This is a genomic window from Paenibacillus solisilvae (assembly GCF_042656405.1).
Taxonomy (GTDB): Bacteria; Bacillota; Bacilli; order Paenibacillales; family Paenibacillaceae; genus Paenibacillus_Z; species Paenibacillus_Z solisilvae.
In genome coordinates, this window is the sequence record NZ_JBHSOW010000068.1 from 57,672 (window position 1) to 115,342 (window position 57,671).

At 47.1% G+C, this 57,671-nt stretch carries 51 protein-coding genes and 1 pseudogene (2 of these 52 cut by a window edge); 38 read left to right on the top strand and 14 right to left on the bottom strand.

Annotation, left to right across the window (positions count from 1 at the left end):
- The 7 genes from ehuD to ACFPYJ_RS18615 form a co-directional block, all read left to right on the top strand.
- Positions 1-598, top strand: partial view of an ectoine/hydroxyectoine ABC transporter permease subunit EhuD gene (gene ehuD, locus ACFPYJ_RS18585; protein WP_379189673.1) — the 3' portion only. It extends 68 nt beyond the left edge of the window; only the last 598 of its 666 coding nucleotides appear in the window; its start codon lies beyond the left edge, outside the window; its stop codon occupies positions 596-598.
- Positions 599-696: 98 nt separating this feature from the next.
- Positions 697-1,461: an ectoine/hydroxyectoine ABC transporter ATP-binding protein EhuA gene (gene ehuA / locus ACFPYJ_RS18590; RefSeq protein ID WP_379189790.1), complete on the top strand. Its 765-nt coding sequence runs from the start codon at positions 697-699 to the stop codon at positions 1,459-1,461.
- A gap of 20 nt (positions 1,462-1,481) precedes the next feature.
- Positions 1,482-2,018: a diaminobutyrate acetyltransferase gene (gene ectA, locus ACFPYJ_RS18595; RefSeq protein WP_379189674.1), complete on the top strand. Its 537-nt coding sequence runs from the start codon at positions 1,482-1,484 to the stop codon at positions 2,016-2,018.
- Positions 2,015-3,316: a diaminobutyrate--2-oxoglutarate transaminase gene (gene ectB / locus ACFPYJ_RS18600; protein ID WP_379189676.1), complete on the top strand. Its 1,302-nt coding sequence runs from the start codon at positions 2,015-2,017 to the stop codon at positions 3,314-3,316. The genes ectA and ectB overlap by 4 nt, the downstream gene beginning before the upstream one ends.
- A 99-nt stretch (positions 3,317-3,415) precedes the next feature.
- A complete protein-coding gene (locus ACFPYJ_RS18605; protein ID WP_379189677.1) occupies positions 3,416-3,820 on the top strand; it encodes an ectoine synthase in 405 nt (134 codons plus the stop codon).
- Between the two features lie 5 nt (positions 3,821-3,825).
- Positions 3,826-4,740 (top strand): ectoine hydroxylase, encoded by a 915-nt coding sequence (gene thpD / locus ACFPYJ_RS18610; protein WP_379189678.1) that lies wholly within the window; start codon positions 3,826-3,828, stop codon positions 4,738-4,740.
- Positions 4,741-5,262, top strand: coding sequence for a DUF2179 domain-containing protein (locus ACFPYJ_RS18615; RefSeq protein WP_379189679.1), 522 nt, complete (start codon positions 4,741-4,743; stop codon positions 5,260-5,262).
- Between the two features lie 137 nt (positions 5,263-5,399).
- On the opposite strand, the gene ACFPYJ_RS18620 is transcribed toward ACFPYJ_RS18615, so the two are convergent.
- The 3 genes and pseudogenes from ACFPYJ_RS18620 to ACFPYJ_RS18630 form a co-directional block, all read right to left on the bottom strand.
- Positions 5,400-6,290, bottom strand: coding sequence for a stalk domain-containing protein (locus tag ACFPYJ_RS18620; RefSeq protein WP_379189680.1), 891 nt, complete (start codon positions 6,288-6,290; stop codon positions 5,400-5,402).
- Positions 6,291-6,917: 627 nt separating this feature from the next.
- Positions 6,918-8,171 carry an esterase-like activity of phytase family protein gene (locus ACFPYJ_RS18625; RefSeq protein ID WP_379189681.1) on the bottom strand — a complete coding sequence of 418 codons (1,254 nt, stop codon included), beginning with the start codon at positions 8,169-8,171 and terminating at the stop codon, positions 6,918-6,920.
- A 196-nt stretch (positions 8,172-8,367) separates the two neighbouring features.
- Positions 8,368-8,473 (bottom strand): annotated as a pseudogene (locus ACFPYJ_RS18630) (maltose acetyltransferase domain-containing protein); the annotation flags it as partial.
- Between the two features lie 783 nt (positions 8,474-9,256).
- Here ACFPYJ_RS18630 and ACFPYJ_RS18635 point away from each other — a divergent pair.
- From ACFPYJ_RS18635 to ACFPYJ_RS18650, 4 genes are all read left to right on the top strand, one after another.
- Positions 9,257-11,872 carry an outer membrane protein assembly factor BamB family protein gene (locus tag ACFPYJ_RS18635; RefSeq protein WP_379189682.1) on the top strand — a complete coding sequence of 872 codons (2,616 nt, stop codon included), beginning with the start codon at positions 9,257-9,259 and terminating at the stop codon, positions 11,870-11,872.
- 123 nt (positions 11,873-11,995) lie between these two features.
- Complete coding sequence (locus ACFPYJ_RS18640) at positions 11,996-12,415, top strand: MerR family transcriptional regulator (RefSeq protein ID WP_379189683.1); 420 nt, start codon at positions 11,996-11,998, stop codon at positions 12,413-12,415.
- A 78-nt stretch (positions 12,416-12,493) separates the two neighbouring features.
- Positions 12,494-12,679: a twin-arginine translocase TatA/TatE family subunit gene (tatA, locus tag ACFPYJ_RS18645; RefSeq protein ID WP_379189684.1), complete on the top strand. Its 186-nt coding sequence runs from the start codon at positions 12,494-12,496 to the stop codon at positions 12,677-12,679.
- Between the two features lie 145 nt (positions 12,680-12,824).
- Entirely contained in the window at positions 12,825-13,883 is a 1,059-nt protein-coding gene (locus tag ACFPYJ_RS18650) for a metallophosphoesterase (protein WP_379189685.1), read from the top strand.
- A 200-nt stretch (positions 13,884-14,083) separates the two neighbouring features.
- Here the strand turns inward: ACFPYJ_RS18650 and ACFPYJ_RS18655 are convergent, their stop codons facing one another.
- Positions 14,084-14,860 carry an IclR family transcriptional regulator gene (locus ACFPYJ_RS18655; protein ID WP_379189686.1) on the bottom strand — a complete coding sequence of 259 codons (777 nt, stop codon included), beginning with the start codon at positions 14,858-14,860 and terminating at the stop codon, positions 14,084-14,086.
- Positions 14,861-15,600: 740 nt separating this feature from the next.
- Between ACFPYJ_RS18655 and ACFPYJ_RS18660 the strand changes: the two genes are divergently transcribed.
- From ACFPYJ_RS18660 to ACFPYJ_RS18725, 14 genes are all read left to right on the top strand, one after another.
- Positions 15,601-17,175 carry an ABC transporter substrate-binding protein gene (locus ACFPYJ_RS18660; protein WP_379189687.1) on the top strand — a complete coding sequence of 525 codons (1,575 nt, stop codon included), beginning with the start codon at positions 15,601-15,603 and terminating at the stop codon, positions 17,173-17,175.
- 193 nt (positions 17,176-17,368) lie between these two features.
- The gene (locus ACFPYJ_RS18665; protein ID WP_379189688.1) at positions 17,369-18,316 is read left to right on the top strand and encodes an ABC transporter permease; all 948 of its coding nucleotides are present in this window, start codon (positions 17,369-17,371) and stop codon (positions 18,314-18,316) included.
- 13 nt (positions 18,317-18,329) lie between these two features.
- Positions 18,330-19,154: an ABC transporter permease gene (locus ACFPYJ_RS18670; RefSeq protein ID WP_379189689.1), complete on the top strand. Its 825-nt coding sequence runs from the start codon at positions 18,330-18,332 to the stop codon at positions 19,152-19,154.
- A 13-nt stretch (positions 19,155-19,167) separates the two neighbouring features.
- Positions 19,168-20,136 carry an ABC transporter ATP-binding protein gene (locus tag ACFPYJ_RS18675; protein WP_379189690.1) on the top strand — a complete coding sequence of 323 codons (969 nt, stop codon included), beginning with the start codon at positions 19,168-19,170 and terminating at the stop codon, positions 20,134-20,136.
- A 14-nt stretch (positions 20,137-20,150) separates the two neighbouring features.
- Positions 20,151-21,116 (top strand): ABC transporter ATP-binding protein, encoded by a 966-nt coding sequence (locus ACFPYJ_RS18680; protein ID WP_379189691.1) that lies wholly within the window; start codon positions 20,151-20,153, stop codon positions 21,114-21,116.
- Between the two features lie 21 nt (positions 21,117-21,137).
- The gene (locus ACFPYJ_RS18685; RefSeq protein ID WP_379189692.1) at positions 21,138-22,676 is read left to right on the top strand and encodes an N-acyl-D-amino-acid deacylase family protein; all 1,539 of its coding nucleotides are present in this window, start codon (positions 21,138-21,140) and stop codon (positions 22,674-22,676) included.
- 211 nt (positions 22,677-22,887) lie between these two features.
- Positions 22,888-23,985: an alanine racemase gene (locus ACFPYJ_RS18690; RefSeq protein WP_379189693.1), complete on the top strand. Its 1,098-nt coding sequence runs from the start codon at positions 22,888-22,890 to the stop codon at positions 23,983-23,985.
- Between the two features lie 110 nt (positions 23,986-24,095).
- On the top strand, positions 24,096-24,602 hold the full coding sequence (locus ACFPYJ_RS18695) for a RidA family protein (RefSeq protein ID WP_379189694.1): 507 nt from the start codon (positions 24,096-24,098) through the stop codon (positions 24,600-24,602).
- Positions 24,603-24,770: 168 nt separating this feature from the next.
- On the top strand, positions 24,771-25,154 hold the full coding sequence (locus ACFPYJ_RS18700; RefSeq protein ID WP_379189695.1) for a RidA family protein: 384 nt from the start codon (positions 24,771-24,773) through the stop codon (positions 25,152-25,154).
- Between the two features lie 97 nt (positions 25,155-25,251).
- The gene (locus ACFPYJ_RS18705) at positions 25,252-26,355 is read left to right on the top strand and encodes an alanine racemase (protein WP_379189696.1); all 1,104 of its coding nucleotides are present in this window, start codon (positions 25,252-25,254) and stop codon (positions 26,353-26,355) included.
- Between the two features lie 40 nt (positions 26,356-26,395).
- Positions 26,396-27,286 carry a dihydrodipicolinate synthase family protein gene (locus tag ACFPYJ_RS18710; RefSeq protein WP_379189697.1) on the top strand — a complete coding sequence of 297 codons (891 nt, stop codon included), beginning with the start codon at positions 26,396-26,398 and terminating at the stop codon, positions 27,284-27,286.
- 174 nt (positions 27,287-27,460) lie between these two features.
- The gene (locus ACFPYJ_RS18715) at positions 27,461-28,474 is read left to right on the top strand and encodes a zinc-dependent alcohol dehydrogenase (protein ID WP_379189698.1); all 1,014 of its coding nucleotides are present in this window, start codon (positions 27,461-27,463) and stop codon (positions 28,472-28,474) included.
- Positions 28,475-28,594: 120 nt separating this feature from the next.
- Positions 28,595-29,359: a fumarylacetoacetate hydrolase family protein gene (locus ACFPYJ_RS18720; RefSeq protein ID WP_379189699.1), complete on the top strand. Its 765-nt coding sequence runs from the start codon at positions 28,595-28,597 to the stop codon at positions 29,357-29,359.
- Between the two features lie 351 nt (positions 29,360-29,710).
- The gene (locus ACFPYJ_RS18725; protein ID WP_379189700.1) at positions 29,711-30,550 is read left to right on the top strand and encodes an amidohydrolase family protein; all 840 of its coding nucleotides are present in this window, start codon (positions 29,711-29,713) and stop codon (positions 30,548-30,550) included.
- 21 nt (positions 30,551-30,571) lie between these two features.
- Here the strand turns inward: ACFPYJ_RS18725 and ACFPYJ_RS18730 are convergent, their stop codons facing one another.
- From ACFPYJ_RS18730 to ACFPYJ_RS18740, 3 genes are all read right to left on the bottom strand, one after another.
- Positions 30,572-31,444 carry a class II fructose-bisphosphate aldolase gene (locus ACFPYJ_RS18730; protein WP_379189701.1) on the bottom strand — a complete coding sequence of 291 codons (873 nt, stop codon included), beginning with the start codon at positions 31,442-31,444 and terminating at the stop codon, positions 30,572-30,574.
- A 30-nt stretch (positions 31,445-31,474) separates the two neighbouring features.
- Positions 31,475-32,542 carry an SIS domain-containing protein gene (locus ACFPYJ_RS18735; RefSeq protein ID WP_379189702.1) on the bottom strand — a complete coding sequence of 356 codons (1,068 nt, stop codon included), beginning with the start codon at positions 32,540-32,542 and terminating at the stop codon, positions 31,475-31,477.
- A gap of 213 nt (positions 32,543-32,755) precedes the next feature.
- Entirely contained in the window at positions 32,756-32,977 is a 222-nt protein-coding gene (locus tag ACFPYJ_RS18740) for a carbohydrate kinase family protein (RefSeq protein WP_379189703.1), read from the bottom strand.
- A 148-nt stretch (positions 32,978-33,125) separates the two neighbouring features.
- On the opposite strand from ACFPYJ_RS18740, the gene ACFPYJ_RS18745 reads away from it, so the two are divergent.
- Both ACFPYJ_RS18745 and ACFPYJ_RS18750 read left to right on the top strand, forming a co-directional pair.
- Positions 33,126-33,887, top strand: coding sequence for a DeoR/GlpR family DNA-binding transcription regulator (locus tag ACFPYJ_RS18745; protein WP_379189704.1), 762 nt, complete (start codon positions 33,126-33,128; stop codon positions 33,885-33,887).
- Positions 33,880-34,011, top strand: coding sequence for a hypothetical protein (locus ACFPYJ_RS18750; protein ID WP_379189705.1), 132 nt, complete (start codon positions 33,880-33,882; stop codon positions 34,009-34,011). Before ACFPYJ_RS18745 ends, ACFPYJ_RS18750 begins: the two co-directional genes overlap by 8 nt.
- A gap of 574 nt (positions 34,012-34,585) precedes the next feature.
- On the opposite strand, the gene ACFPYJ_RS18755 is transcribed toward ACFPYJ_RS18750, so the two are convergent.
- Together ACFPYJ_RS18755 and rpoN are read right to left on the bottom strand one after the other, a co-directional pair.
- A complete protein-coding gene (locus tag ACFPYJ_RS18755; protein ID WP_379189706.1) occupies positions 34,586-35,509 on the bottom strand; it encodes a Gfo/Idh/MocA family protein in 924 nt (307 codons plus the stop codon).
- A 164-nt stretch (positions 35,510-35,673) separates the two neighbouring features.
- Entirely contained in the window at positions 35,674-36,990 is a 1,317-nt protein-coding gene (gene rpoN, locus ACFPYJ_RS18760) for an RNA polymerase factor sigma-54 (RefSeq protein WP_379189707.1), read from the bottom strand.
- 183 nt (positions 36,991-37,173) lie between these two features.
- Here rpoN and ACFPYJ_RS18765 point away from each other — a divergent pair, with 183 nt between their 5' ends.
- The 4 genes from ACFPYJ_RS18765 to ACFPYJ_RS18780 all read left to right on the top strand — a co-directional run bounded on the left by ACFPYJ_RS18765 (position 37,174) and on the right by ACFPYJ_RS18780 (position 42,667).
- Entirely contained in the window at positions 37,174-39,888 is a 2,715-nt protein-coding gene (locus tag ACFPYJ_RS18765; protein ID WP_379189709.1) for a sigma 54-interacting transcriptional regulator, read from the top strand.
- Positions 39,889-40,048: 160 nt separating this feature from the next.
- Entirely contained in the window at positions 40,049-40,540 is a 492-nt protein-coding gene (locus tag ACFPYJ_RS18770) for a PTS sugar transporter subunit IIB (protein WP_379189710.1), read from the top strand.
- A gap of 30 nt (positions 40,541-40,570) precedes the next feature.
- A complete protein-coding gene (locus ACFPYJ_RS18775; RefSeq protein WP_379189711.1) occupies positions 40,571-40,984 on the top strand; it encodes a PTS sugar transporter subunit IIA in 414 nt (137 codons plus the stop codon).
- Positions 40,985-41,086: 102 nt separating this feature from the next.
- On the top strand, positions 41,087-42,667 hold the full coding sequence (locus tag ACFPYJ_RS18780; RefSeq protein WP_379189712.1) for a PTS system mannose/fructose/sorbose family transporter subunit IID: 1,581 nt from the start codon (positions 41,087-41,089) through the stop codon (positions 42,665-42,667).
- A gap of 266 nt (positions 42,668-42,933) precedes the next feature.
- Here ACFPYJ_RS18780 and ACFPYJ_RS18785 read toward each other — a convergent pair whose 3' ends face one another.
- Positions 42,934-43,104, bottom strand: a complete 171-nt coding sequence (locus ACFPYJ_RS18785; RefSeq protein WP_379189713.1) for a hypothetical protein — start codon at positions 43,102-43,104, stop codon at positions 42,934-42,936.
- A gap of 319 nt (positions 43,105-43,423) precedes the next feature.
- On the opposite strand from ACFPYJ_RS18785, the gene nagA reads away from it, so the two are divergent.
- The 4 genes from nagA (at position 43,424) to ACFPYJ_RS18805 (ending at position 49,198) form a co-directional block, all read left to right on the top strand.
- Positions 43,424-44,590 carry an N-acetylglucosamine-6-phosphate deacetylase gene (gene nagA, locus ACFPYJ_RS18790; RefSeq protein WP_379189714.1) on the top strand — a complete coding sequence of 389 codons (1,167 nt, stop codon included), beginning with the start codon at positions 43,424-43,426 and terminating at the stop codon, positions 44,588-44,590.
- Positions 44,591-44,607: 17 nt separating this feature from the next.
- Positions 44,608-44,862 carry an HPr family phosphocarrier protein gene (locus ACFPYJ_RS18795; RefSeq protein ID WP_379189715.1) on the top strand — a complete coding sequence of 85 codons (255 nt, stop codon included), beginning with the start codon at positions 44,608-44,610 and terminating at the stop codon, positions 44,860-44,862.
- A 36-nt stretch (positions 44,863-44,898) separates the two neighbouring features.
- Positions 44,899-46,569: a phosphoenolpyruvate--protein phosphotransferase gene (gene ptsP / locus ACFPYJ_RS18800; protein WP_379189716.1), complete on the top strand. Its 1,671-nt coding sequence runs from the start codon at positions 44,899-44,901 to the stop codon at positions 46,567-46,569.
- A gap of 673 nt (positions 46,570-47,242) precedes the next feature.
- Positions 47,243-49,198, top strand: coding sequence for a GTP-binding protein (locus tag ACFPYJ_RS18805; protein WP_379189717.1), 1,956 nt, complete (start codon positions 47,243-47,245; stop codon positions 49,196-49,198).
- Positions 49,199-49,572: 374 nt separating this feature from the next.
- Here ACFPYJ_RS18805 and ACFPYJ_RS18810 read toward each other — a convergent pair whose 3' ends face one another.
- A complete protein-coding gene (locus ACFPYJ_RS18810; protein ID WP_379189718.1) occupies positions 49,573-50,772 on the bottom strand; it encodes a YibE/F family protein in 1,200 nt (399 codons plus the stop codon).
- A gap of 175 nt (positions 50,773-50,947) precedes the next feature.
- Here ACFPYJ_RS18810 and ACFPYJ_RS18815 point away from each other — a divergent pair, with 175 nt between their 5' ends.
- From ACFPYJ_RS18815 to ACFPYJ_RS18825, 3 genes are all read left to right on the top strand, one after another.
- On the top strand, positions 50,948-52,027 hold the full coding sequence (locus tag ACFPYJ_RS18815) for a HupE/UreJ family protein (RefSeq protein ID WP_379189719.1): 1,080 nt from the start codon (positions 50,948-50,950) through the stop codon (positions 52,025-52,027).
- Between the two features lie 152 nt (positions 52,028-52,179).
- Complete coding sequence (locus ACFPYJ_RS18820) at positions 52,180-54,645, top strand: S-layer homology domain-containing protein (RefSeq protein WP_379189720.1); 2,466 nt, start codon at positions 52,180-52,182, stop codon at positions 54,643-54,645.
- A gap of 90 nt (positions 54,646-54,735) precedes the next feature.
- Positions 54,736-55,923 (top strand): HupE/UreJ family protein, encoded by a 1,188-nt coding sequence (locus ACFPYJ_RS18825; protein ID WP_379189721.1) that lies wholly within the window; start codon positions 54,736-54,738, stop codon positions 55,921-55,923.
- Between the two features lie 305 nt (positions 55,924-56,228).
- Here ACFPYJ_RS18825 and tatC read toward each other — a convergent pair whose 3' ends face one another.
- The 3 genes from tatC to ACFPYJ_RS18840 all read right to left on the bottom strand — a co-directional run.
- Positions 56,229-56,933, bottom strand: a complete 705-nt coding sequence (gene tatC / locus ACFPYJ_RS18830; RefSeq protein ID WP_379189722.1) for a twin-arginine translocase subunit TatC — start codon at positions 56,931-56,933, stop codon at positions 56,229-56,231.
- Positions 56,934-56,958: 25 nt separating this feature from the next.
- Positions 56,959-57,171 carry a twin-arginine translocase TatA/TatE family subunit gene (tatA, locus tag ACFPYJ_RS18835; RefSeq protein ID WP_379189723.1) on the bottom strand — a complete coding sequence of 71 codons (213 nt, stop codon included), beginning with the start codon at positions 57,169-57,171 and terminating at the stop codon, positions 56,959-56,961.
- 97 nt (positions 57,172-57,268) lie between these two features.
- Positions 57,269-57,671 carry the final stretch of an alkaline phosphatase D family protein gene (locus ACFPYJ_RS18840; RefSeq protein WP_379189724.1) on the bottom strand. 1,220 nt of this gene lie beyond the right edge of the window, so the window shows 403 of its 1,623 coding nt (coding positions 1,221-1,623); the start codon falls outside the window, past its right edge; its stop codon occupies positions 57,269-57,271.

Here is a 57,671-nt window from a genome sequence, read left to right on the forward strand (position 1 = left end):
CGCGACTTTATGCGGGTTTGTTGTTGCGGCGCTGTTTGGACTGCTGCTTGCGATCGTGTACCGTTCCAGATTTGCCGCAGTTAGAATGACGGTTCGGGGCTTTATTGAATTCGTACGAAGCACACCGCTGCTCGTGCAGGTGTTTTTTCTCTATTACAGCCTTCCGATGCTGACGCCGTTCTCGTTATCGGCGTTTACGACAGGCGTGATCGCTCTCGGTCTGCATTACAGCACCTATATGTCCGAGGTGTACCGGTCCGGGATCGAAGCGGTGCCCCGCGGACAATGGGAAGCGGCCTCAGCTCTCAATTTATCAAAGACGAAAACGTGGTCGACGGTTATATTGCCGCAGGCCATTCCACCGGTAATCCCGGTTATGGGCAATTATTTGATCGTTATTTTTAAAGAAACACCGATATTATCCGCTATTACACTCGTGGAACTGCTGCTCACTGCGAAGAATGAGGCTTCCACTTCGTACCGCGTTTTTGAGCCCTATACCATTGTCGGCGTGCTGTTCCTGGTCATTAGCCTAGTTGTATCGGCGCTGGTGAGGGTCTTGGAAAAAAGGATGAACGGCAGATTTGTCCAAAGATAAGGGCAAATAGGAGGAGGGAAATGAAAGTGAATGCTCAATTGAATCAAGCTCCTTTGGCTGCTTTGCGGGTTGTGCCAAAAGCCGATGCAGATGCGGGAATGCAGCCGATTGTAAAATATGAACAGATTACGAAATCCTTCGGTGAGCTGGAGGTGATCAAAGGCATTGATCTTGACATATACCCGGGGGAGAAAATCGCCCTCATCGGTCCGAGCGGCTCCGGCAAAACAACACTCGGCCGATTATTGATGACGCTTGAGGAGCCGACGGGCGGTACGATTGAGCTGGACGGTGAGCTGCTGTGGCATATGGAAGTCAAGGGGAAGCGGGTCCGGGCAAGTGAAAAGCATTTGCACCGGATGCGGGGTAAGGTCGGTATGATTTTTCAGCATTTCAACTTGTTCCCTCACTTGAATGTTCTTCGCAATGTGACGATGGCGCCTCACTGCGTTCTCGGTTTATCGAAGGAAGAGGCGCGCGAGCGTGCCGTTACGATGCTGCGCAAGGTGGGCCTTGAGGAAAAGTTGGAAGTGTATCCTTCCCAGCTATCAGGCGGACAGAAGCAGCGCGTTGCGATTGCCAGAGCCCTTGTCATGCAGCCTAAGGTGATGGTATTCGACGAAGTGACCTCTGCGCTCGATCCCGAGCTTGTCGGCGAGGTGCTGGAGGTTATTAAAGAGATTGCCGCAGAAGACGATATGGCCATGCTGCTCATTACGCATGAGATGGAATTTGCCAGGGAAGTTTCGGATCGCGTCATCTTCGGCGCGGAAGGCCGGATTGTCGAGCAGGGAACACCTGAAGAAATATTCGAAAATCCGCAAAGCGAGCGTCTTCAGTCTTTTCTGGGACGATTTCGTTAGAGCGGATGACAGGTAAGGGGGTGAGGACAATAGGAGCGAATGATGAGCTGCTGCTGGGCAAACCGTCCGCGTCCGATGGAGTGAGAGTTTGGCGTCTGGTAAAAGAAGTCGGTTCTCTCGATTTAAACTCTGTCTACAGCTATATCATGCTGTGCGATATTTTTCGTGACACCTGCATCCTTGCAGTGAAGGATGATGCAGTCATTGGTTTTGTTTCCGCCTACCGCAGACCGGATCGGCCGCAAACGCTGTTTGTTTGGCAGATCGCGGTTGCAAGCTCTTTGCGGGGGCGCGGTCTAGGGAAAAGAATGCTGAGAGAGCTGCTTGGGCGTAAGGAAAATGCGGATATCCGCTATGTCGAATCGACGATTGGTCCGGACAATACGGCTTCCTGGCGCCTGTTTCTAAGGCTTGCCGATGAGAAGGGCGGTCAATCCGATGTTTCTGAATGTTACCCGGCGAAGTTTTTTCCGGAAGTCTCCGCTCATGAGCCGGAGCTGTTGTTACGAATCGGACCGTTTATAAAGAAGAAAGAATTCGAAGGAGTGATTCGGTGAATCTTCCACAGAAGGAAGCAGCGTCGCTGCATGTTTTTGATAAGTTGGAATCAGAGGTGCGGAGCTACTGCCGCAATTTTCAAACGGTTTTCGATAAAGCAAGAAATGCCAAAGTTTGGGATGTAAAGGGCAATGAATATATCGACTTCTTTGCAGGCGCAGGGGCGCTGAATTATGGACATAACAATCCGGCTATCCGCCATAAGCTGATCGACTATATGCTTGAAGATGGTGTGACACACAGCCTCGATATGGCGACAAGAGCGAAGGAAACGTTTCTTATGCGGTTTGACAGATCCATTCTGAAACCGCGCGGGCTTAATTATAAAGTCATGTTTCCCGGTCCTACGGGAACTAACTCTGTGGAAAGCGCCTTGAAAATCTCCCGCAAAGTGACAGGCCGCAAAAATATTATTTGCTTCACGAATGCGTTTCACGGCATGTCCCTCGGCTCGCTCGCGGCAACAGGCAATGCCTTTAAACGAAAAGGAGCAGGTGTCGATCTTCCGAATACGACCTTTATGCCCTATGACGGCTATTTGGGCGAACGGATCGATACGGCGGATATTCTGGCGAAGATGCTAAGCGATCCGGGCAGCGGAGTTGACCTGCCGGCTGCAGTAATTTTGGAGACGGTACAGGGGGAAGGCGGACTGAATGTCGCCAGCTTCGCTTGGCTGCGGCGGGTTCAAGCGCTCTGCCGGAAGCATGATATCCTGCTTATCGTGGATGATGTACAGATGGGATGCGGTCGGACCGGCACGTTCTTCAGCTTTGAAGGCACGGGCATCCAGCCTGATATCGTCTGTCTGTCAAAGTCAATAGGCGGTTACGGCTTGCCGCTGGCGCTAACTTTAATCAAACCGGAATATGATCAGTGGCTGCCAGGCGAACACAACGGTACTTTTCGCGGCAATAATCTCGGTTTTGTGGCAGCGGCGGAAGCGCTCTCGTACTGGGAGAAGGATACGTTCCAGAGCGAGCTTGCAGGGAAAATACGCAGCATTCGGGCCGCATTGAAGGAGATGCTGAGGGCTCATCCAGAAGTCGATGCGCACATCAAAGGCAGAGGCATGATCCAGGGTATATCGTTCGGACAGCCAGAGCTTGCCGCACGATTAAGCGCCGCGGCCTTCAAAAACGGCGTCATAATGGAAACTTCGGGACCGAATGATGAAGTGGCGAAGCTGATGCCGCCGCTCACCATTGAAGCATCTGTTCTTGAGCAAGGACTTGCAATCATCAAGAAGAGCTTCGAAGAGATCGTTCAAGCCGAACCCGTCAAGGCAATGGTGTAACCTGCACCTGCAGGTGTATGCTTCCGAAAGGAGTGGTCAGCTCGCACAGTTTGACTAGTCACGGAAGTATCGCAAATAACTCTTAAGGAGCGTAAACATATGATTGTAAAGCATCTGGAAGCTGTTATTGACACGAAGGACGATATCGACACAGAGACTTGGAATGCGCGGCGGCTGCTGCTCCGCAAGGATGGTATGGGTTTCTCCATGCATGATACGATTATTAAGGAAGGTACCGAGACCCTGATATGGTATCGGAATCATGTGGAAGCTGTCTACTGCATCGAAGGGGAAGGCGAGATTGAATTGGCCAGCGGCAAGGTTTATCCCATTCGACCGGGAATGCTGTACGCGCTGGATGGGCATGAGAAGCATTATCTTCGGGCGAGAACCCAGCTCAGAATGGTATGCGTGTTCAACCCTCCTCTGACAGGCAGTGAAGTTCACGATGAAGATGGCGTCTATCCGTTGGTGGAAGAAAATGAACTGGAAAAGAGGTGCTGATGAGCATGTATCCGTTTTTGAGACCCGAGCAGTACAAGGTAAAGCAGCCGACTGACAAATATCCTTCCCGAATTTCCGACAAACCGGTGATGATCGATCGGGATGATCCGGTTGTATACGGAAAATGGCATAAAGAAAGTTCGCTTTCGGAGGAACAGTCCGCATTTTATGAAAAGAACGGCTATCTGTTTCTGGACCAATTCTTCTCGCCGGATGAAATCATCGAGTGGCGTCAGGAGCTTAGGAGGCTGCAAAAGCTTTATGAACAGCGCGAGGCTGAGTATGTCATTCGAGAGCCGGGAGGCAGTGATGTGCGTTCAATCTTCGCCGTACATGAGAATAATGAGCTGTTCAAGCAGCTTTCGGCAAACCCGCGGCTGACAGCAATCGTGAATCACCTGCTGGGATCGGACACCTATATTCACCAGTCCCGCATCAACTTCAAACCGGGCTTTACCGGTAAAGAGTTTTATTGGCATTCGGATTTTGAGACGTGGCACGTGGAGGACGGCATGCCGTCAATGCGGGCGCTTAGCTGCTCGATAGCGCTTGAAGACAATTTTCACTTTAATGGTCCGCTTATGGTTGTCCCCGGCTCTCATAAGAAATTCGTCTCCTGCGTCGGCAAGACGCCGGATAATCATTTCAAGCAATCGCTTCGCCGCCAGGAATATGGGGTTCCCGATCCGGACAGCTTGACCAAGCTGGTGAAGCACGGCGGAATCGATACGATCGTCGGAAGTGCAGGATCTATTGTGCTGTTTGATTGCAATATCATTCACGGCTCGAACAGTAATATTACGCCGCTTCCGCGCAGCAACGTGTTTCTGGTCTACAACAGTGTGGAGAACACATTAACAGAGCCCTATTCCGGGCAAAAGCCAAGACCGGACTATATAGCTGCGCGCTCTATTCGATAGATGAGCCCGCTCTTTCTCATCCTCTCGATTATGGCGATTAATATCGCTTATGTCTCGATATTCACTCTGCGCCTTATCCTCGTCATCAAAGGCAGGAGAGGCGCGGCCTCCTTTCTTGCCATGGCGGAAGTATTTATTTACTTAGCGGGGTTAAATCTTGTGCTTCGAAACCTATCGGACCCCATCCATATGGCGGCTTATTGCGTGGGATTCGGAATGGGCGTTTACCTGGGCAGCAGGATCGAGGAATATTTGGCGCTTGGCTATTCGGTCGTTCAAGTGATCACCGAATCGGATAAGTCCGCTCTGCCGGAAAAGCTGCGCAGCTTTGGCTACGGGGTTACTACATGGACGGCGGATGGAAGAAGCGGCAAACGGCTTGTCATGCAGGTTCTCGTTAAACGGAGAAATGAAAGGCAACTGTTGAAAAGCATTATGATGGTGGCGCCCAAAGCATTCGTCATCTCTCATGAACCTAGACAGTTCAAAGGCGGCTTTTGGGCCAAAATGATCGAACGATAAAAAAACCTTGCGCGGTAGCTTTTGCCGAAGCGGACGGCTGCAACAAACAGATGACCATCGCGGCAGCAGGCGGATATGCGAAAAAACCTCCGGGGCGACTGGAGCGGCCGGAGGAATGTGATGGAAAGATGGCATTATTATTTTTCCATATACTTTTTCAATAAAGCGATAATGGTATCGTAATCTTGAACTGTCGGGGATTTCGATCCGTCAAGCGCGTCTTTGTAGCCGAAGCGCACTTGCTCCCGCCAGAACTCCGCCAGATCAAGCGACGTACCGCCCGATTCGGAGGTGACGGCGGGGTCGGCGCCCGAAGCGAGCAGATACTTGACGACTTCGATATGCCCTTTGTAGACGGCGTTGTGCAGAAGCGTGTAACCGGTGTAATCCGCGCTTCGGTCGTTAATGCCCATCCCATGCTTCAGGAACAAGCCGACGATCTCGACTGAGTCTTCGGCGAACGTGAAGGTTGCCGGACCGACGGGGCCGACCAACAGTTCCGGGTCCGCGCCGCGGCCGAGTAGTTGATCCACTTTGTCCTTCTCCCCGGCAACGACGGCCGAATACAGCTCGCTTTGGATGGGGGACAGCATCCAGACGACATTCAGTCCTCTGTACAATTCGACGTCCCCTCCGCTCGAAGTGCCGGCGAACCGGAGCGTAATGTAGGCGGTGTTGTTTTTCACGACGGGTGCAAGCGGCATGGTTTCGTCTTTGCCGTCTACGGTTGCATGGTTGGAGCCGACGGTGAGCGTAATTTTCTTGTCCGCGTTCTGAGCGGTGATTTGTTTGATTTGGGCGTTCCAGGAAACGCGAAGGCCGAGCCGCTCGAACAAGGTCCGAAACGGAACCATCGTCGTTCCGTTTTGCAGGAACGGCGGGCTGGACAGCTGTAGCTTTTTCCCATCGAGGACGATATCGAAGGTCGGTGTCGTTGATGGGTCGGCGTATCCTGCGGCGGCAGTGGCCGACTGGGCGAACATAACCGCCAATACCATTATCACAGCGGCGAGCTTAATCTTGTTCATACCGTTCCTCCTAAAAGTTTAACGCGCATCACTGACAATGAGGTTATCACATTGTCCGCGACTCGTCTATCCATTTGCTCCCTTGTCGGAGATTGGCAATTGGTCGCTTTAAACGGTTCGGAAGGAGAAACGGTTCAACTCATCCAAGAAGTATCGAGGTGGTCCTGCCCAAAGAAAATCTGCGAGAATATCGTTTACCCTCCCCACAGGTTCTTGGGTCGTATATGATGCGGTAGGAATTTTCATGGAAAATAACAATAATTAAAATAGAAGTCCCGCAGTGACATGATTGTGTCTTGCGGGACTTTTCAATTTCGAGTCAGTGAAAGACAGTCAATATTAAGCAGCGGATACGATTGATGGTGTCGAGGATTATTCGAGAGCTCCAGAGAATTAGATTGAGAAATGTAAACCAATCAATTCCGCTAACGGGACACTATAGCACCGCCATGATATAGTCTGCCTACGTCAATGGATCGGCAGCTTTTTCTTTGTGCGGCATGTTCACATAGAACACACTCTTCTTATAATCTGACAAAGTCTGCGCAAATCATACCAAGCAAAGTTAAATGGTTGAAACGCAAAAAGACCGCCGAACGCGGTCTTTTTTGCTAGAAGTGCTGCACTTCACTTCGTCTCGGGCGAAACGTCGAAGGCCAGAAGCTGCGTCACTTGCGACGCGTTGAAATTGTTGTCAGAGACGAGGACAAGGCTGTCGTGCCCGTTTTTGAGCTTCGGTCCCCAAGCCATGCCCTCCACGTTGTCGAGCTTCGGCAGGCCCAACGTATTGAGATCCAGCACCAGCTTCTTGGAAACAGGCGTAAATTGGCCCGCCGGTAAAGAGTCAAGATTGTTCACATTTGTAGCTTGAGCGGCATCCGCTTCATAAATGCGAATATAATTGGAATAATTGCCGTCGGCTGCTTGTACGCCGGACCGTTCCAGGATGAGGAACTGATGGTCGTTTATCGCAAGCATTTCCGAAACGCCGTTGTCGGCGTTTTTGCCTGATCCGGGTTTGGCCGGGATGGCGTCAATCTGATAAGCGTACTGCGCGATGATGTCGCCGCTTCGATTGTACTTCGTTATACGGGAATACGAGCCGGCATCGACGGACGAAATATCGCCGTCCTGGTAGAGCGCGGCTTCCATAGAAGTAAAGTAGTAGTTTCCGTCCGGGGAGAAGCTGCTTCCTTCCAGTGCAAGATTGTTGCGGAAGCCTTTCTGCGCGGCGATATCGCCGTTTGGATTCATTTGGAAGGCGGCAGAAATCTGGAGCGAAGACAAGTATTTGCCTTTTAACGCAGCTTGGCGGATGAAAGGGTTCAAGGCAAGGCTGCGGTCACCTTCGCTCGTGTACCAGATCGATTTGCCATTCGGATCGAAGCGGATAGATTCCAAGTCAGGCACGACGCCTTGCTTATTTGCAGCGTAATCATTCTTGTTCGGGTACGTCGTGCCGTCCTCCTGCTTGAACTCCGTCATGCCGGTAAGATCGACAGCGTAAAAGCTCTTGGTATCGTACTTTAGCTTCGCGCTGTAAAAACGGGCAGGAGCGTTGTCCGAGCGATCGTCACTGATAAGGATCCACTGATGCGTTCCGGGGTTGTAGTCAATGCCGGAAAGTCCGCCGACAGGCGTCCCCTCGAACTTCAGGTCGTTTACAATTCGCTGTTCGCCGATCAACGTAAGCTGTCCGACACTGTGATTCTGAGCATGCCTAGCTTGCTTATGAGGCTTCGCCGCTTTCAGGTGATGGCCGTCAGCCATTGAAGCTTGTCTGTTGGTTTCCGTCGTGGCTGCCGAAACGGCAGCGAGAGGTACGGCGGCCAGCAGCAAACCGGCGACGGCACCTGCGGATACGAGCGTTCTTACCTTCACGTCAACACCTTCTCTCCCAAATTCATCTATCAGAAACGATGACACTCTCATTATATAGAAGGGCGTTGGAACGGGACAATATAATGTGGGAAAATTTACAAAAGATTCATTCGGTCAAACCAAAACAAAAAGAAATAGACCGCCCTCGAGACAATGGCAGCGGTCTATTTCTGTCGTATTGTCATATTACCCCATCTTCAGTTTCAAGCGATTGATTGAATAGTCGTGTCAACTTGCGCGCGTTCAAACGATCCGACACCAACTCCGGATCGGCCCCCCTGGTAAAGATCGCCGCTTAACATCTTTTCTTTTTCAGTTTTGTTTTCAAGTTTTATTCCTTTCTTAGAGGAGTTCTATCCCATTGTAATGTAATGGGTAGTTTCATTTGTGCCAATAGGATTGCTTCGCCTCTTTTTTTTCCATTTTTGATATTCATCCTTTTAACGAAATGATTTTCAATAAAATCTAAAATGATTGGAATTAATCAAAAAATAAATTTTATGTATGTAAATTTACTTAATGTTGAAATAATTATGACATTTAAATAATAAAACCACTCTATAATTATGGCAAATAGAGAAGAAATGATCAATATCGATCAAATCTCCTGCTGTTCCCTCTGCTGATTTTCGTTCGTCGATAACAATGGTCCGGAAAGCTGCAGGGCGCGGCGATCGCCGGAATTTCCGGTTTCGGTTTATGGTGGTATTTCGAACGGATACTGGGCTAAATCTATAATTTTTGGAAGGGGTGATGCGACTGAAAAAAGGATCATCTGTTGCCGGCTATAAGATGAGATCAAACAAAGTAGGAGGAAACTCGCTATGAAATTCTGTTTCTACCTGATAGCTGAAAGATGAGACGATAATTTTTCGTGGTCTTTTTCACATTGTTTTCGATTCTCCACGTGCTCATGTCACAACGACTTTAAGGCAAGTGGTTAAATTCCTCTTGTCTGTCTATCCATCGTCACGGATTTTCCAAGTTGTGAGAAGGCTTTACGAGCAGTTAAAAAAAGATTACATAACTCACACACAAATATGTTCATTAGAAATGGCATTTAATATTAAATTAGGAGTGAAAAAATGGATTTTCAAAAAATGTTAAACGATTTAAAAACTAAAGAAATGGACCGTCGGAATTTTATTCAGGCAACGGGAAAAACAGCTGTAGCTGCAACTATTGGATTATCTTTATCGTCCCTCATAACCAATGCAGGAACAGCCCAAGCCGCGGAGAGTCACGCTTCCATAACAGGAAGGGTGCTTGAAGACAAAAATGGAAAAGGGATCCCAGGTGTCATCGTATCGGATGGGAAAACAGTAACTAAAACCGATAAAAATGGTGAATATTCAATTAAAGTGGATCCGGAAAGACGTACAACGACTATTATTTTCGTAACACTCCCAGAAGGTTACACAGTATCGGTTAATACTGCAAAAACTCCGCAGTTCTTCGCTAGGCTTGAAGGACTACAAGCAGGGGAAACACGCAAACAAGATATTAAATTGATTCGTGACAACAAGCTTCAAGGAAAAAAAGGGAAATTTGTTTACATCAACGATATTCATGTGAGTAAATACTGGAATCCATCGATTGATGTTGAAAAAGAGAGATTCCTTGAGCAAATAAAGCAATTAAACGACCTGACATATGATGCAGACTTTATTTTCTGTAATGGTGATTACAGTGATCAAGGTACAGTTGAAGAATTTAAAGCGTACATGGATGTGACAACATTATCCTCATTAATGATTTGGCCATCCGTTGGTAACCATGATGTGAGGGACAGCCTGGGTGATCAATCCTATAAGTCCTACATTGACAATTATCGTAAATTTATCGGACCGGAGTGGTACTCGTTTGATTACCGTGATTATCACATCGTCGTACTTGAAAATTGGATTGGACAAAACGAAGTAGAACAGCTGGAATGGCTTAAAAAAGACTTGGCGATGATGCCTGAAAATAAAAAGGTTATCGTGATGACGCATGTTCCGCTTAATGCTCCGGGAGGATACGGTATGGGAGCATACATTGAGCTGCTGCGGCATTATCAAGTAAAGCTTGTTCTAACGGGCCATTATCATAGCAATGACGTTGACCCAAATGTTTTTAAAGGAGGAGTACATGTTCAGACGGCACCATTCTGGGCACCGCAAGATGGAAGTCCTGAAGGGTTTCGTATCGTGCGTGTTGGGGAGAATGGCAGAGGCAATGATGATTTCCAAGGACAAATTGAAGACGGTGGATTAAGCTATGAGTTTTTAGCTCTTGGAGTGGATAAGCGGTTAGAAATTGTTCATCCAGCTCCAGATCAGATTGTTACGGCTCAAGATCCATTCGATATACAAGTCAATGCTTACGATACAAATAATGAAATTACGAAGGTACGTTATCAAATGGACGGAAAAGGATGGCACTCACTCAAACAAGTTAGTTCATGGACTTGGGCTGGAGATAAAGAAGAACAGCCTCGCTTAACAGAAGGGAAACATCGTATAGAGGTTGTCGTCGAAGCTGAGAAAGGTGAAAGCTGGAAAAAATCGGGTACGTTTTTAGTCGTAGATCAAAGTAAGCTCAACAATCCTCGGGTTGGCACGGATTGGACATGTTTACACGGCAATAGTCAGAGAAGCGGGTATACGAAAGATTCGGTAACAGCACCTTTAAGACTGGCATGGACTTATAAAAGTAAAGGATCCATTCTTGCATCTTCTCCCGCATTGATTGGAGGTATCGCCTATATAGGAATCCGCGATGATAATGGAACAAAAAACCATGGTGTTGTTGCAATCGATGTGAAAACAGGTAAAGAAGAGTGGCGTAGAAATACGGCTGCTCCTGTTGAAGCAACCCCGGCTGTCGTAGAAGGTGTCGTCTATTTCAGCGATATTCGCGGAACTGTTCATGCCTTTGATGCTAAGACAGGCAAAACAATTTGGGAAAACCGCACAGGAGTGGAAAGTGATGGTGTACAAAGAGCTTGGACCACAGCTAGCTCAGCTGTAGATAAGGGTCTGCTTTACCAAAGCTTAGGCTACTCGCTCCTCGTACTTGATGCAAAAACCGGGAGAGAAATAAAGAAATTAAGATCGACTATCGATGGTCATGGTGGTGGTGATCGTCAGGGAGCCCCATTGGTCAGTGATGGTATTGTTTATTTCACGGGAGACGGACGATATGTTATTGCCTTTTCAACTGCAACGGGTCAAGAGCTATGGAAATACTATCCAAAAGTACCTTCTCGTTTCAGAACAGGTCCGTCAGCAGCAGATGGACGCATCTATTTACGAGGTGAAGCTGGACAAGTAGAAGTTATTGATGCAAAAACAGGTACACCTTTATGGCAATATCAAAAACCATTTTATAATGATGGAAGAGGATATATCGCTATTGGAGATGGCTCTGTGATTTATCCTGCAGGCAATTATGTTGTAAGTGTGGACAAAAATACCGGACAAGAACAATGGTCTTTCCAAACTGACGGGGGAATTGAAGCGTCACCGGCTATTAGTGGAAATACGGTTTATGTAGGATCAAAAGATGGAAACTTCTATGCCATCGACCGAAAAACAGGGAAAAAAGTATGGCAATATACAATCGGTACTTGGGTAAATTCATCCCCTGCAGTTTCGGGTAACATGGTCGTTGTCGGTGCTTATGATGGAAACGTTTATGGTTTTGTCGAAATGAAATAATTTCATAAGTAGTCGAAAGGTCAATCTACCGACCTTTCGACTACTAAATAAAGAATTAATTTATGCAAGGTGAAACGAATTATTATTTCGCGAAATATCACCTGACTAAACGAGGTGTATGCTATGGAGAACGGTACGCACATGGGATATCTGGCAAATGATTTGGCTAGGGACATTGAAATTCCTACGTCAACATTAAGTAAGTGGACTAGTGAATTTGAAAAAAAATCCGGTATATTAATTAAGCGAAATGAGAAAGAGCAACATATTTACTCGGACCGCGAACTAAAAGCATTTAGGGAAATAAAGAATCTCTTAAACAATAGAGTCCCCTTTGAAGATGCGATAACTGATGCAGCAACAATGTATTTAGAAAACGAATCCAACCATAAGGATGAAGTTCGTCTATCCAAGAGTGAACTTCAAGAGATTATTAGAAAAGAAGTTCAAAGTGCCATTGAAGAAGAACGTGAAGCTATGTTCAAAGCCATAGAAGTCAAAATGAATGAAATGAAAGAATGGTTGAAAGAAGTTATCCGTTAGACTCCCCCCAACTATTCCAGGGGAGAAATTGCTGTAGTAGCATTACCGGATTTAAATATGAATTAGGAGATGAATGCAATGCCATTCAGTAATATAGGAATTCCCGGTCTTATCATGATTCTAATTATCGCATTGATTATTTTCGGTCCTGCTAAGCTGCCTGAGCTCGGCCGTGCATTCGGCCGCACTCTGAATGAGTTTAAAGGTGCGACCAAAGGGCTGATCAACGAGGAAGATGACAAGTCCGTTGATAAAACGCAGTGAACCTTGACTTAACAAAAGGTTCCAACGGCATCCGAAGCTGCGAATATCAAGTCATAACTGGTTACTGCTGTCGACGAAGCTCAACATTAATTTGACTCGGTAAAACCTAAAATAAAATATAATGAATAGGAAATGGAGGAAAACAATGAAAAACAATGGACAATCAAACGAAAAGCAAATACTTGGGCAAGTCTTTGATAAAGAGATAGATCGCCGTGCCTTTTTACAAAAGACAACCAAGTTAGCTGGAGCTGCTTTCGGTTTATCACTGTTCAACCCACTTGGCAGTATTCCTGTATTGGCAGCGTCCGATGATTCCAATATTCTTTCACAAAAGAAGCCTGGTTTCCAGTTTGGGCTCGTGGCAGACGCTCAATATGCCGATGTCGATACGCCGTCTGGTTCAACTCGTTATTACCGAGCTTCACTTGGCAAGCTTGCGGAGGCGGTTAAAACCTTCAACGAAAACGATGTCACTTTCACCATCCATCTTGGCGACATCATTGACCGAGACGCCTCCAGTTTTTCGAAAATTCTACCTATCTACAACAGGGTTAAGGGGCCGAAGTACCATTTACTGGGTAACCATGACTATGCTATGGACGCCAAAAAGGTTGCCGACGTGCTAGGCATGCCCAACTTCTATTATGATTTTAGCTATAATGGTTGGCGTTTTGTAGTGCTTGACACTAATGATCTCAGCTTGTATGCGAATTCCGTAGGTTCTGAGAAATACCAGCATGCAAAGACGGTCTTAGATGTTCTAAGCTGGAGTGGAGCAGACAACGCCCAGTCGTGGAATGGAGGTGTCGACTCGGTTCAAATGGTTTGGCTGCAAGATGTACTTAGTAAGTCTGTCAAGGCTGGAGAAAAGGTAGTAGTAATCGGACATCACCCGATCGCTCCACTAAACATGCACAACGCTTGGAATTATGAAGCTCTAGTCAAGGTGCTCGAGTCCTCCGGAAATGTGGTTGCCTATTTCAACGGTCATAATCATGCCGGCAACTATGCAGAGAAGAAGGGAATCTACTACGTGAACTTCAAAGGTATGGTGGAAACAGCCGACACGAATGCGTACTCAATCGTTCGGGTTTATCCTAATAGGCTAGAAATTAAAGGCTACGGTCGAGAGCCGAACCGAGTGCTAAGTTTTGGAAAAATGAGTAATACTGAAAACATCAAAGAAATCCAGCATGCCTAATTATTATTTGCTCCTGTGAAGCAGAATTCAAAGAGGTAACTCTACTCCTTGTAGAGTTACCTCTTTCTTTCCGCGGGTAAAGGAGATCTTTCAAACAATCTTACAGCCCATGATAACGAAGGGGAAACAGCTTCCCGACTACTGTGAGGCTCATATTATAAACCTGGCCTCCTAAACAACAATTATCTGGAATCAGCCTTTTAATTTGATTTTCGGTAACCGAGCAACATCGAAATTTCCAAAGCAGTTTGTTTCACTTTTTCACCTACGATGGGTATTTCATGAATAGACAAATCCGTACGAAGCGCGGTAATGCTGATTGAAGCTTTCAACTGGTTTTGATGATCCAGAATGGGTGCGCCAATACAGCGAATGCCTGACTCTCCCTCTTCATCCTCTACCGCATAACCCAAATTACGGATGACCTCCAAAGCGGCTTTAAAATCTTGAGCGTTAGTGATCGTATTTTCCGTTATCTCCAGAAGTCCTTTCTCATGAAGTATTTCATCCAACTTCGACATCGGGAGATAGGCGGCAAGTGCTTTTCCTACACCTGAAGCGTGCAGCGGTATCCTCTGTCCGATATATGTAGAAAATTTGACAAATCCTTGGTTTTCGACTTTTTCTACATACATAGCCTCGCCGTCGTCAAGTACGGCTAAGTGCACGGTATAGCCGGTATCCTGCAGCAGTTTTTCCATAAAGGGCCTAGCCTCTTCGCGAATTTCAATTTTGTTAAGAACATTCAAACCGAGGTTTATTAATTTACTGCCGAGCTTGTATTTTCCGCTCTCGGTTTTGGAAATATAATTGTGTTTTTCAAGCGTGTTTAAAATAAAAAACACGCTAGTTTTAGGCATTTCCGTAAGTTTGCAGAGTTCACTGACACCGATAGACTCGACTTGTTCGGATAACGTTTCAATAATGGAAATCGCTTTTTCCAGGACGGGAACGTTGTATTTTTCCGGTGATTTCATAACATGCACACCCTCTTAATATAATTACAATTATAAACATAAAACGGTGTTTAAAATCAAGCATGTATAACTAATGTATATTAAACACGCGGTACACCTGTTCACTCGGAATTTGAAGCAGTGATCGCGTGTGTCACTTTCTAGTCATGCATCAATTATGTTGAAGTAAAAGTATGTTGAGATAAAAATAGAAAAATTTTGTAATTTCGTTTAAAAACGTCAGTATGCATGGCGGCAATGCCATGTTATGGTTTGCAGCCGGGCCGCCACCGGTTGATAACGTTGTAAAACCCTTACATTGTCAACGTCAAGGGTATTTTTGCATGATGTGCTTCGGTTTATAAATGTAAGGTAAGTTTACATAATTTTAATATTTTTGATATAAAACATAGAAATAAGTGTTGAATCACTGATTGACAAAAAAATGTTTGTTAGATATATTGAAATCGAGCAAATTTAAAACGATGTTTAAAAAAATGGGGGTTAAACATATGACATGACTATGTAAACTGATTGATAGGTAATATATTGATTTGCAAAATTGTGTGTTGCAAGAATCTCGCCGTCGACGAACCTCAGATAAAGCCGGAAGCTTCGTCGAATGCGAAAACGAAATCGCGATACTCAAGTAACAAAGTGCATACATACCTTTGTCTAGAAGAGCAGCGCATTGTTAGGTGTTCAGAGAGAACAGTTTCGCAATTTATGCAATTCATCAAGTATAAAAGGTGGTGTTTTTCTTGAAAAAGTCACTCGTCTTATTGCTGTCGATTTTATTATGTATTTCTCTAGCAGCTTGTACAAATGATTCAAAACAAACTGCTAATAACAATAGTCAACCGCCAAGCACGCAAGCTGCTACGCCAACTGAGGGGCAGGCTACTTCGGGAGTCAAAACCGGTGGAATTCTCAAGTATGCCCAATCCGCTGATCCCAACACTTTGGATCCTTACATTTATGCTACGGAACAAGATCGAAATACGTTTTTGACCATTTTTAACAGTTTGATGGAATACGATCCGAAAACGTTGAAACCAGTACCGGGAATTATAAAAGAAGCGAAATTAAGCGATGATGGTTTAACTTACGATTTGACGATCCAAAGCGACGTTACCTTTCACAACGGTAGAAAATTGACCGCGGACGATGTGAAATTTTCACTCCAAAAAGCGATGAGACCGGAGGCAACCCGCACCGCCGATTTACTGAAGTCGATTAAGGATATAAAGACTGTGGATGACACTCATCTTACGGTATCACTATCGAATCGGGACAACCTGCTGCTTGATTCGTTTATCGAAGTATTCGTAACACCAAATGATCCTTCGATTGACCAATCGAAAAATCCGGTTGGGACTGGACCCTTTATGTTCGTTCAATGGAATCGAAATGAGAAGGTCGTCGTGAAAAAGAACCCGAATTACTGGAAAAAGGGACTGCCGTATCTCGATGGAATTGAGTTTATCACTGTTCCCGATCAGGATGTCAAATTGCTGCAGCTCACTAACGGACAGGTGGACGCCATTGACGTTGTGCCTACCAGTAAAGTGACGGAGGTTTCCAATAACACCAACCTACAGTTGAGCACAGTTCCAGTTGATTTGACGGTGTCAGATTATATTTTACTGCTCAACAATTCCAAAACACCGTTTAACAATTTAAAATTTCGCCAAGCTGTCAACTATTCTTTGCAAAGAAATAAAATAAAACAAGCGCTGTTTGGCAATTTCGTCGTGCGCAGCACTTCTGTTCCGACTGGAGATTCCAATTACAACCCCGACACTCCTCAATATCAATATGATCTGACAAAAGCGAAAGCGTTATTGAAGGAAAGCGGCTACAATAACGAGAAACTTGAACTTCTCTATCATAAGATAGATATATCGGATGATATTATTTCTCAAATTATCGAACAATCGCTTCAAGATCTTGGAATTAACGCCGAGTTAAAAGGTGTTGAAGTTGCTCAGTGGGTGGACAATGTGTTTAACAAAAAGCAGTTTGACATGGCTATTACCTATACAAATCCTAAGCCAAACACCGTAGACATGTTATACCATGTTTATGGCGCACAAAACGGAGCGGCATTGCAATGGGATAATAAACCATGGTATGACAAGCTGTTATCCGTTCGCCAACTGCCTTCGAATGAAGGAAGCAAGGTTCTGAAGGACTTGCAAGCCCAAGTTGTCGATCAGACCCCTAATATCGTAATTGGGGGACATGTACTGGCAGCAGGATTATCGAAAAATGTACAAGGATTTATTCCCGATCCGCAATCGAAGGTATACTTCGAATCCGTCTGGAAAAATTAAATTGCATTTAAGGCTAACAACCGCAGGTTGGCTTGCTAGAGGGTTAGGGATCGGATTCGAGAGACGCTCTGTCACAGATATATGAAGGGTATCCGATTCCCTCCTCCCAGCAAGCCAGGTCTTGCGAAAACAGCAATGATTTTGGATTGAAAAATGAACCGGGGTTATATGGTTTAGAGAGGAGAAGGTGAACGTGCTAAAAATATTTCTGAAAAAAATCATAGAACTTATTTTGGTTCTTTTTTTCGTGTCCCTTACCGTTTTCTTTGTTTTCAGGATGCTTCCCGGTGATCCCGCGCAAATGCGGCTCGGCTTAAGTCCTACGCCGGAGGCTTTGACGGCGTTAAGAATGCAGATGGGGTTGGATAAACCATTGATCGTACAATATGTGAAATGGATATCGAACTTACTTCACGGCGATCTCGGCAACTCGATGATTGATGGGACTGCCGTCAGTAAAATGCTAATGGAGAAAATACCGAAAACGTTCGAACTTGCCGTATATGGAACAATAATGTCGATCCTCATTGCGGTGCCCACCGGTGTATTGGCTGCGATCAAAAAAAAAAGTTGGATCGACAGGTTTTCAAGGGGAATTGCTTTATTCGGTTTCAGTATACCTACCTATTGGCTGGCGATTTTGTTAATGCTGCTGTTCTCCAATTGGATGCATTGGCTCCCGGCAGGCGGTTACGTTTCCATTAACGAATCGTTTACGGGCCATATCAAGACTTTGATATTACCCGTACTTACTGTCGGCATTATTAACGCGGCACAAATATTCCGCTTCCTGCGCTCGGGGATGCTTGAAGTGATCAATCAGGATTTTATCCGCACTGCCAGGGCAAAAGGTTTATCCAAATGGATGGTCATCGGTAAGCATGTGGCCCGCAATACGCTCCCCAGCCTGATAACGATCATCGCTTTAAATTTCAGCCTGTTGTTGAGCGGAATGGTTGTTACAGAACAAATATTTGCCTGGCCGGGGTTAGGTTGGCTGACGATTCAATCTATTCTTTCAAGAGATTACGATGTTGTGCAGGGTGCAGTGCTAATCTCCGCAGTTATCATTGTTGTTATTAATCTGATTGCTGATTTAATGATTGTCCTGTTTGATCCGCGAATCAGGCACACTCGTTAATAAGGAGGATCTCATGAAAGAAATAGTCAAAGACACAACGGCATTAACGAGTCTGGTCATTTTTTTCCTCATCACAATGCTTGCTTTGTTTGCGCCAATCATCGCGCCTTTTAATTACAATAAGATAGTGGACGTGCCATTGCTAGGCGTTTCTGTCAAGCATTTGCTTGGCACGGACGAAATAGGTAGAGATATATTTTCGCGGATAATTTATGCCGCCAGGGTTTCCTTATTCGTTGGAATTTGTTCCACGATCATCGCAATGGCAGGCGGTATTGTGTTAGGGCTGTTCAGCGGTTATTACGGCGGAAAAATCGATGCGATTATCAGCCGTTTTCTTGACGGCGTGTTAGCCTTTCCTTCCATTATTCTTTCTCTTTCCGTCATGGTCGTTCTGGGTCCGCAAATATATAATGCCATGCTTGCCATCGGAATTGTTTCCATTCCTGTCTTTGCGAGAATTACCCGTACCAGTGTTTTGTCGCTTAAAAGCAGAGATTTTGTGGAAGCTTCGCGTTCCATGGGAGCGGGCGAGGGTAGAATCATGTTTCGGGTTATTTTACCGAATTGTTTTTCGCCCATTTTTGTGCAAATCAGTTTATCGTTTGCCACTGCGGTACTTACTGAGGCGGCCTTGAGCTTTTTGGGTTTAGGCGTACAACCCCCTACACCTTCCTGGGGTTCGATGTTAAATGCGGGTCGCAGCTATTTGACACAAGCTCCGTTATACTCGATTGCAGCTGGTGCTGCAGTCTTTTTAACTGTCTTCTCCCTGAATGTTTTGGGGGATAGTCTGCGGGATTTGTTCGATCCGAGGGAAGTGAAGAAGCGAACATGAAGGAGGTTTTCCTGTGAATAAGCCGCTCTTGAAAGTGGAGAATCTATCGGTAGGTTACTCTCTAAAAAATGAAAAGATCAGCATTTTGGAAAATATAAATTTTTCCGTTGAACGAGGTGAAGTTGTCGGAATTGTCGGGGAAAGCGGCTGCGGAAAAAGCTTAACTTCGTTGTCGATCATGAAATTGCTTGTTGAGCCTTTGAGCATCCAGTCAGGCCAGATTATCTTTAATGGATCGGATCTGACTTGTTTGCCGGAGAGGGAGATGAATCAAATTCGAGGCAAAGAAGTCGCCATGATTTTTCAGGAGCCGATGACTTCGCTGAATCCGGTTTTTACTATCGGCAACCAAATTTCCGAGGTGATGCATACACATTTAAAAATTAATAAAAAAGAAGTATTTGAACGCACCATTGAGCTGTTGAGACTGGTAGGTATCCCCTCTCCCGAACAAAGGGTGCGCGAATATCCCTATCAACTCTCCGGAGGGATGCAGCAGCGTGTCATGATCGCAATGGCACTCGCTTGTAATCCGATGCTGCTTATTGCCGATGAACCTACCACGGCTTTAGACGTTACGATTCAGGCACAAATTCTCGATCTTCTTCTTGATATTCAACAAAAAAATAAGATGTCCCTTTTCTTTATTACCCATGATCTAAGCGTCTTAGCCAGAATGGCGAATCGGGTAATCGTCATGTATGCGGGGAGAGTGATAGAGTCTGCACCGATTTCAAAGCTGATGGAAAATCCCCTTCATCCTTATACTCAAGGTCTGTTGAAAGCAATTCCAAGCTATGGGAATAGAAAACAACGATTGTACACTATTCCCGGTACGGTCCCAGATCCGAAGGACAAAGTGGTGGGGTGCCGTTTTGCTTCGCGCTGCCAATATGCGGAAAAACGCTGTTTCGAAAGCGAACCAACGTTACTAGAGAAGGAAACGGACAGGGAAATCGCCTGCTTTTTATACGACGAATGAAAGGAGAGGGTACAATGTCAGATGTATTGCTGAAAACGCAAGGGCTAACGAAGAATTACCCGGTGAACGGCGGCCTTTTCGTTAAATCGAATAAAAAAGTGCACGCATTGGACAAAGTTGATTTGACCCTCTATTCTCGGGAGATTGTCGGTGTGGTTGGCGAAAGCGGTTGTGGAAAATCCACATTGGCCAAAGTTCTGATGCGTTTGGTAGAACCGACGGAGGGAACGATACATTTTGAAGGCCGAGATATCACCCGATTGGATAAAAGACAAATGCGCGACATCCGGAGACATATGCAGATTATTTTTCAAGATCCGTTTTCATCTCTTAATCCGCGCAAAAAAGTGCTGGATCTGATCTCTGAGCCACTTGATATTTACCGGATCGGGACGCGAAAAGAACGGGTTCAACACGTGTATCGAATGCTGGATATTGTCGGCTTAACGAAAAACCATGCGGACCGCTATCCTCATCAATTCAGCGGAGGGCAGCGGCAAAGAATCAGTATCGCACGCGCGCTTGTGCTCAATCCAAAACTGATCATTTGTGACGAGCCGGTTTCGGCGCTTGATGTTTCGGTGCAGGCGCAAATTTTGAATTTACTGCAGGATTTACAGCAGCAATTCGGTTTATCATACCTGATTATAGCGCATGGGCTTGATGTCGTAAGACATATTAGTGACCGTATTGTCGTCATGTACCTCGGCAAGATTGTGGAATTGGGCGACTGCGAAGAAATTTTTACGCGTCCCAAACATCCTTATACTCAGATCCTCTTATCCTCAATTCCGGGTAATCATCAGGAGAGTCTGAAAGCTCCAATTAAAATAGCGGGGGAAATTCCGAGTCCAATCAATCCGCCGTCAGGCTGCAGGTTTCACACACGTTGTCCCTATGCGTTCGAACGGTGTAAATCCGAATCGCCTGAACTGAGAACAGATGAAGATGGACATGCTGTAGCCTGCTTTTTACAGTAAATAATGAAGGGTGGAAAAAAGGTGAATTATGATATTGTCATAAAAAACGGTTTGTTGATCGATGGTTCGGGTGCACTAGGGAAAAAGGCCGATATTGGCATTGTTGGCGATGTGATCATGGCGATCGGCGATTTGCAAGGGGCAGATGCAGAACGGATTTTAGACGCCAATGGTATGGTAGTTTGCCCCGGTTTCATCGATGTGCATGTTCATTCGGAGCTTGCGCTGCTAGGAGGGCCGGACAAATATGCTCCTCTTAAAATGGGTGTGACTACTCAATTGGCTAGCCCGGATGGGTTCTCTTGGGCGCCTTTGCAGCGGAATCTATTGAAGGAAATGAAAGACTATCTTAACGTTTTCTATGATGACGAATGCATTGACATTTCTAAAGATCTGACCTTGGAACGTTTTTTGTCGCTGTTTAAGGGAAATATCCCTTCAAATATTGTCCTACAAGTTCCACACGCTTCGGTCAGGTTGGCGGCAATGGGGTGGAAAGACAGCTGGGCGACGGACGACGAAATTAAAGTGATGGAAAAAATAACAAGAGAATGGATGGAGATGGGGGCGAAAGCTTTTGCCACGGGTTTGGAATATGAACCCATGCGAAGGTCCGATTTGCGGGAGCTGGTCGCTCTATCCAAAGTTGTATCTGAATATGGCGGCATTTATGTCGCGCATCAAAGAGGATACGGTAATAATGTACATCTCGGCTGCAAGGAAACATTTTCCATAGGCAGGCTGGCGGAAATTCCCGTTCACATTTCTCATCTGGCGATTGATCCGCTAGCGGCGGAGCAGGTTGATTACGGTGTGAAACAAGGAGTAGATATTACGTTCGAGATGTACCCCTATCCGGCTGGATGCACACATTTGCTGCTATATTTGCCGGAAGATGCTCAAGTAGGATCGCCCGAAGACGTGAAAGAACGATTGAAAGACAGGGCGTTCCGTGAAAAAATTTCCGTACAAGTGGAGAAGGCGTTTAATCCAATCAAAAACGTCAGGTTCGCCTCGGTACGTACGCCACAGCCGATGGGCTGGGAAGGAAAAAGCCTTGACACTGTTCAGGAAGAACTGGGATTGAACCTGACTGATACTGTTTGTGACATTATTTTGATGAGCGGATTCCGTGCATTGGCTATATACCATTGGGAGGACAAACTTCATCCCTATTTGGAGGCGACATATAAGCACCCCCTACATATGGTAGGAACCGACGGTATTTATATCGGAAACAGGCCACATCCCCGCGGTTACGGCTCGTATCCGAAAATTTTGGGGGAATATGTGCGCGATAACAAGTGGCTCACTTTGGAACAAGCGATCTACAAGATGAGTGGTTTTCCTGCGAAAAGATTCAACATTAAAAGCCGGGGCATTTTAATGGAAGGGAATTATGCTGATATTGTCGTTTTTGATCCGAGTGAAATAGAGGGAACCGCAACTTTTGAACAACCTCGCTCGGAGCCTAAGGGAATTCACCACGTGATGGTAAACGGTCATTTTGTGATTTCGGATGGAATCGTTAAGGATGGTAACTACGGACGTATCCTTTAAATTACTCCTTTGGACGTTGACCATATGAATATGTATTTGTCATACCAAATCATACTTTGAAAAGACAGATGATTCGGCATGCAAACCGCTCACTAAGTCTGCCGCACTTCCAAAATGCTTAAACAACGTTTAAAAATTAGGAGCAGTTATATGAGAAAGCAAACAATGTATACTCCTGAACTATTCTAATATAAGAACAGGTGAAGAGACCATGAAGATTCGTGATGAGCAATTGTTAAGCGATACCCCATTTGTGGCTGTCGACTTGGACGTTATGGAACGGAATATCGAAAGGATGGCCGCTCTTGCCAAGGAAGCCAACGTAAAGCTAAGACCGCATACCAAAACACACAAGAGCCCGTTTATTGCGGCGAAACAGTTGGCTGCAGGCGCTGTGGGAATTACTTGTGCGAAATTAGGAGAGGCCGAGGTGATGGCCGACTCCGGGATCGATGACATTTTGATCGCGTTTCCGCTTATCGGTAAAGTAAAACTGGAACGGTTCAGCAGACTGCTCTCACGAGCTCGGATTATTGCTGCATTGGACGACATAGAGGTTGCCAAGGGAATCAATGATGTCGGTTCATTCCACAAAAGAAAGATCCCCGTTTATGTGGATGTTGACACAGGCTTGCACCGTATGGGAAGGAGTCCCCAGGAAAGTGTTCTTCACATCGCGCAAATTGCGAAGCTCCCATATATCGAGATCAAGGGAGTTATGAGCCATACCGGCCATGCCTATTCGAAATCAACCGAGGAAGAGATCAAATCAGTTGCGGTTCAGGATGCCGAAATGATGTACGAAACCCAAATCGGTCTGGAGAAATACGGAATACATATTGAAGAAATCAGCATAGGGGCAACCGCAACAGCACGATTCATCAATGAAATTCCGCATGCAACGGAAATGCGGCCGGGAATGTATTTGTTTAATGACCGATATGTTATGGATGCAGGTGGAGCCCAGGAAGGAGATTGTGCAGTCCGTGTGTTTGCCACCGTCGTTGCGCGTCCCTACATTGACCGAATCGTCATTGACGCGGGGAGTAAAACCCTAGCGTTGGACCTTTACAAACATGGCGGACATGGTCAAATCTGCAATCATCCGAACTTGATGATTAGCAAGTTATCTGAGGAACACGGAACTTTGCTTGTGGAAGGAGAATCCGATTTAAGAATTGGTGATGTGATTGAAATCATTCCCAACCATATCTGTCCGGTAATCAATTTGGCGGATCAAATTTATGGTTTCAGGCAAGGGGAACTCGATCAGATTATCCCAATTTTGGCAAGGGGAAAAAACAGATAAAAAGTCGACATTTACAAGGCTGAGCGGGCAAGAAGGTATAAAAATACCTGTAGGCTCCGACTCGTCCTGGTTAATGCGCGAGAAAACAACTGTATAAATGGAGGATTCGTATGAACAGAGCGAAGTTGGATCAAATCAAGCAAGAATTGGGTTGGAAACCTAATCACCCGTCCAAAGAATCCTTACCATATATTGGGGTTCGCCTGAATGGTGATAACGCCTATATTTCCGGAAATATCGCTTTTTCCGATGGAGAGGTGCGATATAAAGGAAGAATTGGCAAAGATTTGTCAATCGAAGATGCCAAAAAATCCGCTGCGCTTTCTATGATCAATTGTCTTGATTCGTTCGACAAAGCGTATGGTTTGGAAAACCTTGACAAGGTGCTAAAAGTGACCGGTTACTTATGTTGCACGGAAGATGTAATTGAACAACCGCAGATCATGAATGCAGCCAGTGAGGTTTTGACCGCCGTTTTTGGCGAAGACGGACTGCATGCCAGGGCTGCGCTCGGCATACATACATTGCCACTTGGGGCATCCGTGGAAGTGGAGCTAGTAGTGAAAGTAATTTTACCGTCTGTCTCGCCACTCGCGGCCGAGTGCTCTGAAAACTGATCTGATATTTACAGGAAAACAGGCATTTCGTTCAGCAGGGAGAAGCTTGTAAATCCCGGAAACATGGCGGTAGAATTCATTGGCGCATTTTGGGACTTGATCGAAATTTACGCGCACGGCGATACAGTGGTGTGGAATGGAAAAAACAGTTTTGGAGGATGAAATATCATGAGAAATCCGGTAGTCGCACCTCGGGCTTCGAAAGGCAGTGGACCTTATTCCCAAGGAATACTGGCAGGTGGATTTGTATTTGTATCCGGTCAAGGGCCACTCCACCCTGAAACCGGGGAAATTATAGGAGAATCGATCGAGGAACAAGCGGATCTTACATTGCAAAATATTGAGCATATCGTGGAGGCCGCTGGAAGCTCGCTTGATGATGTAGTGAAAGTAACGGTGTATCTTGCCGATATGTCCGATTTTGACCAATTCAATGAAGTGTATAAACGGTATTTTAGCGCACCGATGCCGGCACGTACGTGTGTTCAGGCCGGACTGGACAACATCCTGGTAGAAATTGATGCGATTGCATTGGTCTCCAACAACGGGTAAGGCGGGAAGAATCGATGCGGCGGTTTGAATACAAGGTCGGTCGTATTGGTCACAGGTGGTTGACGGAGGGCAATTGGCTTTTTAAAAGGAGGGCAGCATGCACAAAAACGATTTGGATACACCTTATGTGTTAATCGATCTCGATAAAATGGAAATCAATCTTGCAACGATGCAAGCAAACGCCGATTCAGCCGGAGTTTCTTTAAGGCCCCACACCAAAACGCATAAAATGCCGATCCTCGCCCATAAGCAGATGGATGCGGGAGCCATAGGGATTACAGTCGCCAAGCTTGGCGAGGCGGAAGTGATGGCGGCAGGCGGCATTAAGGACATTTTGATTGCTTATCCGATTATCGGAGAACAGAAAATCGACCGATTGATCCGGTTAGCCAAACAGACGAATATTATTGTTGCCGTTGACAGCTACGAAGCGGCATCCGCTATTTCCCGCGCCGCATCCAGAGACTCGAATTGTCAGGTTGGAATTGCCGTCGAAATTGATTGCGGATTCAAGAGAGTAGGCGTTGGTCCAGGAGATCCGGCGCTAGATTTGGCAAAGAAGATCGTACAACTGCCGGGAATCCGGTTCAGAGGAATAACCACGTTCGCCGGTCACTCATACGATACCGTCAACGACAAGCAGCTGCATGATATTTCTGCTCATGAAGGACATACGGCAGTAGAGACCGCCCATTTGTTGAGAGAAAACGGAATTGCTGTGGATATCATCAGTGTGGGATCCACGCCGTCTGCGAAATATGCGGCGCAAATTCCGGGTGTAACGGAAATTCGCCCTGGCACTTACATTTTTGGAGATATCATGCAAGTGGCCAATCGTGCGCACCTGCTGCAGAACTGTGCACTTACGGTTAAGGTGACTGTGATCAGCAGGCCATCCGCCGACCGGGCGGTCGTTGATGCTGGTACGAAAGTGTTCACTTCGGATGGTGACGACTCTCCCTTCGGAACGGGCAGGGGCTATGTGGTGGAAAGACCAAGTCTTGTTCTTTCCTGGTTAACTGAGGAGCACGGAATGGTCATAGTCCCTCCGGAGCACCAGGATCTCGCCATCGGAGATACGTTGGAAATCATTCCGATTCATGCTTGTGCCGTCGTCAATATGGTGGATGAAATTGCAGCCGTACGCGACGGAAAGGTCGAAGCGATTTGGCCTGTCTGGGGAAGAGGAAAAGTTCGCTGACTAACATTCCAAAAAACTTAGTTAAGAGAGGAACAATCGTATGACAACTATTAAAGGAAACATTCCTGTCATCCCTACTCCATTATTGAATGGAAAAATAGAATTTGAAGGCTTCGATCGTCTGTTTGAAAGAACGGCCAAGGATTTGCAAGGTTACGTGGTTTGCGGCAGTACCGGAGAGGCACCGGCTTTAACGACTGAGGAACGCATCAAGGTCATAAGCTATACGGCAGATATAATGCCGGAAGGCAAAGAAATCGTCGTCGGGTTAGGACATACCAGCTTGACAGACGCTATTAAAATCGGAACCGCGGCCAAAGAAAAAGGAATTCGTTACGCTTTGGTGCCAAGTCCCTATTATTTTCCGAATTCCCTGGATATGGTAATTGATTACTTCGGTCAATTAGCCGACCATACGTGCCTGGATTTTGTATTTTATGATAATCCGGTGACTACCAAAACCCATTTTACGACCGATGAATTGATTGCCATTGCCAAGGCGATCCCAAATGTTAAAGGAGTCAAAATGACGGATCACAGCTTTGAGAAAATTAGAAATCTCAAGCAAAGAACCGATCTTGTCGTATTCGGCGGCGATGACATTATCGGCTTCCGCGCGTTTGTAGCAGGAGTTGACGGGAGTATGACGATTTCCCCGGTGATTTATCCGGAAGCGTTCCGCGATTGTTGGGAAACGTTCCGAAACGGGGATATAGCCAAAAGTTTCGAGATTTACAGTAATGTCTTCTTGCCGTTTATCAGCATGTTTGGTCCCGGGGATGAAATCCCAACAACGAAGTATTTGTTCCAGAATTTGGGTATTTTCAAAAGCGGCGAAGTGCGCACACCTCTGCTTGCTCCAACGGAGACGAGGAAGAAAGAAGTATTGATAGGCTATGAGCAGGGTCTCAAATCAATCATAAACAAATAAATAAATTGCAAAGTGGACAGTAAAAAAGATAGTACTAGCGCTTGTCTATGCAGTTGGGGATTTTAGAAATGAAGTGTAAAGAATCTGTCGGTTAGTTTCTGTCAACCAGGCATCATATGCAATCATTCCGCAATTTCCAAATCCCAATATAAAGTCAATTTTGGAGGATGACATATGCATGATGAAACCATGAAAGCTTTGGTATACGAAGGTCCGCGCCAGATGAACATTCGTCGACAAGCCATTCCTCAGCTATCGGTTGATGAAGTGCTCATCCGTATAGAGAAAGTCGGCATTTGCGGTTCGGAATTAAGCGGTTACCTTGGACATAATTCGCTCCGCAAGCCGCCACTGATTATGGGGCATGAGTTCTCCGGCGTCATTGCGCGGACTGGCGGAGGCTCGTCACGATTTAAAGAAGGAGACCGGGTAACGGCAAACCCGCTGATCACTTGCGGCATCTGCGACTATTGCAAGGACGGAAGAGCGCAATTATGTCCGAATCGGAGTCTTCTGGGAGCCCATCGTCCCGGTGCTTTTGCGCAATATCTCGCCGTCCCCGAGAAAAACGTGTATCTGCTTGATAACCATCTTTCAATGGAAGAAGGAGCCTTCACCGAACCATTCGCCTGCGCAGTTCATATTTGTCGTTTGCTGCAGTTGTCCCCCACGGACAAGCTGCTTATATTAGGCGCCGGGCCGATCGGTTTATTTACACTGCAGGCCGCTCAAGTATACGGCTTGCGGGATATCGTTGTCGTTGATCTTAATCGTGACCGGTTGGAAATCGTGTCGGAACTTGGTGCTGCAGCCGTTACGAATTTACAGGAGCTCGGTGATGCCGGGGAGGCAAGCTTTCATTCGGCGGTGGATGCCGTAGGTATGTCCGTCACGCGTCAGCAATGTGTTAATGCCGTAAAACCTGGTGGAAAAGTCATATTTACGGGTCTGCATGAGGTTGACAGCAATCTTCCTATTAACACGGCAATCCGCAATGAGATACAAATGACGGGGGCCTTTGCTTATTCGCCGCGGGACTTTGAGATTGCACTGCAGTGGATCCGGGAGGGGCGCGTCAATTTACTGCCTTGGGTGCATCAAGCTCAGCTTGAAGAGGGGGGTCAGTGTTTTGAAAAGCTGATCAACGGACCGGGAAAAATTGCGAAGATTTTATTGGAAATTTCATGATAGGAGATCACGGGAATGAAGTTGCTTCAGTATTATGAGAAACGGGATAAGGATCGCAGTCTTCGATTAGGTGTCTTATCGGATCATGGAACAATATGCAAGATTGCTTTTGAGGGATCCATGAAGGAATTGATCGCCAGTCTTTCAATTTCCGTTGCAATAAGGCGTGACATAGAAAGGGATATGAGGGATGAGCATGCTGCTGTCAGTCTGGAAGAGATTAAGCTGTGTTCTCCGATTACCGACCCCGAAAAGATCATTTGCATTGGTTTAAATTATTATGATCACGTTTTGGAATCCAACATGCAAGTACCTGTGCAGCCCATTCTCTTTCCGAAGTTTAACAATTGTATAGTCGGGCCTGAAGATGAAGTCGTTATTCCGGCGGAAACGAAACAGTGCGATTATGAAGTTGAACTTGCGTTCGTTGTGGGGCGGAAAGCAAAAAATGTTCCGATCGGGGAAGCCATGAATTATGTTTTCGGTTATACCATTATGAATGATGTGAGTGCCAGAGATATTCAATTATCCGAAGGACAATGGACAAGAGGCAAAGCGATCGATTCCTTTGCTCCGATTGGTCCATACATTGTGACTGCCGATGAAATTCCCGATCCGCATGATTTGAGAATATCGCTCACCCTTAACGGAAAGACCATGCAGGATTCCAATACAAAAGAGTTGATATTTAATATACCCTTTCTACTCTCTTTCCTTTCTAGAACGATGACCCTTCAACCGGGGGATGTTATCAGTACAGGAACGCCTCCTGGAGTGGGTATGGGTAAAAATCCGCAAGTTTGGTTGAGCCCCGGTGATGTTACGGAAGCCTACATACAAGGCATCGGCATCCTACGAAATTATTATGCTTTTGATCATACCTGATCAGGGTACCGATTTTCGTAGATATTGAATGGCATTAAACCTCTTGATTTACCTAGGTTTTTCAGTTTCGTTCGACCACAACAACCTTGATGTCATTTGTTGATGTTTTCGTTTAGCGGATCTTGCACGTCAAGAAGTTGGTATATTTCTTGATGTGCTTTTTCCAGTGTGCCTGATACACGGATGTGGTGAACCTACTGGTGCTCATATGTCAAAATCACGGTATTGCGTTGATGAGTGGAAAGCTCGTCAGCAGATCGATGACTATTTGCGATGGCCGCCATTCTGTCATAATTGTTTATCTGATGTATTCAATAAATACGGAGTGCCTTAAGAAAGGGGTTAAGAGCTATGATTTTTGATTGTCATACACATCTGTTTGGACCCGGACAGTTTGGAGGCGCGACTTTAGCCGCCGTCAAGCGGGCGTGGGGAGAAGATAAGGAAATAATCGCCCTTCCAGAACAAAATTGGGATTGCGTCAAAGATTTTGACGGAGCCATTGTATTGGCATTTGATGCGGTTGCATCCGGCATTGCTGTCCCTAATGAGTATGTGGCCGAGTACGTATCCAAGCATCCAGGCAAGCTATTCGGATTTGCCAGTGTCGATCCGAATAAGCTGAACGCGAACAGTATTCTTGAATCTGCTATAAGGGACTTGAACCTGAAAGGATTGAAGCTTGGCCCAATTTATCAAAATTTTTATCCCGATAAAAAAGAGCATTTTTCTCTTTACGCTAAAGCAGATGAATTAAACATTCCGATTTTGTGGCACCAAGGCACCTCCTTTGTTCCGGAAGGATACCTGGATGCATCTCGTCCTGCCATGCTGGATCCAATTTCCAGGGCGTTCCCCAATTTAAAAATGGTCATTGCCCATATGGGACATCCATGGGTCGACGAGTGCATTTCGGTTGTCCGTAAAAATCCGAATCTCTACATGGACCTATCCGCATTGGGAACACGACCATGGCAATTCTACAATGCCATGGTTTCGGCAATGGAATACGGTGTGACCCATAAAATTTTGTTTGGATCGGATTATCCGTTTTTCACTACTCAGCAAACTATCGAATCGTTTCTCAAAATCAACGATTTGGCGGAAGGCACAAAATTGCCGAGAATTCCGGAGAAAACAATCGAAGAGATTATTCACCGCAATACACCGGAATTGTTGGGACTTAAATAAACTGGAGGATGACCTGCACGCTCATCGCCCTTTCGCCTCTGAAGCGCGTCCTGCAGCGCCGCACATGCGGATTTTCTCTTTCACGGCTTCCCGCAGCGCGTCTTTGGCCGGCTTCAAATAATGTCTGGGATCGTCCACGTTTGGTGTGCACGCAAATACCTGCTTGATCGCGTCCGTGAAAACGATTCGCAGCTCGGTGGCCACGTTCATCTTGGCCATCCCTAAAGAAATGGCACGCCTCACTTGAGCTTCCGGAATACCGGAGCCGCCGTGCAGGACGAGCGGAACGTCAACCAGCGCAGCTATGCGGGCGATACGGTCAAAATCGATGTTGGGCTCGCCCTTGTAGATGCCGTGTGCCGTGCCGATAGCAGGAGCCAGTGTAGGAACGCCAGTGTCCATGACAAAACGAGCGCATTCATCGGGGTCCGCCAGCGCAGCGTCGTGGTCGGCTACTGAGATGTCGTCCTCGACACCTCCGACCTTGCCCAGCTCGGCTTCCACGTTCACGCCAATCGCATTGGCCAATTCGACGACACGGCGGGTATCTGCCACATTTGCTTCATAAGGCTTCATCGACGCGTCGATCATAATCGACGTATACCCGGCGCGAATACATTTTACAACGGTTGCAAAATTGGTGCAGTGGTCCAAATGCAGCGCGACGGGAACGTGAGTTTGATCCGCCGCGACACGGGCGGCAGCCGCGATAAATTCCGGACCGAGGTGCTGCACCGTGCCAGTAGTCGATTGAAGAATGACTGGCGCATCCAGTTCGGTTGCCGCTTCGACGACGGCTTGCAGCATTTCCAGAGTATGCACATTAAACGCGGTGACTGCGTAACCTTGAGCTCGTGCGGCGCGCAGCAGAGGAGCAGAAGAAACTAGCGGCATTCGTTTTTCCTCCTAACTAATCGGTTCGTATTAGAGTTTGACGACTTGCGTCAAGTTGCGGGGGTGATCGGGATCGATGCCGCGTTTGAGTGCGGTAAAGTAACCGTAGAACTGCAGGAACGGCAGTGCTGCTGCAGCACGCGCCTCGTCCGCGGCGCCGGGGAGACCGATCTCGACGACGAAATCCGCAAACGCGGTATCCGCGCCAGCAGCGGAGATGACGACAACCACGTGAGCTCCATACTCCTTCATTTCCTGGGCAACCTTCAGCTCAGCCGCCCGCGTACCTTCGGAGACCAGTACCATCATGCAGGTATGCGAATCCACAATGGATTTCGGGCCGTGGCGGAATTCCAGCGTTCCGAAGCTTTCCGTCCACCCCGTCGACATTTCCTTCAGCTTCAAACCGCCTTCCTCGGCGATGCCGAACATCGCGCCTAGTCCCAGCAAGATGGTACGGTCAAAGTGCCTGGATTCAATCAGTTGTTTCGCCAACTGTTCCCCCTCGCGGACCCGGTCGGCTTGGCCTCCCACCAAGTCGGCCATGTCCTGAAGTCTCTCCGCGCTGCCTGCGGCTGATGCGATCGCCGTCTGCACGCCAACGATCATGCTGGCCAGCGATTTGGTCATGACCGTACTTTTCTCCTGCCCAAGCTTGGATACCAGGCAATCTCCCAGGCTGGCCATGGCGCTGTCTCCATAACAGGTTACTCCCGCCACCTGCCAATCCGGCAGCCCTTTCACCGATTCCAGCGCCTGCACGACCTCGGTGGATTCGCCGGAACGGGAAATGCCAAGCACGACGGTGCGCCGGTCATCCCGCGCTACCTGTTTGCGAATAAGCAGCAGATCGGAAGACGACAAAGCGGTCGCTTCCCGGCCGAGCCACGAACGGAAAGTCGCTGCCATGGTCTGGGATTGATAATAAGAAGACCCGGAACCTATGAAGAAGGTTTGCTGTACAGATGGATCCGCCAGATAGGCATTTGTCCAATCCTTTCGACGAAGGGCCTCTTCGCGCGCTTCCGCCATCGCCAGCGGCTGCTCTGTAATTTCGCGGTAGGTCAATGTGCCGCGGCTTTGGTTTGTCGATGTCATATGAATATTCACTCTCCTGATTTCGAATTATTGCCTTGAATCCTCTTATTTCGTAAATTCTTAGGGCCAAACCGTTCCAAACCTTCCCAGCCCACGTCGAATGACGTTGTCAACCCAGCTTCTTTAGCTCTTTGAAAAACGGAGGACCAATAGGGCGTCATCCGTTCCGGAAAAAAATAAGATCCGAAGTGCAGATGGTCGGCTCCGCGAAATTTATCCGCGGGTATCAATTCCGGTAACGCCAAATCGGCTCAGCTCAATTAAAGAGAATCGCCCAAATTCATCATCGCCGACAATGGATATGAATTGGACGTTCAGTCCAAGCCCTGCGAGTCCGGCGGCTGTGATGACAGACGAGGAACCGAGCGCGAAAATGGTCAACCAGCTTTTCCCGGTTCGGCTCGGGACCAGCGTCAATAATAATTTTGTTTTCACTCATTATTAACCATTATTTTGATTGAGTCAATTAATATTTTGATTGTTTCAATCAAAATATTGAACTTGATTTCAGGTTCATGCTATTCTTGAAGTAGAAAAATCCCTCGTGTCAATTGTCTCGAACCACGAGAGAGGAGCGATAAGGATGAGTAAGACCGCTTCCCGACGCAATCACATCGTTCAATATCTCAGGGAGCAAGGAACGATCACCGTTGGGGAAATTATGGAACGTTACGAGGTATCGGAAGCGACGGCCCGCAGAGACCTGGAGGTGCTCGAGCAAGATAAGAAGCTGATTCGGACGTTCGGCGGCGCAGTTCTGGAAACTGTTCGCAAGGAAATCCCTTTCTATCGGAAAATGGAAATCAACTCAGAGCAAAAAAAAGAAATCGCCGCCAAGGCACTGAATCTCGTGCAGAATGAAGATGTGATCGCTCTGACCGGCGGTTCCACCAATATGTTTTTGGCACGCAGGCTGGTTCAGCAACCATTTGAAAGACTTACTGTCGTTACGAATGCGTTGAATATCGCTTTCGAATTGGCCGGCATCCCCGGAATTGAATTGATAGTGACCGGCGGCGTGAACCGCACGCAAAGCTATGAGCTCTCCGGTCCGATGGCGGATACCACGCTGGAGCGGATTACAATCCAAAAAACATTTCTTGGCGCGGACGGCGTCGACCTGATGCGTGGATTAACGACCTTTAACGAACTGGAAGCGAATACGAACCGGAAAATGATTGAACAGTCGCTGGAAATCTATGTCCTTGCCGACCATACGAAGCTGAATCATCGTTCATTGTTTCTGATCGACGGGTGGCAGGCAATTACCGCATTGGTGACCGACAGCCAAGTCCCTGCGGATATCAAAAAGCCCTATTCGGAAGCGGGCATTCGATTTGTATAAAAAAGTGAAATGGCAGGACCCTCAGTTCCAGCAGCCCTATGTGGACATCGATAATGGCGGGATCAGCCGGTACGACATCGGTACATCCACGGCGGATTCGAGGGTACCAACACCAGATTTATGATTTAGTTCGAGAACAGAATTGGTCGGTTTAGATTCGGCATCAAACTGAAACAACGGGCACGATAGCGGGGAGCTTGCACCGAGCAGCTCCCTCTTTAGTTTGTTATAAAGTAAAGGGTAGAATTGTTCAACAAAATTGAATTCATAAATAAATAGGTATTCGAGGGAATATATAGTAAAGTGGAATGGAACTAATTTGCAATAAAGGGGATAGTTAGGATAGTGAATACAGGCTGGAGATAACGTTAGTATTAGTCATTTCAATGCTTCTATACATGACCACAATGGCAACCGCAGCAGCGAAAAATGCGCTTATTGTTAACGGTGTGGTTGAAAGAGTCGAGCCGGGGGTTATTAGCGGTAATACCAGTGGAAACGTGAATGAAACGGAGCCAGAAATAACGCTGACAATTCCACCGGCGGATACAAACGTTACCTATGCAAATTGCACCGCGGTTAAGGCGTCCTTAGATCTGCTGGCTAGAAATTTTAAAAAATTAGAACCCGTGAAGGATTAATTAGGTCTGAACGAAGTTCCGTTCAGGACCTAATCAATCAGGATCGAGAGAATGCGATTATGGCACCAGCTTCTCCACGAGGAAGTGGGTGTCAAGCACCAAATCCGCGCGAATCGTACACGTTTCGGGCGAACTCAGGCTCGCCAGAAAATGATCCACCGCTCCGGCGAAACCGCGGCGCTGCAGGATTGTATCCCAAGAGCCGAACGTTAGATTTTGCGGCAGGCTGTCCTTGGCATATAACGACCCCGTTTCCAAATTCACGACCTCTGCCGATCTTCCACCGCCGTGCAGCTCCAGCTTTTCAAGGTCGGTTCCAGCAGAGCGCGCCATGCTGTAAACGCCCGTAGCCGCTCCAAAACGGAGACTTCCCGAAGCGTACAACATTTTGCCAACATCATCCGCTTTGAGCTCATTCGCAGTGACCCGATAATCGGTGCCACCAAGCCATAACAGCAGATCGAGCATATGGATCAAATCGTCGTAATACGTTTGTTTTGCACCTTGATTTTGTTGCTTTATCCGATGCTTTTGCACGCTGCACCAATCGAAGCCTCCGCCTGCATCGACCCACGCCTTCGCTTCCACATACAGTGGCGCGAATCTGCGGTTAAAGCCGACGCCCAGCACGACTCCCCGCGCTTCCGCTTCTTTCGCCATGCGCTTCGATTCCTCTAGTTGATAAGACAACGGCTTGTCCACATAGACGTGGATCCCCCGCGAAAGACACTGCATCACAAGCTCGTAATGCGTGTCTGTCGGACTATGGACAAACACCGCATCAGGCTCTAATTCGAGCAGTTTTTCAAGCTCCGTGAAACCGGCTTGAACACGAAACTGCTCACATGCGACGCGAACGGTGGATTCCTTTCTGCTTACCAAGCCAACAAGCTCCACCTCTTCATGATTTGAAAGGAGCGGCAGATACACTTTGCTCGCAATATTTCCAAGCCCGACGATGCCTATCCTTGTTTTCCCCATCGTTCATCTCCACCATTCTTTCTGTGTAGTACAAGCTTATTTCTGTGGTACTAGTTTACAATTTGGCTCTACATAACTCGTGATGATTAGCTTGTATGATCCAAGCTTCAACCGCCAATTATCCTATAGTAATTCTTTTTACAGTGCTGCGTCAAAAAAGGCGTTTATATTTGGCGGCGGTAGATGGCGGATAAAATATTCATTTCGTCACGGTATTTGGCTACAGTTCGCCTGGAAATGACAAATCCTTCGTCTTTCAGAAGCCCGGTAATTTGTTGGTCCGAATAAGGGGTGGTTTTATGTTCCTTTTCGATGATTGCTTTTATGTGAAGCTTTACCTGCCGGTCAGAAGCGGAAGCGGATTCATCCGATTGCGTGCCGATTTGTTGCGCGAAAAAATAGTGTAATTCGAATAAACCCCATGGCGTTTGTACGAATTTGTTTTGTACAGCTCGGCTCACCGTGGAGAGGTGCAGCCCGGTTGCTTCCGATATTGTTTTTAAATTCAGCGGCTTTAAAGCGGTTGGCCCCTCTTTCAAAAATTGTTGCTGTTCATGGCAAATGGAACCGATCACGGAAAGCAGCGTCTTTTTTCGCCTTTTGACATTTCGTACGAGATCCCAGGCCTCCTGCCGATTGGTCCGGTAGTAGGCAAACGACTCCGGATCGTCTTGCAAATGGGATCCGGTTTCGGATTCGAGATGCAGGGACAGGGTGGGGTATGCTTCGCCGTTCAGACGCACGGCAAAATGCTCGCCTTCCCGGAAAATAATCGCATCAGCGGCAATATAAACCGAAGGAGACGCGGCATAAGCCAGACCTGGCTTCGGATTCAACGTTCGGACATAGTTCAAAATTTGTTTCAAGGTAGGAATGGGAATTCCGGAATCGTCCGCAATTTGCTGCCACCTGCTTTTGGCCAGATCGGATAAATACCGCCCCACAACGATTTTTGCGTCAGGGGGAGCAAGCGGGTTCCGCTCGATCTGCAGCTGTAAACATTCCGGCAAGTTCCTCGAGGCGATGCCGGCAGGCTCTAGCGATTGCAATATGGTTAGGACTGATTGAACATCCCCCGGCTTGCAGCCGAGCTGCAACGCGGATTCTTCCACAGAAATGCGGAGATAACCGCATTCGTCCAAATTGCCCGCCAAAAAGAATGCGATTTTGCGTTCGATTACCGAAAGGGAGACGTAAGCAAGCTGCCCTACTACTACATCTTGCAGCGTTGGTGATTCTTTAGGGATGTTGAATTGGGGTTCGCGGCTGTCCAGGCTCGTCTTGAGTCGGGTGTTTCGGCCGTACCCCATCAAATGATCGGAATAGGTAAGCTCCAACAACGGGTTATTAATTATGGCTTCCTGTAAAAAGGAAGCTAGTTCGGCTTCCGACATGCGCAGCATATCGATGCCCTGCTTTAAGGCATTTGTGAGTTTGAGCTGTTGGATTTGGGCAGCGGCAAGTCCGTAGCTAAGCTTCACCTTAATCAACTCCTTTGATGTCACAATTAAATGCTAGCACAGGCTGTCTTTTGTTGTCTATGCTCTCGTGTCATGTTTCCTAACAGAATTTATTTCCTCTTGAAGATATCATTGATCATTGATTGATCTTAAAGTTAAATGTAATGTTATATAACGAATATTGTTAGGGAGGAGCAAGGGGCTTTGCGCATACACAAAGTTTTGGAAATTGTTCGGCGGATTGCTCCATCAGGTGGTTCACTAGGGGTTACGGCCGATGAGGTTGCTGAAGCCGCCGGAATTTTAAGGCATAATGCTAGCGCCGATTTGAATGAGTTAGTTCGGGAAGGGCTATTGCGCAAAAGCGGAGGCCGTCCTGTGCGGTTTGTATTAACAGATAAGGTAGACGATTCGAAGCTTTTACAAACAGATGCCCCGGAAGATCAGGATGCGGCATCTCATTCTTCTTCTGAGTTTTTCCATAAGCAAGTCATAGGAGCTAAAGGAAGCTTGCGTGCCGTAATCGAGCAGCTCAAGGCGGCAATGTTGTATCCTCCACACGGATTGCCTACTTTGCTTCTCGGTCCGACAGGTTCCGGCAAAAGCTATTTGGCCGAAAAAATGTACCAATTTGCTGTCCAAGCCGGTCGTCTGGCGCCGAGTGCGCCATTCAACGTGCTCAACTGCGCTGATTATGCTGCTAATCCTCAGCTTCTGCTCGCGCAATTGTTTGGTTATGTGAAAGGTGCTTTCACCGGAGCCGAGCAGACGACCGCCGGGCTTGTCGCGCAATCGGAAAACGGCGTGTTATTTTTGGACGAGATTCATCGCTTGCCGCCGGAAGGTCAGGAAATGCTGTTTTTGCTCATGGATCGCGGCGCTTACCGAATGCTTGGCGACGGGGCGACTCAGCGCCAGGCATCCGTCAGGCTAATTGCCGCAACTTCCGAGGACGCGCGTTCCGTGCTGTTGAATACGCTGTTACGCCGTTTTCCCGTTGTTCTTACGTTGCCCGATGTAAACGTTCGTCCACTTCAAGAAAAGTTGGCATTGATCGAATTTTTCTTGAACGAGGAAGCGACAAGGGTAAGCATTCCCATCTCGGTAAGTCCGCTGGTATTAGTCGCGTTGATGACTTTCCATACGACCGGCAATGTAGGAGAACTGCATAGCGCCGTCCTTCTCGGTTGCGCCAAAGCTTTTCTAAATTACCTGGCGGCCGCCAGCAAGTCCAAATACATGCCGCTCGTGCTGACCAATTTGGCGCCGCAAATTCAATTGGAATATTTGCGAAATCACCAAGATTCGATGAAAGCTGAGCAATTGGTTGGGGTGGAAGATCGTATTTACTTGCCGGCACACAATCAGACGACATATTTAGACGATGGCAGGTCAATGGACCTGTACAAGGAATTGAATCGGCGCGTGCGCGGTTATTTAGACAGCAGCTTGGAGCAGGATGAAATTCTACAGCTCATCCGAATCGATGCCGACTACTATTTGCGGCGGTTGCACCGGCATGAAAGCGGAACGTATACGATGCAGGAACGTTTGCTCGTTGTCGTCGCTGACTTTGTGGAGGAAGCAGGCAAAGAGCTTGGGGTAGGCTTTGATCCCGAGGTGACAACTGGGATCGCTCTACATCTGGCGGCGCTAACGCAAACGGAACAATTCGATTCGGAAGAGATACTGGATCTGGTTGCGCATTGCTCGCGCGAATTCAGTGTGGTGCGGCTGTTGGCAGGCCGTTTGGAAGAAGGTTTGAAAATCCGGCTTTCATCCGGGGAGATCAGTTTTCTTGCCTTTTTTTTAGCGGGCCACAAGCGTGAGGCAGAACCTCAGCAAATTAAAGTATTGGTCATTGCCCATGGAGAGCATACAGCCAGCAGTATGGCGGAGGTGGCCAACGAGCTGCTGTTCGAAAAAAAGGTGAAGGCGCTAGACATGCCCCTAAGCCAGAGCTTGGAAAGTACGCTTCAGCTTGCCGCTCAACGCATTAGAGAAATGGGGAAAATCAAGGGCGTATTGTTGATGGTGGACATGGGTTCATTGACGGGCTTCGGTGCTCTGCTCGAAAAGATGATAGGGATTCCGGTGGCTGTTATTCCGTTCGTCACGACGGCTTCCGTTGTTGAAGCGGCGCGATTGTCCGATAGCGGCCAGATGGATCTCCAGCAAATGGTGGAAGCCATAAAGCAAGTGTACAATTTTGAAACAGTCCTTCCTTTGCCTGACGGAAAACGGATGATTATTACTACATGTCTAACTGGTGAAGGCACGGCCAGGAAACTTGCGGCGTTTATTAACGAAGCGCTGCCCGCGAATCTTCGGGACAATATTTTGGTACACGCAGTCAACTTGGACAACGGCTCTGAAATTACCAGCTTGTATTTGGAAGGCTGGCGCAGAACCGTAATTGCAGCGGTGGGTACCGTTAATCCTCATTTGCCGGGTGTGGTATTCATCGGAATGGATCAAATCCTGTTCGGAACCGGTATGAAAACGTTGATAGAATTGACGGCTGAAGGACAGCTAGAGGCTGACGATACAGACGGTCTGTCCAAGGAGGAAGCGATATCCCTCGCGAGCCGGTTCGTGACGGATTATATCGAAAGCAAGGACGGAGAGGCCTACTTCAGCGGAGCCGTCGCGTCCTTGGAACGCCTGGAGCAAGCGCTTGGCATGTCCTTGCGGATAAGTCAGGCGGTCCGCTGGGTCATTCATTTGTCCTTTGCGTTGGAGCGGCTCAATACGAACGGGCTGATTATGGAGTGCAGCGATCTGGAATATTTGGAACAACAGCACCACGCGTTATTGGATATGATCCAGTTGTCGGTCACGCAAGCTTGTAAAAGCGTGTCCGTAACGCTTCCTCGTAGCGAAATCGGGTATTTGGCTTTGATTGTCTTGTCGGAATAAGATACTAAGTTTATTGCGTCTTTGTAGTGTCTTGGAATTCCGTGTATCGGGATTCAAAAAACTACTCGTTTTTACACGAAAACAGCCTTAGTGTCTTGGCACAATATTTGCTTAATAATTAGACAGAAAGAAAAAAATAGTGAAGCGAGGGAAAATGATTATGAACAAATTAGTTCTTGTACGCGTCGATGATCGAATGATCCACGGTCAAGTCGCCGTTGGCTGGACGCGCTTTGTGGGAGGCACCTATATCCTGGTGGTGGATGACGAAGTCGCTCAAGACAACACGCAAAAGATGCTGCTCAAAATGTCCACGCCCGTCGGAGTGAGATCTTCGGTAGTATCGGTATCGGAAGCGGTCACTCAACTAATGTCCGGGAAATTGAAGAACGAGAAACTGATTGTCATCGTGCGCGGACCAAATGCTCTTCTTGGATTAATCGAGGGAGGCATCCCGCTGCCTAAAGTGAATATCGGCAACGTCCGCGTGACGGAGGAGCGCGAACGATTGACCAAAGAAGTCGCAGCTTCGGCAGAAGAAATAGAAGAATGGAGAAAACTGGATGAGACCGGCGTCGTATTGGAGGCTCTTTGGCTGCCGGGCGGTTCCGCGACGAATTTCAATCAAATCATTCGGTCCTACAAAAAGTAATTTTATTTTCATGATAGGGAGAGAGACAAGTTGAAAGGTATCATAATTGTAACCCATGGCAAACTGAGCGAATTCATGTTGGAAAGCGCCTCTATGTTCGTTACCAACACTGAAGCTGTGCTGCCGATTTCCTTTGTTCCAGGGCAAGGAGTGGAAGATTTGATCGTTTCGATTCGCGAAGCGCTTACCCGGTTTACTTCCGGCGATGGTGTACTGGCGCTGGTTGATTTGCCAGGAGGAAGTCCGGCAAGGGCTGCAGGTACGGTGTTGAGTGAATCGAGCGAGCTCCTCGAAGTGGTCTCCGGCGTGAATTTGCCGATGCTTGTCGAAGTGCTGATGCTGCGAGAGTCAATGTCACTGCCGGAGCTTGCGGAATATGCGGTGGCTTCCGGAAACGATGGTATCGTCAACGTCGGTAAAGTCCTTCGGGGAGGTGATTCCTGACCTGATCTTGTTCAGAGCGAAAAGAGCGAAAGGCTGCATGGGGAAGGTATTAACACTCGCTAACAATGTTTATCACATCATTCGACTAGAGGAGAATTGAGAATGTCCATTGGAGTATCTTTATTGTTAGCTTGCTTGGCTGGGTTTGCATATTTTTCCCGCCGGTTTATGGGGGACTTATTCTTAGAGCGTCCGATTGTACTGGCGCCGTTAACCGGACTCATTATGGGAGATTTCCATACTGGATTGATCATCGGAGGATCTCTTGAGCTTATTTTTATGGGCGCCTCGAATATCGGGGGGAGCGTGCCGCCGAACTATACCATTGGAAGTGTTCTAGGTACGGCTCTCGCCATTTCTTCGGGACAGGGCATCGAAACTGCTCTTCTCATCGCCGTGCCTGCGGCGCTGCTTGGAGTATTCTGTGAAGTAATTGCAAAAACGGTCTGCGTATTTTTCGTGAACGCGGCCGATAGAATGGCGGCTAATGGCAACGATAAGGGAATTTCGCGAATGGTACATCTAGGCAATATCGTGCATTTTCTCGCTGACGCAATACCGACCTTTATTGCGCTGCAGCTAGGAGCCGAGGCAGTAAGTTTAATTACCAATGATATTCCTACTTGGCTGAAAAGCGGCATGGCCGTAGCTGGCAACATTTTGCCTGCGCTCGGATTCGCTTTGCTGCTCACCACATTGGCTTCGCCTAGCTTGTTCCCATTCTTGTTCATCGGTTTTATTATTGCGGCGTACTTGAAAGTCGGAGTACTCGGCGTAGCGCTGCTAGCGATCATGTGCGCGATCATCATGCAGGCTCGTAAAAACAACCAAGACGAATACGAGGACATGAACGAGGGAGAGGAATCGACCTCGCTGGCCACATCTGTGTTGAGCAAGAAAGATATGCGCCAGCTGTACTTCCGTTCATTCTCTATGCAATCGGCGTTCAGCTTCGACCGGATGCAGGCGCTAGGTTTTACGTGGGCGATGATCCCGATTCTCCGCAAATTGTATAAGGATAAAAGTGAAGAATTCAAAGAAGCATTGAAACGCCACATAATATTCTTCAATACGCATCCGTGGCTTCCCGGTCCAATCTTAGCCCTCACCACCGAATTAGAAATCAAGAAATCTCGTGGGGAAGATATTGACACGAAAGCAATTCAAGGGTTGAAATCCGGATTGATGGGACCTATTGCCGGAGTCGGCGATTCGATGTTCCATGCCACGCTGCGACCGCTCGTGGGGGGCATTGCCGCTTCGCTCGCACTGCAAGGAAACCCAATCGCGCCGCTTCTGTTTTTCGTTGTCGTCAATGCCGTTCACCTGTACGTACGTTGGTACACGATGAAAAAAGGATTCGAGCTCGGCGATCGGATTTTTGGCGTTATGTCTTCTGGCGGCATTCGCAAAATTATGGAAGGGGCCACGATGACCGGCCTGATGGCGCTTGGCGCACTGATCGCCACATGGCTCAATGTGACCACTCCGCTTAAATATACGGTGCAGGAAGCATCGGTCTCGATTCAATCGATGCTTGACGGTATTATGCCGAAATTGCTGCCGCTTGCTCTGACTCTGCTGGTGTTCTGGCTCATTCGCAAACGCGTTAAGACAACGACAATCATGCTTGGCTTAATTGTTGCAGGTCTTGTGCTAGGCGGATTCAAAATTCTTGGGTAAACAGCAACGAATTGGAACTGGGAACATGGAAAGGTGAAACGTTGCACGAATTCGACTGTGCCATAACAAGGCTAACGGCATCATGCTGTGAGGCTGGCTGCAGCCTTGGATACAAGGACATTTCGTGTTTACTGTCCGCCGCAGAGATCATGTACAGTTGGTATCCGTTGAAGTACGTTTCTCTGGCGCTGTCCCGACACGAGTCATAGTCGGGTTGGGAGTAGAGAAGAAGATAGTTTCATTCAGCTATACCGCGGGAACGACAATCACAAGTCGGTTTGTCGGGGATAGGCGGAAGTAACGACCGATGTACCGTCACCGGCGGTGCAAGGCGCCGTGATATCCCCGAACAAACCCGAAATCGCAGAAACCGTAACAATCTGGGTGAAGAAAATGAAACAACCGGTAAGCAGGTAATGCTGTTTTCTTGTCGGCATGACGCCTCATCCACTCCACCAGGTGTTTTGCGCGATTTTGGAGAATTTCTGGATTTGTCCAGTGTTTTTAGAGAAATTAGCCACAATTTACAAATAAGTTTTCCCAATTCAAAATGTGGTTGAAATATAAAATCCCCCTACAAAAGTACCGATCGTCGGTTTGATGCATGGCATCCGGTCGGATCCTCCGAGCAAGCGCTAAATGATACGTAAATTCATACAGCGGCAGCATTGAAAATTTGGGGCTGATCAGTTCCGTCAAAGCCGTTATCTGTATAACATAGAATTCCCGAACTTGGATAACTGGAGGTAATAAAGCATGGCTACAGTTGCTCTGACCGGCGGTCTCATTTTATTACCGGACGGAAATTTTGAAAAAGGCTCTGTGCTCTTCAATGGAGACAAAATCAGCGGTGTTTCGACAGGAGATCTTCCCGGAGATGTAGAGCTCATCGATGTGACGGGCTGCACAGTGGCTCCCGGATTTATCGATACGCATGCCCATGGGGCTTTGGGCCGCAATTTCATGGAAGGAAGCCGGGAAGCGTACAAGACGATATCGGGCCATAAGACGAGCGGCGGGGTGACTTCCTGTCTGGCGACGACCACCAGCGCTTCGCTTGAAAATACGTTATTTGCGCTCCAATATGCCTCTTCTGTTTATCGCAGCAACGAGATCGGGGAGATGGAATTGCTGGGCGTTCATTTGGAGGGGCCCTTTGTTAATCCGGCCTATCGCGGCGCCCATATGGAGGAATTTGTGCGCCAGGCGAACATCTCCGAGCTTGAAGCGATTTGGGAGGCGGCCGGCTCCGCTTTGCGAGTCGTCACCTTGGCGCCGGAAGTGCCCCTCGGCTTAGAGGCTGTCCGCTTTTTGAGCGAGCGTGGGGTGAACGTGTCGATCGGCCACAGCGGCGCATCCTACGAGGAAACGAAGCAAGCGATCAGCAGAGGAGTGAGTCGGGCGACTCATTTATTTTCGGCTATGATTCCGATTCATCACCGAAATCCTGGGGCAATTCCAGCATTGTTCGAAGCTGCGAACGTTTTTTTGGAAATGATTGTGGACGGCCATCATATGCATCCGTCGATTGTTGGTATGGCGGTTCGGCAGGTTGAATCCCATCGACCTGTTATGATTACGGATTCTGCTGATGTAACGGGTTTGCCTGACGGCGCCCACAGACGTTGGGAAGGGTTGGAAGTCGTGATCGATAAAGGCACCTGCCGTACCCTTTCGGGAGGATTGGCAGGCAGTATCATGCGGATGGATCAAGGCGTGAAAAATTTGGTGGAGCTGGTCGGACTACCGCTATCGTTGGCTCTGCGTATGGCATCGGAAAATCCGGCCCGTTCGATCGGTGTTTTTGAAAGAAAAGGATCGCTGGAAGCCGGGAAAGACGCTGATATCGTCGTCCTGAATCCCGATCTTACAGTTTTGATGACTATCGCCAGAGGACATATCATATATGACGCTAGAGTATAAATAGGAGGCATTAACGTATGGAACGACAAGTAACCATGAATCATTCTGAAGGATTCCACGCAAGGCCGGCTTCGGATTTCGTCGAGGCGGCAATCCAGTTGAAGAGCAAAATTGAAGTCGTGTTTCAGGATAAAACGGCGAACGCCAAGTCGATGCTAAGCTTGCTGAAACTAGGAATCGAACAAGGTCAAAGCGTTGTGCTTCGAGCCGAGGGTCCGGATGCGGAAGAGGCTTTGGAGACGCTTGGCAATATATTTGAAAATAAGCAATAAAGAGTAGACGTGTTAAATAAAGAGGAGGATTTCCGGGTGAACTTGAATGGGATTGGAGCAGCTAAAGGATTAGCTGTAGGACCTGCTGTGGTAATACGCGAACTTCCCCCGGTAAAACGCAATAGTATTTCTCTAGGTGAAGTCCCTGCCGAAAAGGACCGCTTGACAAAAGCTATGGAGCGCGCCGGCAGCGAACTTGAGGAATTGAAAAATAGGCTTTCACCTGAGCTGCAGGGCATCATAAAGGCACAGCTCCTGTTCATGAAAGACCCTGACCTTATGTCATCTATTGAAGCATGTTTAGAAGACGGGAAAAACGCCGAATGGGCAGTAGAGGAAGCCGCCGACGAATTCATCGAGGCCATCTCGATGCTGTCGAATGATTATTTAAAAGAACGCGCCGGGGATGTTAAGGATTTTCAAAGACGAGTGCTCGCGGCGTTGATGGGGTTGCCGGCTCCGTCGATCGATCTCACTCGCCCATCCATTTTAATTGCCAAAGATTTGACCCCATCGGATACGGCGGCGTTGGATGTATCTATGGTGCTCGGATTTGCCACCGAAGCGGGCGGGCCGACATCCCACTCGGCGATCATCGCGCGGTCTGCCGGTTTTCCGGCTATCGTAGGCGTGGCTGATTTGTTAAATGTGATCAAAGATGGGGATACTGTAGTACTAGAAGCATTTTCAGGCGAAGTGCTCGTCAATCCCCCAGATGATATAAAAGCTTCCTACACAGCCAAGATGGAAGATAACCGTAGACAGCTTCTGGAATCAAAAAGAAACAAAGATTTGCCGGCCGTTACGTTGGACGGCCGGGAAGTCGAGCTGGCCGCCAATATCGGCAGTCCGCATGATGCCGCGCTTGCGCTGGAGTGGGGTGCCGCAAGCATCGGTCTTTTCCGCACGGAGTTTTTATACATGCAAAGTAACGAACTTCCATCCGAGGAGACGCAATACGCGGCCTACAAGAAAGCAGTCGAAACCATGTTGCCCCGTAGTGTGATTTTCCGGACGCTGGATATTGGAGGAGATAAGGCTCTTCCTTACCTGCAAATGCCTCCGGAAGAAAACCCGTTTTTGGGGTACCGAGCGCTTCGGCTATGTCTGGATCGCCCCGACTTGTTCAAAACTCAGCTTCGCGCCATTTTACGGGCGGGGGAGCACGGCAACATCAGGATCATGTTCCCGATGGTGGCCACTATCGATGAATTGCGCCGCGCGAAAGAAATGCTGCGGGAGGCGGCGAACGAATTGGGGTTAGCCAGTCTTCCCGAGATCGGGATCATGGTTGAAATCCCGTCAACCGCCATCATGGCCCGTACGTTTGCGGAAGAAGTCGATTTCTTCAGCATCGGCAGCAACGACCTCATTCAATATACGGTGGCGGCGGATCGGGGAAATAAATCTGTCAGCTATTTATATCAATATTTAGAGCCATCGGTTCTGCATTTGATCGCCAATGTCATTGAAGCGGCCCATGCCGCCGGCAAATGGGCGGGCATGTGCGGAGAAATGGCGGGAGATCCGCAGGCCATTCCGTTTTTGCTAGGTCTCGGTCTCGATGAGTTCAGCATGAATGCGCCGGCATTGCCTGAAGCAAGAGATTTGATTCGCTCGCTTTCCTTGGTCGAATGCCGCAAGCTGGCAGAGCGCGCTCTGAAGTGCCGGAGTGTCGAGGAAATCCAGGCGCTCATTGCCGACTAAGGCGCGGAAAGCGTTATTAGGTCGCATTGGATCAGCAGTATGTAGCGGTCCAATCCTCGGGCAATGAAATCGATGTGAATCCGGCATCGAAGAAAGCCAAGCATCGGTCAAACAAGGTCCCAAGGGAAAGCATCCCTGGGACCTTGTTTGCATTCAAATATTTTGAAAGAAATCTCTGGAAAATAGGACGGATTTGCCCGTGTTAAACATTAAACTTAACAAAATGCACAATTTGTTAAGTTGGAAATATGCTAGTTGATTCTGGATTAGTGGTTCTCTATTAGCTTTAAATAAGTAGTATTTAATGAGTGTAATTAAGTCAATTACCATATAGTACGTATTTTCCATTATGTCACGTTTAAGATTATCCGAAGGGAACCATATCATAAGTGAGGCGGAAAATAGGGATGTGGTGAAGCTCGGAAGTGTTGTGCTTCGGGGATTTTTCCCCTTGATCTGCAGAGGGATTTCGGAGAAGTCGTATCAGGCAGACAACTTCTTCGAGCCTAAGTCCTGACGAAAAAATACCATTTATTCCCTTTGCTAAAAAGTCTTAAAACGGATAGAGGATTTGTTTAAATCATAATAAAATAGTATTAGTATTAAAGAACAGTAAGCGCATTTTCTTATTAAACCGGAAGACAACCTATTGTGAGATTGAGGTGATGATACGATGAATAATAAAACCATTGGCATGTTGGCCCATGTGGATGCGGGCAAAACCACCTTTGCCGAACAGTTGCTTTACCATACACATAGCATTCGGGAGCGGGGGAGAGTCGATCATAAGGACGCTTATCTCGACAGCCATGAAATAGAACGGGCAAGAGGCATCACCGTATTTGCAGACCAAGCAGTCATGTCGCATAAGGGATCAACCTATTATTTGATCGATACACCCGGGCACGTCGATTTCTCATCAGAGATGGAGCGGGCTATCCAGGTGATGGATTATGCTATTCTCATTATCAGTGCGGTGGAAGGGGTCCAAGGTCATACCGAAACGGTCTGGCAGCTGCTTCACAAGCATAAAATACCGACGTTCTTTTTCATTAATAAAACGGATAGGGTCGGAGCGGAAGTAGGCAGAGTCATCGAGGAAATTCGTATGCATCTGACAGAGGATGTGTGTACAATTACCGGGAACTTAGCGAACGGAGAAGTTGGGGAAGCCTTGTTGGAAAGCATGGCGGAGCGGGACGAGCAATTATTGGAAAAGTTCATGGCGGGAATGGAAGACCAAACATTTTGGCTGTGGACGCTGCAGGCTAAGATTCGTGGGCATCAGCTCTTTCCTTGCGCAAGCGGTTCTGCTTTGCAGGATGTTGGAGTTACCGAATTTTTAGATCAGCTGCACCTGTTAACGATAGTGGATTATGACGAGCAGACTCTTTTCGGTGGACGTATATATAAAATTCGCCATGACAACAACGGCGTGCGATTGACCTTTATGAAAGCATTAAGCGGTACGCTTAAGGTTCGTGATGAACTGTGTTATACCAACGGGGGTGTCCAAATTTGTGAAAAAGTTACGAGGCTTCTCATTTTTAACGGGGATAAATCACATGCGGTCGATCAGGTCTCGGCGGGAGATCTCTTCGCTGTAACGGGACTCTCTGCTGCCGAAGCCGGACAAGGCATAGGCATCTATTCAGACAAGCTGGTCTATGAGATTGTGCCGACGTTGAAGTCGAAGATTATTTTCGCCGATTCTCTGAACGCGAAGGATGTGTTGAAAGCCTTCAAGGTACTGAACGCAGAGGACCCGTCCTTGAACGTCATGTGGGAGGAAAGCCTGCAGGAAATCCACATCCACATAATGGGCCTCATTCAACTTGAAGTACTGGAGCAGCTTGTGAGGGAACGATTCGAGCTGGATGTCTCCTTCGGCAGCCCTGAAATTCTGTATAAAGAAACGATTCAATCTACCGTGAAAGGCTATGGACACTTCGAACCGCTCAAACATTATGCGGAAGTGCATCTGCAGCTGGAGCCAGGGGAACGAAACAGCGGGATTACTTTCGTGAACGCCTGTCATACAAGTAATTTAAGCGTGGGCAATCAGAATCTAATCAAGACTCATCTCTATGAGCGGGATCACCATGGTTTATTAACAGGTATGCCGATTACCGATATCAAGATTACGTTATTAAAAGGCGGTGCGCACAATGAGCATACGCACGGCGGTGATTTTCGCGAAGCCACCTTTCGTGCGTTAAGACAAGGATTGGAGAAAGTGGAGAACGTACTGCTTGAGCCATATTATTATTATAAAATTAAAGTGGAAATGGACTATATGGGCAGGGTGTTATCCGATATTCAGCGGGCCTATGGACAGTTTGAGCCGCCGGGAACCACAGACACCCATGCTGTAATTACGGGCAAAGTCCCCGTAGCAACCTTTATGAACTACAGTACAGAGCTTGCTTCTTTTACGCATGGCCGAGGTATCATTCATCTCGTCTTCGGTGGTTATGATCTCTGTCATAACGAACAAGAGGTGATCAGTCGAAAGGGCTACAGGAAGGATGCAGATCCGCTATACAGCTCCTCTTCGATTTTTTGCGCCAAGGGACATGGGTATACGGTGCCTTGGGATGAGGCAGAGGTGAAGATGCATCTATTATAAACGTCTGCATTTGCTGGTACAGCAACCCTTCTTGGAATATTTTGGTGAAATTCCCGAAGCCTAAGAACTTCTCCGGAACAAATCCCCATTTCCACAAGCTGATCCAAGCCCCGAAGGCCAGCGTCCAGAAGCGGAAAACGATAAGCAGCAGCAAAGGATGAAGATCAGCAAACGAGGACCTTCTCGTCTCCGACGTTTCATCTTCATGATGACCATGAGAAGCCATGCATGCTTACAATGTACTTATCTTTCACCTTGGAGCAACTATGAAGAAGAAGCGTTGGCCGAAGTGCCAACGCTTCTTCTTTGAATTTAGGATAGATTTTGAGACAAAGAGTCTCTTCTAGCCGATCTGCCCTTGCCAGTCTTATAGTTCAAGAGACACGGGTTAAGGACGATTCTTCTAATTCCTTATTCATAGTGGTCTTCTTCTCAAAATTAGGAATAATTCTTGAGGAAATAAAAGCGACGATTGGTACGGTTAGAACAACGCCAAAACACCCGGTTAGTCCTTGAATGACTTCAATGGTCACCATATTCATATTCGTTAATTGTGTAAGGGGTGCTTTGATCGCATAAAGGACCATGAGCGAAGCGAGTGTAGTGCCTGTTAGGGCAAGAATTAAAGTATTCGCCATCGTTCCCATCATATCGCGGCCTACATTGATGCCGGATTTAAACAGTTCCTTCTTGGAAAGATTAGCGTTGGTCATATAAACCTCGTGAACGGATGCGGCAATGGAGATGCCCACGTCAATTATGGCGCCAAGAGAGGAGAGTAAAATTCCGGCGAACAGCATCCCTCCGAGCTGCAGACCAGTCTCATCGGCGATGGTGATCAAGACATCAACCTCTGCAGTACTATACCCTGAAATATGGGTTAGATTTCCGATTATATAAGCCAGGATCCCCGAAATAGCTACTCCACAGATCGTACCCAGTATCGCCGCCCAAGATCTCGCAGTCCAACCGTTCAATAATATCAAGGTGACAAATGTGGCCAGAATAACGACCAGCACGGATGCAAGCACCGGAGAATAGCCCCTGTATAACATTGGGATGAATAAATAAGCAATGCAGGCAAGAGTGAAAATGATGCCTAATACCGACATCAATCCTTTTTTTCCGCCAATCCACCATAACACACCAAAGAAAAGCAAAGCCATACCATACAAAATTGGGGCTCTATAGTAGCTGTACACCGATATAATATAGAACTTGGGATCGGCGGTGTCGATATTCACGATAATGGTCTGCCCTTTTTTGGCAACAACGTTTAAATATACACTTATATTGTTTGTAATGGTTTGAATTTCACCTTTATGCTCCCCGGAAAGAATTTTAAGCTCCAATTCCTGAGATCCATTATATAAATTTCCTCTGCTTGGTTCTTTTTGAAGATCTTCGCTGATTACCCTCAATACTTTTGCTTTCTCAAATTTTTTGGAGGATGTGCTGCTGCCCTGATTACTATGATTTGTTTCGGGGGACAGATTGAATGCATACATCGATAAAGAAATGACCAGCAATACCGCTATGAAAAGAATGACTCTTACTTTCTTTGATGCCAACATAGTCTACCTCCGATAGTTGTAAAACTGGAATTAGTACAATTGATTATACCAATGAACCGCGTTCTATAAACTATCTTTACAAAAACAACATAATGCATCTCTTTTCACTTGCTGATATTTAGAAGATAGTAAATGAGGTGGGAATTTCTAAGACAGTAGTCAGGAGGATATGAGGTTGATAACAAGATGGATATTATTGATTGCAGTATCGGTTGTCGTGTTTGGTTTATGGGTGCCTGTTTCGTCCGCACATGGCAATGTCAGTGTAGCCTATTCGGATATTTCGCTCGAGAATGGCAGCATCAAATATGTTTTTCAGCTAGATATGTACGACATGATAGCGGAGGTAAATCCGGATGACCCGGACATAAACTCATCGACGCAGGAAGTGTTGAACCGGTTCTACAGCAAATATCATGCCGAAGTGGAAGCCGATTTGCTCTCCAAAATCGAACTATATGCGGATAATATGCCGCTTAAAGGAAAACTGACACAGTTTCGTTATATAGAGAAGGAGAGTGAGGTTCAGCCGTTTGCCGAAGTGGTACTGGAGTATCCGGTCAGAAATACTCCCAAGCAGTTTGCATTGAACTATAACATGGTTTTTGATAGAGATGAATGGCATGTCAATTATGTCAACCTTAATGTTGGCGAATTACAAAAAACGGCTGTATTCATTACTCAACTTCATGAACTTTCAGTGGGCCAAATGAGTTTGCAATATGCGTTCAAGCAATTTTTCCTGACTGGCCTGGAGCATTGGCTAACGGCTGCTGAGGCTGTTTTGTTCATATTTACCCTTCTCATAGGCTGTAGATCCGTCAAGAAGTATCTTACGGCTGTAGCTGTATTTGCAGCAGCCCATTCTTTAACGCTGATCCTTGCTGGTCTGCACATCTTGGTTTTGCCTGACCGGTTTGTCGAATCAGTCATCGCGCTTAGTATCCTCTATATCGCCTTGAACACTCTATTTAATAAGAATATGAAATATCAATTATGGCTGGCTGGCGGATTTGGCTTGATCCATGGATTCAGATTTGCCGAGGCGCTATCCGGAATGAGAGAGGATGGCGGACATGCTGTGTCTTCTCTGGTGGCTTATAATGTGGGCATTGAAGTCGGATTACTGCTGCTTGCGCTAATCCTTTATCCCGCAATCCATTACTTACACAAAATCAGGCGGGCGATTCCCGCGATCCTATCAGCAATCGCGCTGCTTTCGCTGATAGGGTTCATAATAAAGGCCTATTTGTAAACCCGCTATCAGCACGATTAGGCATATTTACATATTTTTCATATAACAGTGCGATTCATTTAACAATTCTAGTTTATATTGGTTAAGCCGCGCTCTTGGCTTGGACATAGGCTTTAAGAGCAGACAAATCTATTTAAGAGGTGGTTTTTTTCATGTTGAAGAAATTCAGTCAGAAGGAGCAGCGTTTTTACAAGATTAGTATAATTGCTTTATCATTACTAGTTGTAGTCTCTCTGCTGCCTTCGGCAATTCCGGGCTTTAAGGAGATAAGTCCGGTAAAAGTTGTTCATGCCGATGCCGTTCCTTACTCGGTCGAGAACATCGCGCTCAATCCCGGAAGAAATGAGACCGAGCTTAACTTCACGTGGCTTTCACCAGGCTTGCCGGCTGCCAGCATCGTTCAGATGGCGAAGAAGGCAGATATGACAGGCGGGGTTTTCCCTGATAGTGCTCAGACTGTAACCGTTACTGGAACGGCGGTTCCAGCAACGACAGTTACAGATTCAGTCTATTATTCCAACAAAGCAACAGTAACAGGCCTTACTCCTAAAACGAAATATGTATACCGTGTAGGCGACGGCAATGCCGCCAACTGGAGTCCGGCTTACGATTTTACCACTCAAGATCCGACAAACTATACCATCATGTTTGTTGGCGATCCGCAAATCGGCTCCTCGGGCAGCGTGGTCAACGATACATACGGCTGGGCAAATACGCTGAAGCAAGCGGTCAGCAAATTCCCCAACTATAGCTTTATTATGTCCGCTGGTGACCAAATCGAAAATAAATCGGCTGCAGCCCTGGAAACGGAATATGACGGGTTTCAGAGTCCTGACATCCTGAAAAGTTTACCTATGGCATCGGTTGTGGGTAATCATGATGTCAACATTAATTACAAATATCATTTTAATGTACCTAATGAGTCAAACTTGGGTATCAAGATAGATACCCGAAATCAAGCCGTTGTTGCCGACCCTACATACGGCGGTGATTATTATTACACTTACGGCGACACGCTGTTCATGGTATTAGATACCAACAATACGAATGGTGCCGAACATGTGCAATTCATGCAAGAAACGGTTGCGAAAGAACCGGACACAAAATGGAGAATCGTCACTTTCCATCATGATATTTATGGCGGCGGTCAAGCCCACTCTACTGAGCAGGTCGTTCTTAACTTAAGAGCAGCGCTTTTCCCAACGCTTGACGCCCTCGATGTTGATATGATCTTCATGGGTCATGATCACTCTTATGTCAGAACGTATGTTATGAATGGCGACAACGTTCAAGGAAGACAGCTTGTGGACAGCCAAGGAAGAGATGTTAATCCGAACGGCAACACGTACGTTACGGCAAACTCGGCGAGCGGAAGCAAGTATTATGAATTGAATACAACTCCAGAGAGATATTCGGCATCCCGAAGCCAGCTTCATACGCCGACTTTCTCTACGATCAGTGTAACCCCCAACAGCATTTCGGTTGATACATTCCGTTCGGATACGCTGGAAAAGCTCGATACTTACGGTTTGGTTAAAGAACCGGAACAAGTAAAAGTTTATGCAAAAACAGCACAACAAGATACGAACTCGCAGTTAGATTATTATTATGCAATCAACAATGCCAACGCAGTTCAAAAGCTGGATACTTCATTTAAGTATGACAGCGCGAAAATCAATTTTGTGAGTGCTGAACTGGTTACTACGGATGCTGGCACCTTTGACGTCGATACCGCTAGCGCAGGAGTGGTAAACATCAAGGCGGATCTTACAACGCCAATCCGCTCCGCAGTGTATGGACAATACCAGGATGTCATCAAGCTCACTTTCGAGACCATTGATAAGCTGAACGCTGGAAAAGCAAGCGTGGAGCTTACAAAATCTGCTCTGACTACCCAGAATAAGCATGCAGAGACTGTATCCAATGTAGAAGCGAATACGGCTGATGTAACGGTCGAAGTTCCGACCACACCAACACCAGGAACACCAACACCAGGAACACCAACACCAGGAACACCAACACCAGGAACACCAACACCAGGAACACCAACACCAGGAACGCCTTCAACTGGGGGCACTACTAAGCAATTTAATGACATTCCTTCCGGATATTGGGCAGCAGCGGCAATAAACGATCTGGTATCGAAGCAAATCCTCAACGGTACGAGTGACACGACGTTTGAACCTCAACGCAGTGCAACTCGTGCTGAGTTCACAGCGATGCTGGTAAGAGCATTGAAGCTTACAGAGCAAAGCACAGTGAAATTCACAGACGTGAAAAGCGGAGATTGGTATGCTGATGCGGTTGCCGCAGCTTTGAAAGCGGGAATCGTTCAAGGAACGAGCGCGACGCTATTCGGAGCTAATGAGAAAATTACGCGTGAGGCAATGGTAACGATGCTTATGCGCGGATACGAGATGTTGAATGGCAAAGTATCGGTTAACGGAAGCATTACTTTTAAAGATGAAGCTAAATTCTCGTCATGGGCAGCAGCTTATATTAAAGAAGCCGCAGCACTTGGCCTGGTTGGCGGACGCGAAGAAGGCGTATTCCAGCCTGCTGGAATCACTACACGTGGTGAAGCCGCTCAAGTCATCTTTAATCTTTTGAGCAAATAACAGTCTCATCGTAATACCAGTAATACCATGGGTAATAAGGATGCCGTTCTTATGAACGGCGTCCTGTTATCTTTATAGGGAGGAAATACAATGTTCCGTATAACAGTGCGATGTTGCATTTGCATAGTGGCCGTATTGGCCCTTCTTCTGATACCCATTGAACGTAAAGTGGATGCTCACGCGTACAGCGCCGGCTATACGACGTTGAATTTGACCAAATCGAATATCGAAATGATCTATGCGCTGGATGAGCTGTCTGTGATCGAGCTGGCCGGCGGGGATACGAATAAGAACGGCATGCTGGAACCAGAAGAATTCGCCGTAATGAAAGATGAGCTTACAGCGCTGTTTGAGAAAAACTTGAGCTTGAACATTAACAATGAAATCAAAGATTGGACCCAAATAGAAAGCTTTGATATGGATCGAAAAGGGGATGTCACCAATGTGATCCTGAAGGTCATCTTTCCGCCCGCATCCGCATCACAGCCAATCTCCTTGACAGATAATCTGTACTTAAACGATACCGTCACCAACTACGTCAACTTAGTTACGATTAACTACGGCAGTCAAAAAAGCACATCCGCTTTATCGGGCAAATACCGGGATTGGAGCATTCAGCTGACCGAGAATGACTATGCCGGTCTGCAGCAGGACGCGTTGTCCCCGCAAAATAGCAGCAATGGGCAAACGGACGAGCCGCAGGATGAATCATCTAACGCACCGGAAGTCACGTCAGGCTGGTATTCTTTCTTTACACTTGGCATCAACCATATTTTATCCGGGTACGATCATCTCCTGTTCCTGTTTTCACTTCTCATTGCAAGGCAGAAGTTCAAACAATATGCCGCCATGATCACCGCCTTTACAATTGCTCACAGCATTACGTTGACATTGACAGTTTTAGGAATTATTAATGTATCCTCGAGTATTGTCGAGCCTGCGATTGCGCTCAGCATCTGTTTTGTCGCCGTGGATAATATTATCCGCAAACAGGTCAGTCATCGCTGGGTAATAACGTTCTTCTTCGGCTTAATCCACGGAATGGGCTTTGCCGATATTTTGAAGGTAATGGATCTTCCACGAAGCCAACTGGCTGTGGATTTGATCAGCTTCAATCTCGGCATCGAAGCCGTTCAGGTTACGATGGTGGCAATTCTGCTGCCGCTGCTCATGCTGCTGCACCGCTGGAAATTTTCAAGGCGGACCGTTATTGCAGGCTCGTCGCTTGCGTTCATGTTGGGTGGAATCTGGCTCGTGCAGCGGGTATTTCTTGGATAAAGAGTCCGCTCTACTACCGGCAAGCTGACACCACCCGCAAAGTAGATGTAATTAAATGGGGAACATATTAAGATGATAATAAAAGAGAGCCAGATCGAGAGGAAACTCGATCTGGCTCTTGTTTTTCTCCGGCGATGATCTGGTAAGCAGTTACTGCAGTAATCAATGTTTGTCCTTACACCAACTCGCGGCGATGTGTCCGCGGTTGCCGGCGTTGGTGTCGCAGTGTTTTTTTGTTTAGAGGAACCGAGGCTGCTTTGTTTTCCATACGTTTGCGGTCTGTAACAGCTACGCGGGTATTACCCTTACTCGCTCTGAAGCTTCAGCTGTTTCCGGTATACGGCCTTGGAAATCCCAATGCTGATTTCGTACAGCAAAAACAGAGGTACGGTTACAACCAGATCGGATAAAATATCCGGAGGCGTAATCGCGACAGCGACGATAAGGAGCACGAAATAAGCGAGCTTGCGCGCTTTAGCAAGGCGGTGCGGATTCAGAATGCCAAGACGGGTCAGAAACATAACGACCGCAGGCATTTCAAACAGCAAACCGAACGGCACGGTCATGTGAATCATGAACGTAAAATACTTATCCGCTGTATACATCGCATTAAAATCGGCCGCAGCCATTTGATTCATGAAGGAGAGCACCATCGGAAATAGAATAAGATAACCGAAGCTGATGCCGATCAGGAACAATATCGCCAATCCTGGAATGAACAAGAGAGTAGCTCGCCGAGCTTGCTCGGAAAGAGCAGGCTGCACAAACTTCCAAATATGATAAGCGGCTACCGGGATGGTGACCGCAAGCGCAAATACACCTGCGATCATAAAGTATACCCACATCACATCAGACGGTCCAAGAATAACGAGCTTCTTATCCATTCCGCGAATGAGCCATTGATAGATATCCCGCACATAGATGAAAGAGGCGACCATTGCAACAAGAAATGCGAGCAAGGTTTGAATGAGACGCTTCCGCATCTCCTCAAGGTGTTCCATTATATTCATCTGTTTATTGCTGCCCGTACCCATGCTACTTGTTAACCTCTACAGATGTCTTTGAAGAATCACTTTTTTTCTCATCCTCTGCATCACCGTTAACAAGTTCTCGCGTAGCGCCCTTAAACTCGTTTAACGTTCTGCCGAATGCTCGTCCAAGCTCAGGAAGCTTGGCAGGACCAAATATAATAAGCGCAATAATCAGTATCAAGACAAGACCGCCAATTCCAATATTTCCAAACGGCATGACCATTCATCTCCTCAGATTTGTATAGGATCAGCCACGGCTATCGAATGCCATGGCTGAAAGTTTTTTATCGTTCTAGCTTAATCCGGTACGTTCCTTACACTGTTACCGCACCGTCGTAAATTTTCTGTAATCCCGGTTTGCCCTTTTCCATCAGGAAGGAAGCACGTGTTGTGATCGGTGCTCCAGGACGGGTAACATACGGAACCACCCGGTAGTCCGCTTGCATGCTGTCATGAGTGGCTGTGCAGCGCACATAACCGCGTTGACCGTTGTAGAACTTGATATGCGGATTTTCCGTAATGATAGCTTTTTGTACATCGGTGATGTCAACACCGTCTCCTGTTGTCGCAATGGAGGTTCCGACAAACTCAGCTCCAAGCGTCTCGGAATCCGGATTGTTGAAATCCGCTTTGATATCGCTTGCCCAGTTTGCGTGAACATCACCAGTAAGGACCACAAGGTTGGAAAGTCCTTTCTGTTTGGCAAAGTTAAGAATT

What these genes read in the sequence shown, in the direction of transcription:
- ACFPYJ_RS18725 (WP_379189700.1), top strand. Translation starts at nt 29,711, where the DNA reads ATGATTTTTGATTGTCATACACATCTGTTTGGACCCGGACAGTTTGGA.
- ACFPYJ_RS18805 (WP_379189717.1), top strand. Translation starts at nt 47,243, where the DNA reads ATGAATAATAAAACCATTGGCATGTTGGCCCATGTGGATGCGGGCAAA.
- tatA (WP_379189684.1), top strand. Translation starts at nt 12,494, where the DNA reads ATGCCATTCAGTAATATAGGAATTCCCGGTCTTATCATGATTCTAATT.
- ACFPYJ_RS18715 (WP_379189698.1), top strand. Translation starts at nt 27,461, where the DNA reads ATGCATGATGAAACCATGAAAGCTTTGGTATACGAAGGTCCGCGCCAG.
- ACFPYJ_RS18615 (WP_379189679.1), top strand. Translation starts at nt 4,741, where the DNA reads ATGAGCCCGCTCTTTCTCATCCTCTCGATTATGGCGATTAATATCGCT.
- ACFPYJ_RS18735 (WP_379189702.1), bottom strand. Translation starts at nt 32,542, where the DNA reads ATGACATCGACAAACCAAAGCCGCGGCACATTGACCTACCGCGAAATT.
- ACFPYJ_RS18795 (WP_379189715.1), top strand. Translation starts at nt 44,608, where the DNA reads ATGGAACGACAAGTAACCATGAATCATTCTGAAGGATTCCACGCAAGG.
- ACFPYJ_RS18705 (WP_379189696.1), top strand. Translation starts at nt 25,252, where the DNA reads ATGCACAAAAACGATTTGGATACACCTTATGTGTTAATCGATCTCGAT.
- ACFPYJ_RS18700 (WP_379189695.1), top strand. Translation starts at nt 24,771, where the DNA reads ATGAGAAATCCGGTAGTCGCACCTCGGGCTTCGAAAGGCAGTGGACCT.
- ACFPYJ_RS18620 (WP_379189680.1), bottom strand. Translation starts at nt 6,290, where the DNA reads ATGAACAAGATTAAGCTCGCCGCTGTGATAATGGTATTGGCGGTTATG.
- ACFPYJ_RS18670 (WP_379189689.1), top strand. Translation starts at nt 18,330, where the DNA reads ATGAAAGAAATAGTCAAAGACACAACGGCATTAACGAGTCTGGTCATT.
- nagA (WP_379189714.1), top strand. Translation starts at nt 43,424, where the DNA reads ATGGCTACAGTTGCTCTGACCGGCGGTCTCATTTTATTACCGGACGGA.
- ACFPYJ_RS18780 (WP_379189712.1), top strand. Translation starts at nt 41,087, where the DNA reads ATGTCCATTGGAGTATCTTTATTGTTAGCTTGCTTGGCTGGGTTTGCA.
- ACFPYJ_RS18655 (WP_379189686.1), bottom strand. Translation starts at nt 14,860, where the DNA reads ATGAAATCACCGGAAAAATACAACGTTCCCGTCCTGGAAAAAGCGATT.
- ehuA (WP_379189790.1), top strand. Translation starts at nt 697, where the DNA reads ATGCAGCCGATTGTAAAATATGAACAGATTACGAAATCCTTCGGTGAG.
- ACFPYJ_RS18825 (WP_379189721.1), top strand. Translation starts at nt 54,736, where the DNA reads ATGTTCCGTATAACAGTGCGATGTTGCATTTGCATAGTGGCCGTATTG.
- tatA (WP_379189723.1), bottom strand. Translation starts at nt 57,171, where the DNA reads ATGCCGTTTGGAAATATTGGAATTGGCGGTCTTGTCTTGATACTGATT.
- ACFPYJ_RS18695 (WP_379189694.1), top strand. Translation starts at nt 24,096, where the DNA reads ATGAACAGAGCGAAGTTGGATCAAATCAAGCAAGAATTGGGTTGGAAA.
- ACFPYJ_RS18605 (WP_379189677.1), top strand. Translation starts at nt 3,416, where the DNA reads ATGATTGTAAAGCATCTGGAAGCTGTTATTGACACGAAGGACGATATC.
- ACFPYJ_RS18810 (WP_379189718.1), bottom strand. Translation starts at nt 50,772, where the DNA reads ATGTTGGCATCAAAGAAAGTAAGAGTCATTCTTTTCATAGCGGTATTG.
- ACFPYJ_RS18680 (WP_379189691.1), top strand. Translation starts at nt 20,151, where the DNA reads ATGTCAGATGTATTGCTGAAAACGCAAGGGCTAACGAAGAATTACCCG.
- ACFPYJ_RS18720 (WP_379189699.1), top strand. Translation starts at nt 28,595, where the DNA reads ATGAAGGAATTGATCGCCAGTCTTTCAATTTCCGTTGCAATAAGGCGT.
- thpD (WP_379189678.1), top strand. Translation starts at nt 3,826, where the DNA reads ATGTATCCGTTTTTGAGACCCGAGCAGTACAAGGTAAAGCAGCCGACT.
- ACFPYJ_RS18640 (WP_379189683.1), top strand. Translation starts at nt 11,996, where the DNA reads ATGGAGAACGGTACGCACATGGGATATCTGGCAAATGATTTGGCTAGG.
- ACFPYJ_RS18730 (WP_379189701.1), bottom strand. Translation starts at nt 31,444, where the DNA reads ATGCCGCTAGTTTCTTCTGCTCCTCTGCTGCGCGCCGCACGAGCTCAA.
- ACFPYJ_RS18755 (WP_379189706.1), bottom strand. Translation starts at nt 35,509, where the DNA reads ATGGGGAAAACAAGGATAGGCATCGTCGGGCTTGGAAATATTGCGAGC.
- tatC (WP_379189722.1), bottom strand. Translation starts at nt 56,933, where the DNA reads ATGAATATAATGGAACACCTTGAGGAGATGCGGAAGCGTCTCATTCAA.
- ACFPYJ_RS18785 (WP_379189713.1), bottom strand. Translation starts at nt 43,104, where the DNA reads ATGCCGACAAGAAAACAGCATTACCTGCTTACCGGTTGTTTCATTTTC.
- ACFPYJ_RS18650 (WP_379189685.1), top strand. Translation starts at nt 12,825, where the DNA reads ATGAAAAACAATGGACAATCAAACGAAAAGCAAATACTTGGGCAAGTC.
- ACFPYJ_RS18710 (WP_379189697.1), top strand. Translation starts at nt 26,396, where the DNA reads ATGACAACTATTAAAGGAAACATTCCTGTCATCCCTACTCCATTATTG.
- ACFPYJ_RS18745 (WP_379189704.1), top strand. Translation starts at nt 33,126, where the DNA reads ATGAGTAAGACCGCTTCCCGACGCAATCACATCGTTCAATATCTCAGG.
- ACFPYJ_RS18820 (WP_379189720.1), top strand. Translation starts at nt 52,180, where the DNA reads ATGTTGAAGAAATTCAGTCAGAAGGAGCAGCGTTTTTACAAGATTAGT.
- ACFPYJ_RS18635 (WP_379189682.1), top strand. Translation starts at nt 9,257, where the DNA reads ATGGATTTTCAAAAAATGTTAAACGATTTAAAAACTAAAGAAATGGAC.
- ACFPYJ_RS18770 (WP_379189710.1), top strand. Translation starts at nt 40,049, where the DNA reads ATGAACAAATTAGTTCTTGTACGCGTCGATGATCGAATGATCCACGGT.
- ACFPYJ_RS18690 (WP_379189693.1), top strand. Translation starts at nt 22,888, where the DNA reads ATGAAGATTCGTGATGAGCAATTGTTAAGCGATACCCCATTTGTGGCT.